Below are 57,671 nucleotides of genomic sequence, written 5' to 3'. Positions count from 1 at the left end.
CACGGCGGCCTCGGCCGGAGCCGTGGCCTTCTTGCGGGTCCGCTTCGGCTTCGTCTCGACGGCCTCGACCGTGTCGACCACGACCTCCGCCTTCTTGCGCGTGCGCTTCGGCTTGGCCTCGGCGGCGGGCGCCTCCTCCGGAGCGGCGGCGACGGCCTTCTTACGAGTCCGCTTCGGCTTCGTCTCGACAGCCTCGACCGTGTCGACGACGGCTTCCGCCTGCGCGTCGACGACGGGCTCCGCCTTCTTGCGCGTGCGCTTCGGCTTGGCCTCGGCGGCGGGCGCCTCCTCCGGAGCGGCGGCGACGGCCTTCTTGCGCGTACGGGCCGGCTTGGCCTCGACGGCCTCCGCCGTGTCGACGGCGACCTCCGCCTTCTTGCGCGTACGGCGACGCGGCGCGGCCGGGGCCTCGACGGTCTCCGCGACGGGCGCCACGGCCTCGACCGTCTCGACGACGGCCTCCGCCTTCTTGCGCGTACGGCGACGGGGCGCGGCCGGGGCCTCGGCGACCGGCTCGGCCACCGGAGCGACCGGGGCGACGACGGTCTCGACCGTCTCGACGACAGCCTCGGCGGCGGGCGCGGCCTGCGCGCCACCACGGGTACGGCGCCGACGGCGCGGCGTGCGCGGCTCGGAGGCGTCCTGCGCGACCGGCGTCACCGGAGCGGCGGCGGGAGCGGCGGCCGCCTCCGCGGCGACCGGCTCGCCGCTGCGCGTGCGACGACGGCGGCGCGGCGTGCGGGCGGAACGCTCCCGCTCCTGGCCGCGATCACGGTCCCGGTCCCGGTCCTGCGAAGGACGGCCACCGCGGCCGCCGCGCGACGAGGCACCCCGGCCACCGGTCTCGCCCAGGTCCTCGATCTCCTCGGCCGCGAGTCCGGCGCGGGTGCGCTCGGCGCGCGGCAGGACACCCTTGGTGCCCGCCGGGATGCTCAGCTCCTCGTACAGGTGCGGCGAGGAGGAGTACGTCTCGACCGGGTCGTTGAAGTCCAGCTCCAGCGCCTTGTTGATCAGCTGCCAGCGCGGGATGTCGTCCCAGTCGACCAGCGTGATCGCGATGCCCTTCTTGCCCGCGCGGCCGGTGCGGCCGATGCGGTGGAGGTACGTCTTCTCGTCCTCGGGCGACTGGTAGTTGATGACGTGCGTGACGCCCTCGACGTCGATGCCGCGCGCGGCGACGTCGGTGCACACCAGCACGTCGACCTTGCCGTTGCGGAACGCGCGCAGCGCCTGCTCACGCGCGCCCTGCCCGAGGTCGCCGTGCACGGCGCCGGAGGCGAACCCGCGCTTCTGCAACTGCTCGGCGATGTCGGCGGCGGTCCGCTTCGTCCGGCAGAAGATCATCGCGAGCCCGCGGCCGTCGGCCTGCAGGACGCGCGCGACCATCTCCGGCTTGTCCATGTTGTGCGCGCGGTACACGTGCTGCGCGATGTTCCGCACGGTCGCGCCCTCGTCGTCCGGCGACGTGGCGCGGATGTGCGTGGGCTGCGACATGTAACGGCGGGCGAGGCCGATGACGGCGCCCGGCATGGTCGCCGAGAACAGCATCGTCTGACGCTTGACCGGAAGCATGTTGATGATCTTCTCGACGTCGGGCAGGAAGCCCAGGTCGAGCATCTCGTCGGCCTCGTCGAGGACGAGCGCCTTCACGTGCGAGAGGTTCAGCTTCTTCTGCCCGGCGAGGTCGAGCAGCCGGCCCGGGGTGCCGACGATCACGTCGACGCCCTTCTTGAGGGCCTCGACCTGGGGCTCGTAGGCGCGACCGCCATATATGGCGAGGACGCGCACATTGCGCACCTTGCCGGCGGTCAGGAGGTCATTGGTCACCTGCTGGCACAGCTCGCGCGTCGGGACGACGACGAGGGCCTGCGGGGCGTCGGTCAGCTGCTCGGGCTTGGCCCGGCCGGCCTCGACGTCCGCGGGAACGGTGACGCGCTCCAGGAGCGGCAGACCGAAACCGAGGGTCTTGCCCGTGCCGGTCTTGGCCTGGCCGATGACGTCCGTGCCGGAGAGGGCGACGGGGAGGGTCATCTCCTGGATGGGGAAGGGGTTGATGATGCCGACGGCCTCAAGGGCCTCTGCCGTCTCGGGGAGAATGCCGAGCTGACGGAATGTCGAAGTCTGCGTAGTCAGGGTGTTGCCTCTTCTGTGAGGTGCGGTGCGAGGCGAACGCGGGGGTCTTGACCGTGCCAGTGCCGTGCCGTTGGTACGCCGGTCTCGATCCGCTGCTGCGGGTGGACCGGATGGCGCGGGACCACTGCCGACGCTCGAGCGCTCGTGCCGCTGAGGGGCCCCTCCTCGTGCCGTACGTCGCGTGACGTACGAGCCGGAGGGCTGTCGGGTCGGAGCCGATCGGGCCTCCGACCGGGCATCCTCATTCGTGAGGCCCGTCGCAAGTACGCGCAAGCGCCAGGAATCGGGCTTGCACTCGGCGGGCTCATTACCACCATACCCCGGAAACGCGCATGTGCGATGGCCGAATTGGTCACGTAGCCGTCGTCACACTCCTTGACCAGGGACTTCCGTGGGGCGGCGAGCGGGCTATTGTGCGCTTCATGGAGACGCCTGACAACGCCACGCCGTCCGCCGAAGCGACCCCCGCAGCGACCGGGATCGCTGCCCAGGACTGGGCCACCGCGTCCGCGGACGCGAACTACCGCGCCGCCGTCGTCGACCTGCTCGGTGCCCTCGCGTACGGGGAGCTGGCGGCGTTCGAGCGGCTCGCGGAGGACGCCAAGCTGGCGCCGACGCTGGCCGACAAGGCGGAGCTCGCGAAGATGGCGTCCGCCGAGTTCCACCACTTCGAGCAGCTGCGGAACCGGCTCGCGGAGATCGGCGCGGAACCGACCGAGGCGATGGACCCGTTCGTCGAGGCGCTCGACGGCTTCCACAAGCAGACCGCTCCGTCGGACTGGCTGGAGGGCCTGGTCAAGGCGTACGTCGGCGACTCGATCGCCAGTGACTTCTACCGGGAGGTCGCGGCCCGGCTCGACTCGGACACCCGCTCCCTGGTGCTCGCGGTGCTCGACGACACGGGGCACGCCTCGTTCGCCGTGGAGAAGGTGCGCGCGGCGATCGACGCGGACCCGCGCGTGGGCGGCCGGCTCGCGCTGTGGGCGCGGCGCCTGATGGGCGAGGCCCTGTCGCAGTCGCAGCGGGTGGTCGCGGACCGCGACGCGCTCTCCACGATGCTGGTCGGCGGCGTCGCCGACGGCTTCGACCTGGCCGAGGTCGGCCGGATGTTCTCCCGGATCACCGAGGCGCACACCAAGCGGATGGCGGCGCTCGGACTCGCTGCCTAGAACCTTCTTCGCGAGGGGCGGGGCCGCACAGGACACCTGTCCTGTGCGGCCCCGCCCCTCGCTCCGTGGTCAGGCGTTCGGACTCAGCCGACGGGCTCTGCCCCGGTGGGGACCGAGCAGCAGCGACAGCAGCGCCGCCGACAGCACGAGTGCGCCGACGAGCGTGGCGATCGCGTGGCCCGGTCCCAGGGCGCTGTGGGTGACGAACGCCCCGAACAGGGCGCCCGCGACTCCGGTCGGCAGCACGAGCGTGCGCGACGGGAGGCGGTCCGGCAGGCGCAGGCCTGCGGCCCAGGCGAGGGCCAGGCCGAGCAGTGCGGAGCCAAGAGCTTCGAGAAGCATGGTGGGGGTCCCTCCCGCGCGGCCAGTGGGTGCAAATCGGTCGTAGCCGGTCTACCCCTGGCACCCGGAATGCAACCCTCCCCGTATGCATTCGCTGTGCCCGCTCTGTGTACGCCGAAAGGGCCCGACGGCGATGTGCCGTCGGGCCCTTTCTCGTACTTCTCTTGTCGCTCCTCGGAGCGTGCGCAGCCCTACAGCGGGCCGAAGCCCACCTTGCGCACCGCCGGCTCGCCGATCTCCACATAGGCGAGGCGCTCGGCCGGGACCAGCACCTTGCGGCCCTTCTCGTCCGTCAGGGAGAGCAGCTGCGACTTGCCGGACAGCGCCTCGGACACCGCGCTCTCGACCTCCTCGGCGGACTGGCCGCTCTCCAGAACGATCTCGCGGGGCGTGTGCAGCACGCCGATCTTGACCTCCACGGCCTTGTCCCTCCGACGATCCGTGATGTGCGCGGACGACCGCGCGCCGTACGCAGCAAAGATTAGCCCGGTGAAGCGGGGCACCTGGTGCCCCGGCTGCACGCCAAGAGCGAACAGCCGGACGGGAACAAAAGTGCGGTGGCGTTCCGCGTGGTGCTCAGTGCTGTTCCATGCCGTGCAGCGGGAACCCCGCGATGCCCCGCCAGGCCAGCGACGTCAGCAGCTGGACGGCCTTGTCCCGCTCCACCGGGCTCTCGCTGGAGAGCCAGTAGCGCGCGACGACCTGCGAGACGCCGCCCAGGCCCACGGCCAGCAGCATCGACTCGTCCTTCGACAGCCCCGTGTCCTCGGCGATCACGTCCGAGATGGCCTCGGCGCACTGCAGGCTGACCCGGTCGACGCGCTCGCGCACCGCCGGCTCGTTCGTCAGGTCCGACTCGAAGACGAGCCGGAAGGCGCCGCCCTCGTCCTGGACGTACGCGAAGTAGGCGTCCATCGTCGCCGCCACACGCTGCTTGTTGTCCGACGTGGAGGCGAGCGCCGTGCGGACGGACTGCAGGAGCGACTCGCAGTGCTGGTCGAGCAGGGCCAGGTAGAGATCGAGCTTGCCCGGGAAGTGCTGGTAGAGCACGGGCTTGCTGACCCCGGCCCGCTCGGCGATGTCGTCCATCGCGGCCGCGTGGTACCCCTGCGCGACAAAAACTTCCTGGGCGGCGCCCAGGAGCTGGTTGCGTCGGGCACGGCGCGGCAGGCGTGTGCCCTTGGGGCGCGCTGCCTCCGTCTGCTCGATGGCTGTCACGCCGCCTCCCAAATCGTCCGTGTGCGGTGTGCGCCGCGCCGTCATCGTACTTTTGGGTAACCAAGATGTGCGCGGTGCGAGCGCAGAATTTCACGGACCGGACGACTGTGAAAGCCGCCGTAGCACGCCTTCAACCGCAAAGTGGCGCAAACTGTCGCACCCTTTGCCCAACTCGTCACCGGTAATCGTCTTCGTCGAGTGCCACGACCCGCGCCTGCTCGGCCCGGTCGGCCTCGTTCGCACCGTCCGGATCGGCCGCCTCCGCCGGTACGTCGTCCAGGTCGGGAGCGAGTCCCGTCAGTTGCTCGGCGGCGTCCGCTTCCGGGGCCTCCACGCCGATCTCCGGGGGACGGCTCTCCTCGAAGGTCTCGGGATCGCTGGGGTCGACAGTCATGAACGGCTCCCTTCCTCACCTGTGTCTCGCGTGGGCGGGTGCCCTGATATCGAGCGTAGGAGACACCCGATCGGGGCGCTATGCGATCTCCTCATGGACGGACCGATGAGCTCTGGGCAGAGTTATGAGCTGTCTGTGACGGCGAACACACGATCCCCTGCGTGATCGTCTCGTAACATATGCCGCATGTCTTCGACCGAGCCGCCGCGTGTGCCTCCCGCCATCGCCGCCGCGGTGCCCAAGCCGGGCACCGTCAGGGTCGCGGAGGGAGAGAGACTCCGCGCGGTCACTCTGCCCGGGCTCACGCTGTCGGTCCGGTCCCGGCCCGCCACGCGTGACGGGCTGCCGCCCGCGCTCTACGTCCACGGACTCGGCGGTTCCTCGCAGAACTGGTCGGCGCTGATGCCCCTGCTCGAGGACACCGTCGACGGCGAGGCCGTCGACCTCCCCGGCTTCGGCGACTCGCCGCCGCCGGACGACGGCGACTACTCCGTGACCGGACACGCGCGCGCCGTCATCCGCTATCTCGACGCGCAGGGCCGCGGCCCCGTCCACCTCTTCGGGAACTCGCTGGGCGGCGCCGTCACCACGCGCGTCGCCGCCGCGCGCCCCGACCTCGTACGGACGCTGACCCTCGTCTCGCCGGCCCTGCCCGAGATCAGGGTGCAGCGCACCGCACTGCCGACCGGACTGCTCGCCGTGCCCGGCGTCGCCGCGCTCTTCACCCGGCTGACGAAGGAGTGGACGCCGGAGCAGCGGGTGCGCGGCGTCATGGCCCTTTGCTACGGCGATCCGAACCGCGTCACGCCCGAGGGATTCCGGGCCGCCGTGGAGGAGATGGAGCGCCGGCTTCAGCTCCCGTACTTCTGGGACGCCATGGCCCGCTCCGCGCGCGGGGTGGTGAACGCGTACACGCTCGGCGGCCAGCACGGTCTGTGGCGCCAGGCCGAGCGGGTGCTCGCGCCGACCCTGCTCGTCTACGGAGGCCGTGACCTGCTGGTCTCCTATCGGATGGCGGCGCGCGCGGCGCGCACCTTCCGGGACTCGCGCCTGCTGACCCTGCCGGACGCGGGGCACGTCGCGATGATGGAATATCCGGAGACGGTCGCGACGGCGTTCAGGGAACTGATCGCCGACACCGCGGCGTTGAACGAACAGCAAGATCTTCAAGCGACGGGCGCGACCGTCGCGAGCACTACGGAGCCGGGGAGCTGAGGCGGCGAGTGGGACGGCACAGCCGCCGAGGACCGGCAGACAACGGCGATACCGCCGACATACCTGTAGTACCCACGATCCCCGGACCGGCCGGTCCGGGCGGATCGTCGGGCCCGGGCACCGGGCGCCGGCGCAGGACGCCCGCCGAGGCGCCCGCCACCGCGCACGGGACCGCCCGGACCGGGGCGTCGTCGCGGGTCCGCGGCGAACACCCCGAGCGGCGGGGGCCGGGCGCGGGCCGGGGCGCGCCCGGTGACCACGAGAGCGCCGGGCGGGGATTCACCGCGCCTGCCGGGCCGCCGCTGGTGCCGCGGCCCCGGCAGGAGTACGTCGACGCCTTCGACGACGCCCCGGGCGATCCGTACGGCTCCGTGACCGACTGGGGCGACGAGGCGCCCGCGCCGTCGGGCGACCCGGCCGCGGACCCGGGATCGGCATCGGCATCGGCGGAGCCGGACGGCGCGGGCGCGAAGCGCGGGAAGGGGCTGACGTTCGCGGGGATCGCCGCCGCGGCCGTCACCACCGTGCTCGCCGTCGTCGTCGCGGGGCAGGTCACCGACGGGGGCGGTGGCGCGGCCGGCGACACACAGGCACAGGCAGCCGAAGGCACCCGCGGCCATGACGGCTCGGCCTCGCGCTCGGACGACCGGGCCACCCCGTCGAAGACCGCCCAGGCCGCTCCGGCGACGTACGCGCAGAAGATGGCCAAGAAGTACCCGCTGGCCGCGGACCTGAAGGGCTCGGGGGACTTCGAGGCCGTCCCCGGGCTGGCCAAGGCGCCGGGCCACGGACAGAAGTTCCGCTACCGCATCGACGTCGAGAAGGGGCTCGGGCTCGACGGCGACCTGTTCGCGCAGGCCGTGCAGAAGACCCTGAACGACAAGCGGAGCTGGGCCCACGACGGCGCCCGCACCTTCGAGCGGATCTCCTCCGGGAAACCGGACTTCGTGATCACGCTCGCCAGCCCCGGGACCACGGCCACCTGGTGCGCCAAGTCGGGCCTCGACACGACCGAGGACAACGTGTCGTGCGACTCCGCCGCCACCGACCGCGTGATGATCAACGCCTATCGGTGGGCGCAGGGCGCGAAGACGTACGGCGACGCGATCTACCCCTACCGCCAGATGCTCATCAACCACGAGGTCGGCCACCGGCTCGGCTACAACCACGTGACCTGCTCGCAGAACGGCGCCCTCGCGCCCGTGATGCAGCAGCAGACCAAGTTCCTGAGCTTCAACGGGATCACGTGCAAACCCAACCCCTGGGCATTTCCCAAGGGTTGACGCTCCGTAGCGTTCTGTAGCGGAACGATCTCCTAGCGCGACAGAACGTCACGCGCGCGGGAAAGTTACGACCGTTCACCCCTTTTGGTGGCGCGATGGACAACCGTCCATCGCGCCACCGGCATGTCCGCATACGTTCGTCCCGCTGCGAGCCGCCGGGCCAACGGCGGCTCCCCAGACGGGAGATCGGGGGTGTACTCGTGCGCATCGGACTGCTGACCGAGGGTGGTTACCCGTATGTGAGCGGTGAGGCCAGACTCTGGTGCGACCGGCTCGTGCGCGGGCTCGAGCAGCACGAATTCGACATCTACGCGCTCAGCCTCAGCCAGGACCAGGAGGACGCGGGCTGGCTCGCACTGCCCCCGCAGGTCAGCCGGGTGCGGACCGCGCCGATGTGGACCGGGGGCACGGGCGGCGAGGACGGCGCGCGAGGGGGCGCACTCGGGCGGCGGGCCCGGCGCCGGTTCGCCTCGCTGTACGAGGAGTTGGCCAGCGCCGTTGTCCGTGGCCCGGGCGCTGGGGCGTCCGGCACGGAAGCGGAGGCGGACCGTTTCGCCACGGCGCTGTACGGCCTCGCCGAACTCGCCCGCGACGAGGGCGCCCTGGGCTCCGCGCTCCGCTCCGAGACGGCCGTGCGCATTCTGGAGCGCGCCTGTCGTGCGCCCGGCGCACTGCGCGCCGCCCGCGCGGCCCGGGTCCCCGACCTGCTCGCCTTCGCCCGGTACGTGGAGCGCGCGCTGCGCCCCCTCTCGCTCGACTGGTACGAGGACGCCTCCGTCGGCGCCGGACTCTCCGGCGGCGGGCTCGACTCCGTCGACCTGTGCCACGCGACGTCGGGCGGGGCGGCCGCGCTGCCCGGCCTGATCGCCAAGCGGTTCTTCGGCGTACCGCTGCTCGTCACCGAGTACGGGGTGCAGCTGCGCGCCCGCTACATCGCCGCGGGCGACGCCGAGCTGAGTGCGCCGGTGCGCGCGCTGCTCGCGGCCTTCCACGGCCTCCTCGCCGCCGAGGTCTACCGCCAGGCCGCAGTGATCACTCCGGGCAACACGCACGCCCGGCGCTGGCAGGAGCGGTGCGGCGCCGACCGCGCCAAGCTGCGCACCGTCCATCCCGGGATGGAGGCCTCGCGCTTCGCGGAGGTCGGCGAGCGGGAGGAGCCCGGGGACCCGGACACCCTCGTCTGGGTCGGGCGCGTCGACCCCTCCAAGGACCTCATCTCGCTGCTGCACGCCTTCGCCGAGATCCGCAAGGAGGAACCGAAGGCGCGGCTGCGGATCGTGGGGGCGATGCCGCCCGCGCCGGCGGGCGCGACCGACCAGGACTGTCCGACGGACCGCGAGGCCGAGGCGTACCTCGGGCACTGCAAGGCCCTGGCCGCGCAGCTCTTCCCCGACGAGGCCACGGGGATCCACGCCGTCGGCGAGAACCCGGTCTCCTTCGAGGAGCTCGGCGGACCCGAGGCGCCCGACCTCGCCGACGTCTACGGAGCGGGCGGCGTCGTCGTCCTGTCCAGCGTCGTCGAGGGCTTCCCGATCAGCCTGGTCGAGGCCATGTTCTGCGGGCGCGCGACCGTGTCCACCGATGTGGGCGCCGTCGTCGAGGTCATCGGCGGCACGGGTCTCGTCGTCCCGCCGCGCAACCCGCGCGCCCTCGCCGAGGCCTGCGTGGCGCTGCTGCGCGACTCCGAGCGCCGGGAGCGGCTCGGCGCGGCGGCCCGGGCGCGCGCCCTCGAGCTCTTCACCGTCGAACAGAACGTCGAGGCATTTCACAGCATTTACCTCGAGATCGTCTCGCACTGCCCGGTACGCCGGGAGGCCGTGGACGGCGCCGGCGGCCCACTGCCGTTCGCCCATCCGCCCGAGGCCCACGTGCCGGGGCGGTGGACGGCCACGGCCGTGGGCGGCTCCGGCGGAGCGTGGCTCGCCGGCCGGTCCACCGGGGCGGGAGCCCCCAGCTGGGCGACGGACGCCGGCGCCGCCGATGACACGGCCGGCGGTGACGGCGGCGGTGAGCGGGAGCAGTTGGCCGGAGTGACACAAGGATGCGGGGAGGGTGAGGCATGAGCGGGCGTGAGAGCGCGGGGCGCGGGCCCGGCGGCGGCGTCGGGGCGGATGTGCCCCGGGTGCCGGTGAGCGCCGGAGCCTGGGGAGCCGACTCGGCGCAGGCGCTGGAGGTCCTCGCGACCGACGAACTCGCCGACCTCGACGAGGAGTTGCTCCGCAAACCCGAGGCGTGGCGGGCCGCAGGCGGCGCCGAGGGCATCGAGACCGGTCCCGTCGAGAGCATTGCGGATCAGGCCGAGGGGGACCGCGGCGCCGACGGCGCGGCGGGGGCCGGGGGCCTGCGCGGCGAGCAGGGGTCTGCCGTGCCCGCCCCGGAGCCGCCCCGCGAGCCTCGTGCGGGCGGCGGCATCCCCGCCTCCCCCACGCCCCCACGCCGCTCGGGCGCCGACCCCGTCAAGGTCCTGATGCACCGGCACCGCGACCTGTGCGAGCGCGCCGTCGACCCGCTGGAGATCGCCGCCGGGCTCGAGGCCCACGGCATGACCGACCGGACCGCCGCCCGCTTCCGCCACAAGGACGTGTTCTCCCTCGCCGAGGAGATGTACGCGCGCGTGCCGCGCGACGGCGACCGGGACGAGCCGACGACCGCCGCGCCTGCCCCCGCCCCCACCACCGGCCGTCGTGGCGCGTGGGCCGGGCTCGCACTGCTGCCGGGAGCCGCCTGCGCACTGACGCTGCCCGCCCTGGACGCCACGACGGGCGCCACCCGGGCGGCCGTCGGCATCGGCGGCGCGCTCGCCGTCGCCGTCGCCCTGCGCACGGCCCTGCGACACGGGCCGCTGCGCGCCGGGGACGGACCGCTCGCCCCCGCGACCCGGCTGTGGGTCTGGTGGCTGCTCGCCTACGCCCTGCTCGGCGACGGCCTGCTGACCGCCGCGCTGGCCGGCGGGCCCGACGCGGCCTGGGACCCCTCGACCGCGTCGCTCCTCGCGCTCGCCGTCGCCGTGGCACCCGCGACCTGGTGCGCCCGGCTCTACGCGGCCGGGGCCCGACGCCGACTCGCCATCAGCCGCCGACTCGCCGAATTCGCCTCCTCGGTACGGCCGTTGCTCCTCGCCTCCGTCGCCCTGTTCGCTCTGTCCCTGGTGACACTGCTCGGCTTGTCCGGAGCCGCGCTCGACCAGCGCGTGGACTACGCCGGAGCGGGAGCCCTGGGCGTCCTCCTGCTGCTCGCCCGCCTCCTCGGTGTGCACGGGCGCACGCACGCCCCCGCGGTCGTGCTCGGCGCGGCCGCCGCCGTCGAGGCCCTGGCCGTCGCCTCCGTCTTCGCCGCGCGACTGCCCGGCTGCGACGCCCTCGGCGCTCCTGTCGAGGCCGCCGTCGACGCCCTGGGCGCGGGCGTCGTACCCGGTGCCGCCTGCGGTGTCGCGGCCCTGGCGCTGCTCGTCCACGCGACCCGCACGCTGACCCGGGCCTCCGCCCATGCGAGCGCCGACGGCGCGACAGGGGGTGCGCCATGACCTGCGCGACACCCGCTGCCGAGCGCGCCGTACCGCCCGCCGCATGACCAGCAACACCCCTCTCCCGCGGGGCCGACACCGCGGGCCCACCCGACGACTCACGGCAACACCCATAAGGAGAAAGCCAGATGACCACCCCTCCTCCCGGAGGCGCCGGATATGCCGGATACTCCGGACCTCACGGGCAGCGCGACACCCACGGTCCGCGCGCACGGCGCGCAGCGCGCGGAGCGCGAACCCTGGGAGGCGTCCGATGAGGGTCCTGCTGATCGGAGCCAACGGGTACCTCGGCCGCTTCGTCGCCGACCGACTCCTGGCAGATCCCGCCGTACAGCTCACCGCGCTCGGCCGGGGCGACGACGCGGACGTCCGCTTCGACCTGGCCACCGGCAGCCCGGGCGCGCTCACCCGCTTCCTGGACGCCGTCCACCCCGGGGTCGTCATCAACTGCGCCGGCGCCACCCGCGGCGGCGCCCGCGACCTCACCCGGCACAACACCGTCGCCGTCGCCACCATCTGCGAGGCCCTGCGCCGCAGCGGCTGCGGCGCCCGCCTCGTACAGATCGGCTGCGGCGCCGAGTACGGCCCGTCGCAGCCCGGCTCGTCCACCGCCGAGGACGCGGTGCCCAGGCCGGGCGGCCCGTACGGCGTCAGCAAGCTCGCCGCGACCGAACTCGTCCTGGGCTCCGGCCTCGACGCGGTCGTCCTGCGCGTCTTCTCGCCCGCCGGCCCCGGCACCCCCGCCGGATCGCCGCTCGGCAGGCTCGCCGAGGCCATGCGCCGCGCGATGCAGGCCGGTGACGGCGAACTGAAGCTCGGCGGCCTGGGCGCACAGCGTGACTTCATCGACGTACGCGACGTGGCGCGCGCCGTGCACGCCGCCTCGCTCTCCGCCGCCCAGGGCGTCATCAACATCGGCTCGGGCCGCGCCGTGCGGCTGCGCGACGCCGCCTCCGTGCTCGCCCGGGTCGCCGGCTTCGGCGGCGCCCTCCACGAACTCGACGCGCCGCCCGCCGGGCTCCGGCAATCCGTCGGCCACCCGCGCTCCGAATCCGACCACGGGATGCCGGTCCCGCCGGCCGCCGCGTACCCGTACCCCGACGGCTGCGGGAGCTGGCAGCAGGCCGACGTGCGCACGGCCCGCGACCGGCTCGGCTGGCGTCCCCGCATCAACCTCGAAGAGTCCCTCGCCGACATCTGGATGGAGGCGGCATGCCGTATCTGACTCCCACCACGACCGGCCTGTCGAGCACCGACGTACGGCTCGGCTTCGGCATCCCCGGTTTCGCCCACCCCCTCGTCGCCCCCGCGGAGTGGGCCGAACTCACCCGACCCGCAACCCCTTTGCACTGGGTCGTCCTGAATGTCGCCAACGGTCCGGGGGCCCGTCCCGACCCGCACTGCCTCGAAGCGGCAGGACGTCTGCGCAACGCCGGGGTGCGTGTCCTTGGTCACGTCGACATGACCTACGGCGCCCGGTCCTTCGGGGAGATCGTCTCGGACGCCCACCGCTTCCTCGACTGGTACCAGGTCGACGGGTTCAGCCTCGACCGCTGTCCCACCGAGCGGGCCGCGCTCCCCGAGGTCCGGCGCACCGTCACGACGCTGCGCGCGCTCGTCGACGACGCGTACATCGTGCTCGGCCACGGCACCCACCCGTACCCCGGATTCGCCGAGACCGCCGACCAGTTGGTGACCTTCTCCGGTCCCTGGAGCGACTACCGCTGGTCCCAGGTCGCCGAGTGGACCGCGGAGTATCCGCCCGAGCGCTTCTGCCACTTCGTCCACGGCATGCCGCGCGGTCACCTCGAGGAGGCGCTGCGCATCGCGCGCTGGCAGGGTGCGGGCACGATCTACTTCACGGACCGCACGGATCGCGGCGGCCCGACGGACCCCTGGGAGTCGATGCCCGGTTACTGGGACGAAATCGTCTCGCGTATCGGACCAGGTGTCTCGGAATGAAGAAGGGCGTGGCAGTGTTACAGACGGAACAACCGTACGTAGATACCGACCAACGGAGTCCCCGTGTCGCTGCCACCCCTGGTCGAGCCAGCTGCTGAGCTCACCGTAGACGAGGTCCGCAGGTACTCCCGCCACCTGATCATCCCGGATGTCGGGATGGACGGGCAGAAGCGGCTGAAGAACGCCAAGGTGCTCTGTGTGGGCGCCGGCGGCCTCGGGTCCCCGGCCCTGATGTACCTGGCCGCGGCCGGCGTGGGCACGCTCGGCATCGTGGAGTTCGACGAGGTCGACGAGTCGAACCTGCAGCGCCAGATCATCCACAGCCAGGCCGACATCGGCCGGTCCAAGGCGGAGTCCGCGAAGGACTCGGTCCTCGGCATCAACCCGTACGTGAACGTGATCCTTCACGAAGAGCGGCTCGAGGCCGAGAACGTGATGGACATCTTCAGCCAGTACGACCTGATCGTCGACGGCACGGACAACTTCGCGACGCGTTACCTCGTCAACGACGCCTGCGTGCTGCTGAACAAGCCGTACGTCTGGGGTTCCATCTACCGCTTCGACGGCCAGGCCTCGGTCTTCTGGTCCGAGCACGGGCCGTGCTACCGCTGCCTGTACCCGGAGCCCCCGCCGCCGGGCATGGTCCCCTCCTGCGCCGAGGGCGGCGTCCTGGGCGTGCTGTGCGCGTCCATCGGCTCCATCCAGGTCACCGAGGCGATCAAGGTCCTCGCCGGTGTCGGCGACCCGCTGGTCGGCCGCCTGATGATCTACGACGCCCTGGAGATGCAGTACCGCCAGGTCAAGGTCCGCAAGGACCCCAACTGCGCGGTCTGCGGCGAGAACCCGACCGTCACCGAGCTCATCGACTACGAGGCCTTCTGTGGCGTCGTGTCCGACGAGGCCCAGGAGGCGGCCGCCGGTTCGACGATCACTCCCAAGCAGCTCAAGGAGTGGATCGACGACGGCGAGAGCATCGAGATCATCGACGTCCGCGAGCCGAACGAGTACGAGATCGTCTCCATCCCGGGCGCCAAGCTGATCCCGAAGAACGAGTTCCTCATGGGCACCGCTCTGCAGGGCCTGCCGCAGGACAAGAAGATCGTCTTGCACTGCAAGACGGGTGTCCGCAGTGCGGAAGTCCTCGCCGTGCTGAAGTCCGCGGGCTTCGCGGACGCCGTGCACGTCGGCGGCGGCGTCATCGGCTGGGTGAACCAGATCGAGCCCGACAAGCCGGTCTACTGAGCGACCGCCGCGTCGTGACCTTCCCGGACGGGCCCCGCGCACTGCGCGCGGGGCCCGTCCGGCATGTCGGGGGCCCGCCACGCGCCGGAACCGGCCACGGTCAGGAGCACACCTTGCCGTCGCGCGGTATTCGCCCCTCCAGCAGATACGTGTTCACCGTCGAGTCGACACAGGAACTGCCGGAGCCGTACGCACCGTGCCCCTCGCCTTTCCACGTCAGGTCGACGCCGACGCCCTTGCCCAGCTCATCGGCCATGCGCCGCGCGCCTTCGTAGGGCGTCGCCGGATCACCGGTGTTCCCGACGACGAGCACCGGCGGCGCACCCGGCGCACTCACGTCCGGGTCGTCCCACTGCCCCGGCACCGGCCAGTCGTGGCACCAGCCCGCGGTGTCCCAGCCCATGAACTCGCCGAACACGGGGGAGATCTGGCGGAATGCCGCCAGCCGTGCCTTCGTCTGCGCCGTCGTCGGCCGTGCCTTGTCGTCCAGGCAGGAGATCGCGCGCTGTGAATGGCTCGCGGTGCCGTAATGCCCGGTCGCGTCACGGTCGTTGTAGGAGTCGGCGAGTTCGAGCAGCGCCGTCCCGTCGCCCTTCTCCGCGTCCTCCAGGGCCCTCGTCAGAGCCTGCCAACTGTTCTTGCTGTACAGGGTGACGGCCATGCCGGTGGTCGCGAGCGACTCGTTCAGCTCGCGACCGCCCGCCGTGGGCAGCGGCCGCGCGTCGAGTCGCTTCAGGAGCGCCGCGATCTCGCGCGAGCCCTCCTTCGGGTCCTTGCCGCGGGACGTGAAGTAGTTGTCGAGGGCGCGCTGGAACCCGCGGGCCTGGTTCTCGGCCTGTCCGACCCGTCCGGCCGTCGGATCGACGGCCGCGTCCAGGACGAGCCGACCGACCTTATGGGGGAACAAGTGGGCATAGATTCCGCCCAGTTCGGTTCCGTACGAGACACCCATGTAGTGCAACTCGTCGTCGCCGAGAGCCTCACGCATCAGGTCCATGTCGCGGGCCGCCTCGACGGTCGACACATGGCCGAGCAGCTCACCGGCCTTCTTGCAGCCCCGGCCGAAGTCGGCGGCGTCCTTGAGGTACGCCCTCTCCTCCGCCGCCGTGTCGGGCGTCAGGTCGACGGACTCGGCGGCCTGCGTGGCCTTGTCGCCGCGGCACCGCACCCCTTCGCTCGCCGAGACCCCGCGGGGGTCGAAACTCACCAGGTCGTAGCGCTCGCGCAGCTTCGCGTACTGCGGGGCGAAGGCCGGCAGCAGATCGACGCCGGAACCGCCCGGGCCACCGAAGTTGAACAACAGGGAGCCGAGCCGCTCGCTCCCCGGGCCCCGGGCCTCGGCGCGGATGAGAGCGAGGCCGATGGTCGGCCCGTCCGGCTTCGCGTAGTCGAGCGGGGCCTTGAGCACCGCGCACTTCCAGGCGGATCCGGGCGCGGGCGTGCTCGCGGTCCCTCTGCAACGGCCCCAGTCGAGCCGCTGGGCCGTGAGCGACCGGGGAAGAGGGGGCAGTGCGGAAGCGGAGGGGGACGTCGGAGCGGTGGAGCGCGAGGCGCTGTCGCCCGTCGACGGCTTCGGGTCGTCCCCGCTGCCGCCGCCCGGGCCGCTGCAGCCCGCGATCAGACCGGTCGTGAGCACGGCGGCCGCCGCCAGCGTGAGCGCACGGACTCCCGTTCCCGCACGTGTGCGTACGCAGGCGCGCGCACGCGAATCCCTTGGTGCCATGGCACCTCCCCCCTCAACTGCCCCCGTTCGAGAGACAGTCAGGCCATCGTAGGAGGCGGTGCGGACATTCGCTCCGGCCTGTGGACAACTCCGCGATCACGAGCAGACCGTTCCCTCTTTCGGGACCTTCCCGTCGAGGAGATAGCCGTTCACGGCGCTGTGCACGCACTTGTTCCCGCTGTCGTAGGCGCCGTGGCCCTGGCCCTTGTACGTCAGCTCGACCCCCACGCCGTCACCGAGCGCGTCCACCATCTTGCGTGCGCCCTCGTACGGGGTGGCCGGGTCACCGGTGTTGCCGACGACGAGGACCGGGGCGGACCCGGGAGCGCTGACGTCCGGGTGGTCGGCGGCGCCGTCGACGGCCCAGCCGGTGCAGCCGAGCATGCCCCAGGCCAGGTAGTCGCCGAACAGCGGGGACGCGGCACGGAACTCGGGCAGCTTCGCCTCGACGTCCTTCGTCGTGTAACGGGGCTTGTCGTCGGCGCAGTTGATGGAGACGTTGGCGGCCTGGATGTTGCTGTACTTGCCGTCCTCGTTCCGCCCGTTCATCGAGTCGGACAGCAGCATGAGGACCTTGCCGTCGCCGTCGTACGCCTGCTGGAGCCCTTCGGTGAGGTACTCCCAGAAGTCCTGTGAGTAGAGGGACTGCGCGATTCCGTTGGTCGCGGCGGTCTGCGTCAGGTCGCGCGGGAAGATCCCGGGGATGGGCTTGTCGTCGAGGTCCTCGAGCAGCTTGGCGATCTTGTCCTTGACGTCCTGGGGCGTGTCGCCGACCGGGCAGTCCTCGACCTTGGACGTGCAGTCCTTCGCGTAGTTGTCGAGGGCGAGCTGGAACCCCTTGGCCTGGCCCAGCGAGCCCTGCTCCGCGTCCTGGGTCGGGTCGACGACCCCGTCGAAGACGGCGCGGCCCACGTTCTTGGGGAACAAGTGGGCGTAGACGCCGCCCAGTTCGGTGCCGTACGAGATGCCGAAGTAGTGCAGCTTGTCGTCGCCGAGGACCTGACGCATCAGGTCCATGTCGCGGGCCGCGTCCGTGGTGCGGACGTGGGGGAGGATCTTGCCGGAGTTCTTCTCGCAGGCTCCGTTGAACGCCTTGATGTTGTCGACGAGCTTCGTCTGCTCGGAGGTGTCGTCCGGCGTCGAGTCCTGCTGGAAGTACTCGTCGAGCTGCTCGTCGTCCTCGCACTCGACGCCGGCGCTGCGGCCCACACCGCGCGGGTCGAAGCTGACCAGGTCGTAGCGGGTGCGCAGCTGGGCGTAGTCGGCGCCGAAGGCCGGCAGCGTGGTGACACCGGAGCCGCCCGGCCCGCCGAAGTTGAAGACGAGCGAGCCGATGCGCCGGTCCTGGTCGCCGCTGGCCTTCGCGCGGATCAGCGCGAGCCCGATCGTCCTGCCCTTGGGGTCGTCCCAGTCGAGGGGCGCCTTCATGGTGGCGCACTGCCACTCGGCGCCGCCCGGCAACGGGGACGGGGCGTCACCGCCGCCCTCGGACTCCGACGGCGCGGGACAGTCCTTCCAGCTCAGCGTCTGGGACGGCAGGTCCACCGCGTCCTCGGAGTCGCTGCAGGCCGCGAGCGAGGCGGACAGCAGGGCGGCGGCGGTGACGGCCAGGGCAGCGGCGCGGGGCCGGGACGGATTGGGCATGCGTCCATCCTGCGGTGACCCCGTGCGGTGCGCTCGGGCTGCGGGCTGTGCGGGTGAGGTCGCTTCAGGCGGCCGCGCCCAGGAGCCGGAGAGCCGCCGCCCTGCCGGTGGCCACACAGGCCGCGACATCCACGCCCGCGAAGGCGGCACCGCAGATGTCGACGCCGGGCAGTTCCCGTACGGCGCTGTGGATCCTGGCGACGCGCTCCATATGGCCGACGTCGTACTGGGGCAGCGCGTTCTCCCACCGCATCACATGCGCGGCCACGGGCTCGCCCACCGCGCCCAGGGCCTGACGCAGCTCTCTCACAGCGGTGCGGATCAAGTGACGGTCGGGGAGCGCCAGTTGACGCTCCTCTTCTATGTGACCCATGGAAATGCGTAACAAGAAGAGGCCCGGTTCGGCCGCGGCGAGGTGCTGCCACTTGTTGGACAGGAAGGTGACCTCCCGTGTGGCCCATCCTTCTATCGGCGGTACGACGTAGCCGTTGCCCTGAGGGATGCGCTTCGGCATCACAGCACGCGAGAAGGCCAGGGTGACCACGGCCGTCCCTGCGTGCCGGATGCTGTCCAGCTCGGCGTCGGCGCCCGGGGCGTGGGGGTACAGAAGGGCCGCGGCGGCCGGTGCGGGCAGCGCGCAGACCACGGCGTCGGCCTCCACGACGAGCGGGCCGTCCGCGGTGGCGGCGAGGACCCGCCAGCGCCCCGAGGGAGTGCGCCGCAGCTCCTGCGCGCGCGTACCGGTCAGGATGCGCGCCCCGGAGGCCTGCGCGACCACTCGCGGCAGTCGGCTCAGCCCGCCCTGGAGCCCCTGCGCCGCACCGCCCAGGGGCGGCGGCGCGGTCCGGACCGTGCGCAGCGCCCCGATCACGGATCCGCCGTGGTCGGCCACCGCGGCGAGCCGGGGCAGCGCCGCCCGCAGCGACAGCCGGTCGGCCGAGGCGCCGTCGCGGGCGCCGACGAGCGGGGCGACGAGCCGGTCGACGGCCTCCCGGCCGATCCGTCCGGCGAGGTACTCGGCGACCGCGACGTCACGTTCGAGGCCGCGCGCGGGGAGGGCCTCCTCCCGGCGCAGCCGGTCGATCCCGCCGTCGGACAGCAGGCCGGTGCCGGTCAGCCCGACGGGATCGACGGGGATGCCCATCACGTGTTCGCCGGGGAACGTGCGCAGGGCGCCGTTCGACCAGACGACGGTGGCCGCCCGGGCGGGATCGCGCAGCGCCTCTCCCAGCCCCACCTCGTGGACGAGGCCGACCGCCTCCGGGCGCAACGCCGTCACCGCCTCGGCCCCCACGTCGACCGGAACGCCGGCGAGGTACGCGGAACGCATCTGCCCGCCCACGCGCGGGGCGCTCTCCAGGACGGTGACGTCGGTGGTCCCTCGCAGCTCCCATGCCGCGGCGAGCCCGCTGATTCCGCCCCCGATGATGATCGCTGAACGCATGACGCGTACTCCCTGCCGGGCACTCCTGGGCCCACCAGATCACGTTACGTCCGTGCCGGGAGCGGCCCGCGGGCCGAAGGTCCCTCTCCTAGGGACCCTTGTCACGCAACCAAGTCGCCTGTAGAGGCGACCCGTTGGTGAGCGCTCGAAGAGCGCTGGTCAGAGACCTGCGCCACGGCTCGGCTAGAGGGCGCCCTTGCGCGTCAGATGGTTGAAGAACAACCACCCGGGGAGCACGGGCAGCCACAAGGTGAGCAGTCGGTACAGCAGCACCGCTGGAGCGGCCACTTCCTTGGGCAGGCCGACCGCGATGAGACCGACCGTCAGGGTCGCCTCGACGGCGCCGACGCCGCCGGGGGTGGGCGCGGCGGAACCGAGCGCGTTACCGGCCAGGAAGACGACCGCGACACTGGCCAGGCTCAGGCTGGTCGTCTCGTCGCCGAAGGCGCGGATCGAGGCGTCCAGGCACATCACGAAGCAGGCGGTCAGCAGCAGCATGCCGCCGATACCGGTGAGCAGCTTCCGCGGCCGCTGCAGCACGTCGAGCATGCGCGGCACGACACCGGCGAACAGCGACCGCACGCGCGTGACGACGAATTTCCGCAGGAAAGGAATCGACGTCACTACAAGGACGAGCACGGCGACCGTCAGGAGACCCGCGATGACCGTGCGGGACGGCGACAAGGACGGCGTCTTCTCCGTCCCTGTCAGGTAGCCGAAGGTCAGCAGCAGCAGGATGTGGCTGCCCATGCCGAACAACTGCGAGGCACCGACACTGGCGACCGCGAGTCCGGGGCGTACGCCCGAACGCTGCAGGAAGCGCGTATTGAGCGCCACACCGCCGACCGCCGCGGGAGCCACGATCTTCACGAAGGAGCCGGCGACCTGGGCCGCGACGGTCCGCATGAAGGGCACCCGCTCGGGCACGAAGCCGAGCAGGCTCATCGCCGCCGCCACGTAGCTGAGCGCGGAGAACACCACCGCGAGGCCGACCCAGCCCCACTCCGCCTCGCCGACGATCGCGCCGAAGTCGATGTGCGTCAGCTGCGACAGCAGGAAGTACGCGCCGATCGCGCCGGCGATGAAACTGATCAGCGTGCGGGGGCGGATGCGCTCCAGACGGGCCGGTTCGACGGGCGCCTGCGGCCGGATGCGCAGTACCTGGTGGCGGATCTGGGTGAGCAGATCCTCCTCGCGCGCCTCGTCGAGGGCTACGTCTATGGCCCGCTTCTCGGACTTCTTCTCCGCCTTCTCGGACTTCTTCTCGGCCCGCACGGACTTCTTGCCGTCGCTGTCGGCCTCGGCGCTCTGCTCCAGACGCTCCTGTTTGGCCTTGCTGGACGCCTCCAGGACGGCCTCGCGCTCCCGCTGGGCCCGCTCCCGCCCGAGCCTGCGCAGCGTCGCTCTGGTGGAGCGGGTGAGCGCGATCGGCTGCAGCAACGGCAGACAGTCGGCGACGGTGTCGGGGCCGAGCACGCCGACGGCGGAGGAAACGGCCCGCTCGGCGCCCACCCGCAGGCCCACCGTGGTGAGCATCTGCGCGATGTCCATGCGCAGGACCAGGTCGCCCGCGGCGATCTCACCGCCGCGCAGATCCGTGAGGAACACGGTGCCGGAACGATCCACCAGAATCGCGTCACCCGCGAGCCGCCGGTGGGCGATCCGCCGGGACTGCAGCGCCTGCACCTGGTGCCAGGTGTCGCGCAACAGGTCGTCGGTGATCTCCTCGTCCGGGATCGAGTCCAGGGAGCGGCCGCCGATGTGCTCGTAGACGAGGATCACGGCGTCGGGCCCCAGCTCGGACGTGGCGATCAGCTTCGGCGCGTTCGCCCCGGCCGAGATCGCCGCATAGGCGAGCAGCGCCTCCTGCTCCAGGGCCTGGCGCAGGGACTGCAGGCTGCGCCGCTGGGTGATGCCGCGCAGGGTCAGACGCCGCCACACGCGGTAGAAGAAACCCTGCGCCTGCTGTTCGCGGTCGACGACGGTGACGTCGAGCGGTGGGCCGTCCTCCAGGGTGACGAAGTAGCGCCGCCCCCGGTCGCCGTTCTCCGTGGCGCCTTCGTGGGCCTCCTCGCGGGAGGCGCTGACGGGGTGGAAGCCGACGTGCCGCAGGCCGGCCAGGAGCGTCTGCCCTGTGGGCCGCACATTGGGCGAGCCGACGGCGTAGAGCGTTCCGTAGGCGACGGTCCAGCCGATGAGGATCGTCAGGATGATCGAGAACGGCGTGGTGTAGCCGGTGACCAGCATCGCGAACGCGTCGAGCAGCAGCACCACCCACAGCACCACACGCCATCGTGGTCGCCGGGACATGCCGACGGCCGTCATGTAGGCGATGACCGGCGCCAAGTAGCCGTGCACCGGGTCGGTGAGCGCATGGATGTCGCCCGGCGACACCTTGGTGAGCGCGTCCTGGATGGACTGCGGTGCGGCCTTGGCTACCCAGAGGTCGGTCGCGAGTGTCACGCCGTGCGCGAGGACGGCCGCGAGCACACCGTCGGCGATGCGCAGCCCGTCGCGCTTGATGAGTCGCTCGATGGCGAACGCGACCGGGACGAGCAGGATCGCGATGCTCGACGCGAGCCCCGCGAACTTCGTCAACAGGTCGGGAGCCTGCCCCGTGCCCTTGTTGATGTCCTGGGCGAAGCCCGAGGTCGTGGCGTGCGCGAACGCGGCGATGGCCAGCAGGACGGCGATCGCCAGCACGCCCACCAGCAGACGCATCAGGTCGGAGGGGCGGTGCACGCGCGCGGGGAGCAACGGCTCGTCGCCGTCGACCCGCTCCGCGTGGGTGTCCGCGTCGACACAGTCGGGGTCGTGCAGTGGCTGTTCCTGCTTCACCTCGGCGGCCTCCTCGGCCGCATCCTCAGGGCGCGCCGGTGTCACAGAGGTGCCCTCCGCCTTGTCGGGGTGCACGCTCTGCTCCGTCGTCTCTTCTTGATCTCGTATCACCAGTCACCGCCCGCACGATGGTGGCATGTCCCATCGCCATAGGGGGGTATCAGGGTGCATTCGGGGAGCGCGGAGTCGTCGGCAAGCGCCTTCTTGTACGTCTCTCCAGGGCGCGGCTTGTAGGTCCCTCCATGTTGTCGGTGCCGTGGGGCAGGATGGGCCGGATGAGCGAGGAGAGCGGGACGGCGGGCGAACTGCCCGAGTACGCCGAGCGGGTCCTTGAGGTCGCCGAGCTGATCCCGCCCGGGCGGGTCATGACGTACGGGGACGTCGCCGAGTGGCTCGAGGAGGGAGGCCCGCGGCAGGTGGGGCGTGTCATGGCCCTCTACGGAGGGGCCGTGCCGTGGTGGCGCGTGGTGCGCGCGGACGGCGCGCTGCTCCCGGGCCACGAACTGCGGGCGCTCGCTCACTACAGGGAGGAGAGCACGCCGCTGCGTGAGGCCTCTCGCGCCGCGCAGGGCCACCTGCCGCGCCTCGACATGAAGCGGGCGCGCTGGGACGGCCGGACCCCGACGGAAGCTCACAATTGACAGCTTCGGCCATCTCGCGCGCGGGTGGGGCGCTGGTGGCCCGTACGGGGGAAAAGGGGCGCTCGGGGCACTTCGCCACGACTGTGTCCGTTCGTGAGACAGCGCACACCTGCGCCGGAAGCGGCGCGAGGGAGGCGTCGGAAGCTCAGCTTCCGCCACACTCGACGGCGTAGCGTCGACGGCACCGTCGATGGCAGACACCTCCTTCACCCCGTAGCCACCGCCCCGCGCGGACGGCGCTTCGACCACCAGCACACCCACCAGGACCAGCGATCCACGTGAGCTCCTCTTCGTCCACCCGGTACCTGTCGCACCAGCAAGGTCGACAGGGGATCCCGGGTGCGTATCGGCTGGTGCGTACCCCACCGGCTCCCGTGGATCCCCCTCGTCTGGACGCACCTCAGCGCGCTGTGGTTGACCACGCCCACGGGCCGCTGCTCGTCCTGGCCGGGCCGGGGACCGGCAAAACCACCACCCTTGTGGAAGCGGTGTCGGCACGCATCGCCAAGGGCACCGAACCCGAGCGCATCCTTGTCCTCACCTTCAGCCGCAAGGCCGCCGTCGAACTGCGCGACAGGATGGCGCTGCGCATAGGAGCCGCCCGCGCCCCCCAGGCGACGACGTTCCACTCCTTCTGTTACGCGCTGGTGCGGGCCCACCAGGACACGGACCTCTTCGTGGAGCCCCTGCGCCTGCTGTCCGGTCCCGAGCAGGACGTCGCCGTACGTGATCTCCTCGCGGGCCAGATCGACCTGCAGCAGGCCGGCCTCGCGCATGTGCGCTGGCCCGACGAACTGCGTGCCTGCCTCACCACCCGGGGCTTCGCCGACGAGGTACGCGCGGTGCTCGCCCGCAGCCGTGAGCTGGGACTGGGGCCCGCCGCCCTGGACGCCTTCGCACACCGCATCGGCCGCCCCGACTGGCGCGCGGCCGCCACGTTCCTGGCCGAGTACCTGGACGTCCTCGACATGCAGGGCGTGCTCGACTACGCGGAACTCGTGCACCGCGCCGTGCTCCTGGCCCGCCGCCACGAGGTCGCCGACCAGCTCGCCGCGCAGTACGACGCCGTGTTCGTCGACGAGTACCAGGACACCGACCCCGCCCAGGTCCGGCTGCTGCACGCGCTCGCCGGAAGGGGACGCACCCTGGTCGCGTTCGGCGACCCGGACCAGTCGATCTACACGTTCCGCGGCGCCGACGTGAACGGCATTCTCGACTTCCCGGACGACTTCCCGCGCGCGGACGGCACGCCCGCGCCGGTCGAGGTCCTCACCACGTCCCGGCGCTCAGGAGACCGGCTCCTGGAAGCCACCCGCCGCATCACCCGGCGGATGCCACTGACCCGGCTGCCCGCGGAGAAGGTGCGCGCCCACCGCGAGCTCACGCCCGTGCGCGACGGCGGCCGGACGGAGGTCTACACGTACCCGACGTCCGGCACCGAGCTCGACAACATCGCGGACATCCTGCGCCGTGCCCACCTGGAGGACGGCGTCCCGTGGAGCGACATGGCCGTACTGGTGCGCGCGGGCACCCGCAGCATCCCCTCGGTCCGTCGCGCGCTCACGGCGGCCGGCGTCCCCCTGGACATCGACGGCGACGATCTGCCACTGCGCCATGAACCGGCTGTCGCACCCCTGCTCACCGCTCTGAAGACGGTGGCGCAGAGCCCGTCCGAGGACGACACCGAAGGCGCTCCCCGGATCGACACGGAGACCGCTCTCACGCTGCTCGCCTCGCCCCTGGCCGGCATGGACGCCGCCGATCTGCGCCGCCTGGGGCGTGCCCTGCGCGAGGAGGAGCGGGCCGCGGGCAACCACCTGCCCCCGCCCTCCGACGAGCTGCTCGCCCGCGCCCTTGCCGAACCCGAGCGGCTCGCCCTGCACGACCCGGCGTACGCGCGCGGTGCACAGCGCCTCGGCGCGCTCCTCGCGACGGCCCGCGCGAAGCTCGATGACGGCGGCACCGCGGAAGAAGCCCTCTGGGAGCTGTGGAACGGCACGCCCTGGCCCCAGCGACTGGAGCGCGCCGCGCGCCGAGGAGGCGCGGCGGGGCGCAACGCGGACCGCGACCTGGACGCCGTGTGCGCCCTGTTCGCCCTCGCCTCCCGCGCGGAGGAGCGCACCGGCGGCCGCGGAGCCCGTAACTTCCTGGAAGAGCTGGAAGCCCAGGACATCGCCGCCGACACGCTCGCCGGACGGGCGGTACGCCCCGATGCCGTGCGCCTGATGACCGCCCACCGCTCCAAGGGCCTGGAATGGCGGCTGGTCGTCGTCGCGGGCGTACAGGAGGGCCTGTGGCCCGATCTGCGCCGCCGGGGCTCCCTCCTGGAGGCCGACCGCATCGGACGCGACGGGCTGGCCGAACCCCTCACTCCTGGCGCGCTGTTGGCCGAAGAGCGGCGCTTGTTCTACGTCGCGGCCACGCGCGCGAGGGAGCGGCTTGTCGTCACCGCGGTGAAGGCGCCCGCGGACGACGGTGACCAGCCGTCCCGGTTCCTGACCGAACTCGGCGTCGAGCCCAAGGACGTCACCGGCCGTCCGCGCCGCCCGCTGTCCGTGGCGGCCCTCGTCGCGGAACTGCGGGCCACCACGGTCGACCCCAGGGCCTCCGACGCCCTCAGGGAAGCCGCCGCCCGCCGCCTCGCCCGCCTCGCCGCGCTCAGCGACGACGACGGCAGGCCACTCGTGCCGTCCGCCCACCCGTACCGCTGGTGGGGCATGTACGAGCCCACCGAGAGCAAGGTCCCCCTGCGGGACCGCGACAAGCCCGTCGTGCTCTCGGGCAGCGCCCTCGACCAGCTCGCCAACACCTGTGCGCTGCAGTGGTTCCTGGGCCGTGAGGTGAAGGCCGACGCCCCGGCCACCGCCGCCCAGGGCTTCGGCAACGTCGTGCACGTCCTGGCCGACGAGGTCGCCTCCGGGCGCACCCCTGCCGATCTCGCCGTCCTCATGGAACGCCTCGACTCCGTGTGGGACGCCCTCGCCTTCGACGCGCCCTGGAAGTCGGCGCAGGAGAAGGAGCACGCGCGCGTGGCGCTGGAGCGCTTCCTCCAGTGGCACGTCATGGACCGCGCCGGCCGTACCCCGGTCGCCAGTGAGCACGACTTCGACGTGACCCTCGAAGCGGGCTCCTACGAAGTACGCATCCGCGGCTCCATGGACCGCGTCGAGCGTGACGCCGAAGGCCGCGTCTACGTGGTCGACTTCAAGACCGGCAAACAGGCCCCCAGCGCGGCCGACGTGGCCCACCACCCGCAGCTCGCCGTGTATCAGCTCGCCGTGCGCGAGGGCGCCGTCGACGAGCCCTTCGACGGCGCCCGTCCCCACCCCGGCGGGGCCGAACTGGTGCAGCTGCGCCAGGGCGCCCCCAAGAAGGAGGGGGGCGAGACGCTCCCGAAGGTGCAGGCGCAGGAACCCCTCGAAGGGGAGTGGGTCGGCGACCTCCTCGCCACCGCCGCGGGCAAGGTCCTCGACGAACGCTTCGCGCCGACCACCGGACAGCACTGCACGCACTGCGCCTTCCGCGCCTCGTGCAGCGCGCGGCCCGAGGGCAACCACGTCGTGGAGTGACATGCGCCTCCGCTGCGCCGGAACGGACCGGCGCTGTCGGTGGTGCCGGTTAGCCTCGATGAGGTGACCACACGCCTCACCGACCCCGAGCAGCTCAAGGAGCTGCTGGGCATCCCGTTCACCCCGGAGCAGACGGCCTGCATCATCGCGCCGCCCGCCCCGCAGGTGATCGTGGCCGGCGCAGGGTCCGGCAAGACGACGGTGATGGCCGCTCGCGTGGTCTGGCTGGTGGGCACCGGGCAGGTCGCGCCCGAGCAGGTCCTCGGCCTCACGTTCACCAACAAGGCCGCGGGCGAGCTGGCCGAGCGCGTCCGCAAGGCCCTCGTCAAGGCGGGCGTCACCGACCCCGACGCCATCGACCCGGACAATCCGCCCGGCGAGCCGGTGATCTCCACGTACCACGCCTTCGCCGGCCGCCTGCTGACCGACCACGGGCTGCGCATCGGCCTCGAACCCACGACGCGGCTGCTCGCCGACGCCACCCGCTTCCAGCTCGCCGCGCGCGTCCTGCGCGAGGCACCGGGGCCGTATCCGGCTCTCACCCGCTCCTTCGCCGACCTCGTCAGCGACCTGCTCGCCCTCGACGCCGAGCTGGCCGAGCACCTCGTACGGCCCGAGAAGCTCCGCGCGTACGACCGTGACCTGCTGCGCACCCTCGAAGGCGTCAAGCTCAGCAACGCGGATCTGCGCAAGGTCCCCGAAGCCGTCGCCGCCCGACTGGAGCTGGCCGAGCTGGTGGGTCACTACAGAGAGGCCAAGCGATCCCGGGACGTCCTCGACTTCGGCGACCAGATCGCGCTGTCGGCCACCCTCGCCGACACCCGGCCCGAGGTCGGCGAGATCCTGCGCGACGAGTTCCGTGTCGTGCTGCTCGACGAGTACCAGGACACATCCGTGGCCCAACGGATCCTGTTGGCTGGCCTGTTCGGCGGCGGCACCGGCCACGCCGTGACGGCCGTCGGCGACCCCTGCCAGGCGATCTACGGATGGCGCGGCGCATCGGTCGCGAACCTCGACGACTTCCCGCGCCACTTCGCGTACGCCGACGGTCGCGCGGCCACCCGCTTCGCGCTCAGCGAGAACCGGCGCAGCGGCGGCCGCCTCCTCGACCTGGCCAACGGACTGGCCGAGCCGCTGCGGGCGATGCACGCGGGCGTGGAGGCTCTGCGGCCCGCGCCCGGAGCCGAGCGCGACGGCATCGTGCGCTGCGCCCTCCTGGGCACCCACAGCGAGGAGATCGACTGGCTCGCCGACTCCCTCGCCCACCTCGTCGCCACCGGGAAGGAGCCCGGCGAGATCGCGGTGCTGTGCCGCACCGCGACCGACTTCGCCGAGATCCAGGGCGCTCTCGTCGCCCGTGACATCCCCGTCGAAGTGGTGGGGCTCTCGGGTCTGTTGCACCTCCCCGAGGTCGCCGACCTGGTGGCCGTGTGCGAGGTTCTCCAGGATCCCGGGGCCAACGCCTCCCTGGTGCGCCTGCTGACCGGCCCCCGGTGGCGCATCGGGCCGCGCGACCTCGCCCTTCTGGGGCGCAGGGCCCGCTTGCTGGTGTCCCACACGCGCGGGGGAGACGAGGACGACCCGGACCGCCGCCTGGCCGAGGCCGTCGAGGGCGTCGACCCGTCCGAGGTGATATCGCTCGCGGACGCGCTCGACACCTTCCTGGAGACCTCCGTCGACGGCGACGGGGAGGGCGACGCGCTGCCCTTCTCGCCGGACGCGCGCGTGCGCTTCGCCCGGCTCGCCACCGAACTGCGCGATCTGCGCCGGTCGTTGTCCGATCCGCTCATGGACGTCCTGCACCGGGTGCTGGCCGTCACCGGCCTGGAGGTCGAACTCTCCGCGTCCCCGCACGCGTTGGCGGCGCGGCGCCGCGAGACGCTGTCCAACTTCCTCGACATCGCCGCGTCCTTCGCGGCCAACGACAGCTCCGCGACCCTGCTCGCCTTCCTCGGTTTCCTGCGGACCGCGGCCCAGTACGAGAAGGGCCTCGACAACGCGCTCCCGGGCGGCGAGAACACCGTGAAGGTGCTCACCGCCCACAAGTCCAAGGGCCTCGAGTGGGACGTCGTCGCCGTCCCCGGGCTCGTCAACGGCACGTTCCCGAGCACCCAGGGCCGGGAGAAGTGGACGGCGCAGGGCAAGGTCCTGCCGCACGAGCTGCGCGGGGACGCCGCCACCCTGCCCGACATCGAAGCGTGGGACTCCCGGAGCATGAAGGCCTTCCACGCCGACATGAAGGACCACCAGCACACCGAGGAACTGCGTCTGGGATACGTCACGTTCACGCGCCCGCGCACGCTGCTGCTCGGCTCCGGCCACTGGTGGGGCCCGTCCCAGAAGAGGAAGCGCGGCCCGTCCGACTTCCTTCAGTCGCTGTACGACCACTGTGCCGCCGGGTACGGCGAGATCGAGGTCTGGGCGGACGAGCCGGCGGAGGACGAGGAGAACCCGGCACTCCAGGAGGCATCGGCCGAACACGCCTGGCCGCTGCCGCTCGACGAGGAGTCCCTGGCCCGCCGCCGGGCTGCGGCCGACACCGTTCTCGCCTACGTAGAGCGCGCCGCCGACCCGGGGCAAGCTCGCGCGCACACGCAGGCCCACCCCGCCGCCCACGACGAACCGCCCTTCGAGGACCCCGACTGGCCGCCCCCGCCGGACGACGACGAACTCCTCTACGAAGGAGAGGAGTTCGGGGACGGCGCCCCGGACGACTGGGACGACCTGTCCACCGAGCGCCCCACGGTCCCGCACCCCGCGCCGGAGCCGCCGTCCCACGCGCGCGTGCCGGAACCCCAGGACACGGTCCCCGCCGTCCCGCATCCCGCGCCCGCCCCGGAGGCGGCGCTCACCGCAGAGGAGGCCCGCGCCATCGCCTCCTGGGACCGCGACCTCGACGCGCTCACCGGGGAGCTGCTGCGCGCCCGCTCCGGCGTGCGCGACGTGCCCGTGCCGCACTCGCTCACCGCGTCCCAGGTGCTGCGGATGGCCGCCGATCCCGACGGCTTCGCCCAGGAACTGGCCCGTCCCATGCCACGCCCGCCCCAGCCGGCGGCACGCCGGGGCACGCGCTTCCACGCCTGGGTCGAATCCCGCTTCGAAGAACTGCGGCTGCCCATGATCGACCCGGAGGAGCTGCCCGGAAGCGACGCGGAGATCGCCGACGAGCAGGACCTGGAAGCGCTCAAGGAAGCCTTCGAGCGCACGCCGTACGCGCACCGCACGCCCTACCGGGTCGAGCTCGCCTTCCAGCTCGCCGTCGCGGGCCGCGTCGTACGCGGCCGCATCGACGCCGTCTACAAGCAGGGCGACGGCGACGGGGCGACGTACGAGATCGTCGACTGGAAGACCGGCCACCAGCAGACCGGCGACCCCCTCCAGCTCGCCGTCTACCGGCTCGCCTGGGCCGAGCAGCAGGGCGTGCCCGTGGAGTCGGTGGACGCCGCCTTCGTGTACGTACGCAGCGGAGAGACGGTCCGGCCGCGGCGGCTGCCCGGCCGTGCGGAGCTGGAGCGCCTCCTCACGGAGGATCCGCAGGTCCTGGCGGACTCCGTCGAGGAGCCGCCGGACGAGTACGCCCCGGTGGGGGACTAGGCTCGTGACCATGAGCAAGCCCGTTGACAGCGCCGTCAGCACCGTCCGTGCGTACGTCGAGAACCACCGAGAGGCGTTCCTCGACGACCTCGCCGCATGGCTGCGGATCCCCTCCGTGTCCGCCCAGCCCGCCCACGCACCGGACGTGCGACGCAGCGCGGACTGGCTCGCCGCGCAACTGGCCGCGACCGGCTTCCCGACCACCGAGGTGTGGGAGACGCCCGGCGCCCCCGCCGTCTTCGCCGAGTGGCCCTCGGGCGACCCGAAGGCCCCCACGGTCCTGGTCTACGGGCACCACGACGTGCAGCCCGCCGCCCGCGAGGACGGCTGGGACACCGAGCCCTTCGAGCCCGTCGTCGTCGGGAACCGGCTCCACGCGCGCGGGGCGGCCGACGACAAGGGCCAGGTGTTCTTCCACACACTGGGAGTGCGCGCCCATCTCGCCGTCACCGGGCGCACCGCCCCCGCCGTCAACCTCAAGCTGCTGATCGAGGGCGAGGAGGAGTCGGGCTCCCCGAACTTCCGCGCCCTTGTAGAGGCACAGAAGCAGCGCCTCGCCGCCGACGCCGTGATCGTCTCCGACACCGGCATGTGGTCCGAGGACACCCCCACGGTGTGCACCGGCATGCGCGGCCTCGCCGACTGCGAGATCGAGCTGCGCGGTCCCGACCAGGACATCCACTCCGGCTCGTTCGGCGGCGCCGTCCCGAACCCGGCGACCGCCGCCGCCCGCCTCGTCGCCGCGCTGCACGACGAGGACGCGCGCGTGGCCGTGCCCGGCTTCTACGACGGCATCGTCGAGCTCACCGACCGTGAGCGCGAACTCTTCGCGGAGCTGCCCTTCGACGAGGCGCAGTGGCTGCGTACGGCCAAGTCCCACGCCACCCACGGCGAGGCCGGACACAGCACGCTGGAGCGCATCTGGGCCCGCCCCACCGCCGAGGTCAACGGCATCGGCGGCGGCTACCAGGGCCCCGGCGGCAAGACCATCGTGCCGTCCTCCGCCCTGCTGAAACTGTCCTTCCGGCTGGTCGCCGGCCAGGACCCGGACCACATCGAGAAGGCCGTCACCGACTGGGTCGCCGAGCAGATGCCCGCGGGAATCAGCCACACGATCACCTTCGGCGCCGCCACCCGGCCGTGCCTCACCCCGCTCGACCACCCCGCTCTGCAGTCCGTCGTACGTGCCATGGGCCGCGCCTTCGAGCAGAAGATCCGCTTCACGCGCGAAGGCGGCTCCGGCCCGGCGGCCGACCTCCAGGACGTCCTCGCGGCACCCGTGCTCTTCCTGGGCATCTCCGTCCCCTCCGACGGCTGGCACGCCCCGAACGAGAAGGTCGAACTCGATCTCCTCATGAAGGGCGTCGAGACCACCGCTTACCTGTGGGGCGACCTCGCGGAGAGCTGGACGGATGCACACTGAACGAGACACCCCGCAGCCGTCCTGCCGCACGTCCTGCTGAACCGCCCGCCGAACCACCCTTTCCACCGGGGGAGTTGGAAGCACCTGTGACCACCTGGACCGACCGCACCGCCGATCTCGCCGGCGACCGACCGCTCTCGCTCGCCGCGCCGAGCGGGATCGACCGTGCCGCGCACCACCGCCTCGACGAGGCCTGGCTCGCCGCCGCGTGGAGCCACCCCACGACCCGCGTCTTCGTGGTCTCCGGCGGTCAGGTGCTCATCGACGAGACACCGGACGGCGCGACGGAACTGGTCATGACGCCGTCCTTCGAGGCGCCCCTCACCGAGGCCCACCGCTACTTCCTGGGCACCGACGAGGACGGTGTGAGCTACTTCGCACTCCAGAAGGACACGCTCCCCGGACGGATGGACCAGTCCGCGCGCCCCGCCGGGCTGCGCGAGGCAGGCATGCTGCTCTCGCAGCGCGACGCGGGCCTCATGGTGCACGCCGTCGCCCTGGAGAACTGGCAGCGACTGCACCGCTTCTGCTCCCGCTGCGGCGAACGCACCGTCATCGCCGCCGCGGGCCACATCCGCCGCTGCCCGGCCTGCGGGGCCGAGCACTACCCGCGCACCGACCCGGCCGTCATCATGGCCGTCACGGACGCGGAGGACCGCATCCTGCTGGGCCGCCAGGTGCACTGGCCCGAGGGGCGCTTCTCGACGCTGGCGGGCTTCGTGGAGCCCGGCGAGTCCATCGAGCAGTCGGTGCGCCGCGAGGTCTTCGAGGAGGCGGGCGTCCTCGTCGGCGAGGTCGAGTACGTCGCCAGCCAGCCCTGGCCGTTCCCGTCCAGCCTCATGCTCGGCTTCATGGCGCACGCCACCTCCACCGAGATCAACGTGGACGGTGACGAGATCCACGAAGCGCGCTGGTTCTCCCGCGAAGACCTGCGGGCCGCCTTCGAGTCCGAGGAGGTCATGCCTCCCTACGGGATCTCGATTGCGGCCCGCCTGATCGAGCTCTGGTACGGCAAGCCCCTGCCGAAGCCCAGCGACGCGCTGTGAGCGCCCCCGGGTAAGGGCCTCAGACGCCGATCTTCTGCTTGACCTGCGCCAGCGAGGGGTTGGTCAGCGTCGTGCCGTCGTCGAAGAGGACGGTGGGGACCGTCTGGTTCCCGCCGTTCGCCTTCTCGACGAACGCCGCCGAGTCCGGGTCGTGCTCGATGTTGATCTCGGAGTACGCGATGCCCTCGCGGTCCATCTGCTTCTTCAGCCGCTGGCAGTAGCCGCACCACGTGGTGCTGTACATCGTCACAGTGCCCGGCATGTTCCTCGCGCTCCTTTGTGGCTGGGGGTGCGTGTTCGCAATGAGTCGAACGTACGCGACGCGGCGACCATTCCCGCACGTCGGCCGCATTAGTACGACTAGCACTGGCTGCCTGTGGACAACGTGACGCACCCTTCCTCACCGACCTGGCAGCATGGCGGGGTGACAGCAGCAACGCACTCCACCCTGTTCCCGCAGGTCCCGGAATCGGCCGACGCGGTGCTCGACGGGCTCGACCCCGAGCAGCGCGCCGTGGCGACGGCCCTGCACGGTCCGGTGTGCGTGCTCGCGGGAGCGGGCACGGGCAAGACGCGCGCGATCACCCATCGCATCGCGTACGGCGTCCGCGCCGGGATCCTCCAGCCCGCCAGTGTGCTCGCCGTCACGTTCACCAACCGCGCCGCGGGCGAGATGCGCGGCCGGCTCCGCCAGCTCGGCGCCGGGGGAGTGCAGGCCCGTACCTTCCACTCGGCGGCCCTGCGCCAGCTCCAGTTCTTCTGGCCCAAGGCGGTCGGCGGGGATCTGCCCCGGCTCGTCGACCGCAAGATCCAGCTCGTCGCCGACGCCGCGGCGGCCTGCCGGCTGCGCCTGGACCGCGGTGAGCTGCGCGACGTGACCGCCGAGATCGAGTGGTCCAAGGTCACCCAGACCGTGCCCGCGGACTACGTCGCCGCGGCGCACAAGGCCGGCCGTGAAGCCGCCCGGCAGCCCGCCGAGATCGCCCAGATCTACGCCAACTACGAGACGCTGAAGCGGGACCGCTCCGTCATCGACTTCGAGGACGTCCTGCTCCTGACCGTCGGGATCCTCCAGGACCGGCACGACATCGCCGACCAGATCCGGGCTCAATACCAGCACTTCGTCGTCGACGAGTACCAGGACGTCAGCCCCCTGCAGCAGCGCCTGCTCGACCTCTGGCTCGGCGACCGCGACAACCTGTGCGTCGTCGGCGACGCCAGCCAGACGATCTACTCCTTCACCGGCGCCACCCCCGACCACCTGCTCAACTTCCGCACCCGCCATCCCGGTGCCACCGTCGTCAAGCTCGTCCGCGACTACCGCTCCTCGCCCCAGGTCGTGCACCTCGCCAACGGAGTCCTCGCCAGAGCCAGCGGCCGGGCCGCCGAGCACCGCCTGGAGCTGATCTCGCAGCGCGAGGCGGGGGCCGAGCCGGTCTACGTCGAGTACGCCGACGAGCCCGCCGAGGCCGAAGGCGCGGCGCGGCGCATCAGCGAGCTCATCGCCTCAGGAGTCTCCGCGGGCGAGATCGCGATCCTGTTCCGGACGAACAGCCAGTCGGAGATCTACGAGCAGGCCCTCGCGGACGCCGGAGTGCCGTACCAGCTGCGCGGCGCGGAGCGCTTCTTCGAGCGTGCGGAGGTGCGCAAGGCCGGCCATGCGCTGCGCGCGGCCGCTCGCTTCGGCAGCAACGACGCGGGGCTCGACGAGGCGGTCGACCTGCCCTCCCTGGTCAGAGCGGTGCTGTCCGGCGAGGGCTGGACGACCGAGCCGCCCGCGGGCTCGGGCGCCGTCCGGGACCGCTGGGAGTCCCTCGCCGCCCTCGCCCGGCTCGCGGAGGACTGCGCACAGGCCAGGCCCACCGCCACGCTGGCCGACTTCGTGGCCGAGCTCGACGAGCGGGCGAACGCGCAGCACGCCCCGACCGTGGAGGGCGTCACCCTCGCGTCGCTGCACGCGGCGAAGGGCCTCGAGTGGGACGCCGTGTTCCTGGTCGGCCTCGCCGAGGGCATGATGCCGATCACGTACGCCAAGACCGACGAGCAGATCGAGGAGGAGCGCCGACTGCTCTATGTCGGGGTGACCCGGGCCCGCAGCCACCTGGGCCTGTCCTGGTCGTTGTCCCGCACCCCCGGCGGCCGTCCGAACCGCAGGCCGAGCCGGTTCCTCGACGGGCTGCGGCCTGGCTCGACGGGCTCGGCCGGGCGGTCCGGCGGCAGGGGCCGTGGCGGTGTCGAGCACGGGACGCGGCCTGACGTCCGGGAGCCGCTGGGTGCCGCCCGCCGCAGGGGCGCCAGAAAGGTGGCGCGCTGCCGGATGTGCGGGCGCACGCTGGAGGCGGCCGAGATGAAGCTGATGCGCTGCGAGGACTGTCCCTCGGACATGGACGAGGGGCTGTACGAGCGGCTCATCGAGTGGCGGGCGCGCACGGCGGCCGACCTGGGCCAGCCCGCGTTCTGCGTCTTCACCGACAAGACCTTGATCGCCATCGCCGAGACCGCGCCGGAGGACGAGGGCGAGCTGTCCCGCATCCCGGGCGTCGGGCTGCGGAAGTTTCGGGCCCACGGATCCGATGTGCTGGCTATTTGCGCAGGTCAGGTAGTGGGCGATGAGCTTGGAGGAGTCGACGAGGAGGCCTGATGCGAACTCGTCGAAAAAATAGTTTGCGCATGCCCCAGCAATCCCCATAGGTTCTTAATCACGAAAGCGGCGGCCTTCTCGAAGGCCCTGGTTCCGTGATGTACTTGAAAGCCGTCGGACCGGTTCGCACCGGTCCCCTAGACGCCGAGAGGAGGCGATTCCAGTGATCAGCATCAACACCAGCTCCATCAGCACCGTGAAAATGACCGATCGCTCGGTCGTCGCTTCCTGCCTGCTCGGCTTCTCGAACGTGGGCACCGGTCTGTCTGGCGTCAGCGCCATGCGTCCGGAGTCCGGTCTGTCTCTCGCGGGTCTTCCCATCCGCGAGGGCAATGAGCGACCGACGAAGGCACCGGAAGCAGTAGCGACGGCACAGGCTCAGGCCTATGCCTTTGCCGCGGCCGGTGCCGGATTCCGGAAGCAGACGACGCAGCACCACACGATGTGGGCCTTCCGTGGGCTCGAACCCTGGAGTGATCCAGCCTGATCGACGATCAGGCCGGCGCCTTCAGGGCCGCGGAACCCCATCCGGGATCCGCGGCCCTTCTGTTTTCCCGGAAGACCCAGCGATCTTCCGAGGGACCAGAACGAAGGGGCCTCGGGACAAGAAAAGAACTGGTACCACCGCCACCCGGCCCACCGGCCGGAACGATCCAGACGAGGAAGAAAACACCGTGCAACTCGAAGCGCACGCCCCGTCCGTACCGCCTTCGGACCCTCTTCCCCCGCCCGTGCCCACGGAGGACTCCACCTTGAACCCGCTGACTGCGCTCACCGCGCTCGACGACGCCATCGAGAACCTCGGCGTACCCGTCCCCTGCCGTGCCTACGACCCGGAGGTCTTCTTCGCGGAGTCGCCGGCGGACGTCGAGTACGCCAAGTCCCTCTGCCGTACCTGCCCGCTGATGGAGGCCTGCCTCGCAGGCGCCAAGGAGCGGCGTGAGCCCTGGGGCGTCTGGGGTGGCGAGCTGTTCGTCCAGGGCGTCGTCGTCGCCCGGAAGCGGCCGCGTGGCCGCCCGCGCAAGAACCCGGTCGCGGCATGAACACCCGAGGAACGATCGACCGCCCCCTGACGCACGACCCCAAGAAGCAGGCCCCGATGAAGCCGACCACGAGCGAGCCCGCAGGCTCCGCGATTCCAGACTTCACCACGTCCGGCGCGAACGACCCGCGCCAGAACAGGACCCACCAGATGCAACTCATCCCAGAAGCCCTGGCTCGTGCGCATATGCACGAGCAGCTGCGGGACGCCCACGCCGAGCGCCAGGCCATGCGCCTGGTGGTCGCCCGCCGGATGCAGCGGCGCGCCGAGCGCGCGTCGCTGCGGGCCCGGCGCGCGCTCGCGATGGCCGTCATGCAGTAACAGTCCGTCGGCACACATCGTCGACGTGAACCGCAGCCGTCAGCGGCTGCTCCCGCGGGGGCCGGTCCGGAAGGGACCGGCCCCCGCGGTGCGTGGTGCCCGAAGATCATCGGCCCATGGAGTTATCGTCACGGGGTGACGTCTCTTCCTGGCGGGGACTCCGCGCAGCAGTCCGAGCCTCAGTCCGTCGTGTGCGCCCGGTGCGGCACGACGGCCCAGGAGATGCCGCTGACCTGGACGTGCTCCGTCGAGCGCGGGGTTCGCCGTCACTTCTGCGACGCCTGCGCCCGGGAGAACCTCAGGGCCATCGAGGGCCGGCTGGACTCCGACTGGTGGTGATCATGCCTCCGCGGCCGACTCCTGCTCGCGTTCCTCTTCCTCCTCGGTGACGAACCCCGGTAGCCACGCCTCCAGTTCGTCCCGCAGCCGTACCGTGGCGCCGAGCTGGCACAGCACTCCGATCGTGCTGAGCGTCACCCGGTGGATCAGCAGGTACGACGGCGGCAGGTTGAGCTGCTTGCCCAACTGGTGCGCGGGGGAACGAGGATCGGCGATCCGGGCCGCCTGGTTGCGCATCCAGGAACGGGTGAAGGTGAACTCGTCGACCTGGGCGGGCTCGATGATCGGCAGCAAGTAGTCGAGGACCGCGTCCGGTTCGAGCTCGATCGACTCCTTGACGAAGCCCTCTTCGCGCAGCAGCTCGTAGACCGCGAGCGCTTCGCCGTCGAGTGTCATCCGCAGCGAGCTCCCGATCGGCTCGGGCAGTCCGCCCGGCAGCCGGTCCACGGTGCCGAAGTCCAGTACGCCCAGGCGCCAGCCGTCCTTGCCGTCCGGCAGCAGCCGGAAGTTGCCCGGGTGCGGATCCGCGTGCAGCAGGCCCGTGCGGGCCGGACCCGAGAACAGGAAGCGCGCCAGCAACTGGCCCGCGCGGTCCCGCTGTTCCTGACTTCCGTCGTTGATGATCTCGGCGAGCGGTGTCCCGTCGATCCATTCCGTCACCAGGATCTGCTCGCACTGGTGCACCACGTGCGGCACCACGACATCCGGGTCGTCGTCGAACTCCTCGGCATGTGCCCGCTGAGCCTGTGCCTCCAGCGCGTAGTCCAGCTCCTCGGACACCCGGTCGCGCAGCTCGGCGATCAGCGGCTTGATGTCCATCCCCGGGATCAGCGGCCCCAACAGACGGGCAAAGCGACCCAGTTGGTTGAGATCCGAGAGCAGCGCCTCGCCCGCGCCCGGGTACTGCACCTTCACGGCGACCTCGCGCCCGTCGTGCCACACGGCGCGGTGCACCTGGCCGATCGACGCGGCGGCCGACGGCTTGTCCTCGAACTGCTGGAACAGCTCCCGCCACTCGGCGCCGAGCCGCTCCTCGAGGACCGCGTGCACGGTGCGCGTCGGCATCGGCGGCGCGGCTTCCTGCAGCTTCGTCAGAGCGGCGCGGTACGGGCCCGCGACCTCCTCGGGCAGAGCGGACTCGAAGACGGACATCGCCTGCCCGAACTTCATCGCCCCGCCCTTCAGCTCGCCGAGGACCTTGAACAGCTGCTCCGCCGTCCGCTGCTGCAGCTCACGGCCGACGATCTCGGCGGACTTGCCGCCGATGCGCTTGCCTATGCCCCAGGTCGCGCGGCCGGCGAAGCCGATCGGTAGTGCGGCCAGCTTGGCGGTCCGGGTAACCGCCTTCCGGGGAAGATCAGACATACACCCCTCCAAGTGCCGGACAGCCGCGCCGCGCATGCCCAGGCGTCGTGACGCCATCAGCCATTGCTTACCCCGCCATTGTGTCGTGCGGCCCTTCTTCCACGGAGGTCTCCTGCCCGTTACCTCCCTCACCCGCACCGCACGGGCACATCGGATGCGGCCAGACCGGTCTGGCATGCCAGTCGAGGCCCGGTGCGGACGCCTCCCAGCGGGCTCCCGTGGACGACGGCAGCTCTCCGTCCAGGAAGGCCAGCGCATGGGCCGCCGCGAGTCCCGCGACCGCGGTGGCCAGGCCCAGGTCGCAGGCCTGGATCTGGCGGGAGGCGTGCCCCGAGCGCCACTGGGCCAGCAGCCGTGGCCACGTCGGATCACGATCCGTGCGGTCGAGGAGCAGGCAGTGCGCGCAACCGGTGCCTCCGGGCAGGACCAGCGGCCCCACGATCCCGGTGGCCTCGGCCACGCCCGCGTACAGATGGGGAATGCCCGCCGCGACCAGATCCTCGACGGCGGCCGGGTCGGGGGAGTGGATCGCCAGCCCGTCGCGCGGGGCGATGATCACGAGGGAGAGCGCCGGGTCCTCCTGCTCCCCGTCCGCCAGGGACGGGGCCCTGCGCCGGTCCGGGCGCGGGGGCCTGGCCGGCGCGACGGCGCCCACCAGCTGTCGCGCCGACACGTCCCTGCGCTCGCCCACCGAATCCACCGGCTGCCCGCCCGGCGCCACGTCCCACGGCTCGACGCAGCCACCGTCCCGTACGTCGACATGGCCCACGCCCGCCGCGGCCAGGACCGAGGCCACGACCGCGCCCACCCGCCCGGCCCCTCTCACCTGGACCCGCATGCGGTGCCGGGCCGCCAGCTTCCGCATCCCCTCGGCCGGGTCCGACGTGGTCACCGTCAACGCGGCGTGGTCGGGACGGAGCCGGTCCATCACCCGCGTCTGCCGGCGCAGTGCTTCCACCGGCGGGCCGCCGCCCGTCGCGTCGTCCAGGAGCCCCGCCCCGGTCAACCGCTCCAGGAGCGCGTCCACATGCCCGTCGGGCAGCCCCATCCGCCGGGCCTCGTCGCGCAGCCGAGGCACCCCACGCGTCCCGTCGAGCAGGGTCAGGAAACTGCCCGTGGCCGTGTCGACCGGGCCGAGGACCACGGCGTGCGCCGGTGTCAGCCCGAACTGCACCGTGTTCAGGTCGTGCCAGCCGCGCCGCAGCGCAGGCTTCAGGATCGGATGCATGGCTGTCCCCCGTGCTGTGCCGTCCGTGCCGTTCGCGTCGATCGATGGCCAGCATGCCCGTCCGGCCACAGCCGTGCCGAAGGTTGTCCACAGGCAGTGGGTGATAGTCGTACTGGTCACCCGGCGAGGGAGAGCGGGGCCGCACCGAACAGTTCCGGAGGCGGGACTTCCGCCCTGTCCAGCGGGTAACGTCGGGGCGTGCCCGCCGACCCACCGCACCGTGCCACGAACACGCAGCGCAGCACGACCAGCCCGCCGCCAGGCGGTCCGCGGGCGAGCGCGGTCGAGGTCCGCCGCAGTGCCCGGCGCCGCCGCACGGTCTCCGCGTACCGCGAGGGCGACCGCACCGTGGTCCTCATCCCGGCCCGGATGTCGGAAGCCGAGGAACAGCGCTGGGTGACCGTCATGCTCGACAAACTCGCGGCGCAGGAGAGCAAGCGGGTCCTCGGCGACGCGGAGCTGGTCCAACGCGCCGAGCTGCTCTCGGAGCAGTACCTCGACGGCAAGGCCCGGCCCGCGTCGGTGCGCTGGGTCACGAACCAGAACACCCGCTGGGGCTCGTGCACCCCCGCGGAAGGCAGCATCCGCCTCTCGCACCGCCTGCAGGGCATGCCCGAGTACGTCGTCGACTACGTGCTCGTCCATGAACTCGCACACTTGCTGGTCCCCGGACACGGACCGCGCTTCTGGCGGCTGCTGGAGGCCTACCCCCGCACCGAGAGGGCCCGCGGCTACCTCGAAGGGGTGGTCGCGGCGGACCGGCTGCCGCATCTGCCGACCGCCCGCGGCGAGTGACGGGCGTTCCGGGACGGTTCTGTACCAGGGCTGTACCGACATCTTCCGCCCCTGGCGTTTGCAGTTAGCCTGACGCGACGCAATCACCATCGGGATGGGGGACGGTCGTTACGCATGGCCAGGGAATTCCAACGCGGCCACAAGGCCAAGATCAGTGACCTCACCGCGGGCACGGACCTGTACGTCGGCGTGCAGATCACCGGTCCCGGGCTGACCTTCGACATCAGCTGCTTCGGTCTCGACGCCGAGGAACGGCTCTCCGACGACCGTTACTTCGTCTTCTTCAACCAGCCCAAGACGCCCGAGGAGTCCGTCCAGCTGCTCGGCGCGCAGGCCGGCGACACCGAGTCCTTCCGCGTCACGCTCGACAAGATTCCCGCGACGATCCAGAAGCTGTCGTTCACCGCGACACTCGACGGCGCGGGCCAGATGTCCCAGGTGGCGCCCGGGTACATCCGGATCGTCGCCGGCGGCGAGGAGGTCGCCCGGTACTCCTTCCACGGCGGCGAGTTCTCCACCGAGCGTGCGGTGATGCTGGGGGACTTCTACCTGAAGGACGTGTGGCGCTTCGCGGCCGTCGGTCAGGGGTTCGACGGCGGCCTGGACGCGCTGCTGAGGAACTTCGGCGGAGAGGTCGCGGAGGAAGAGCCCGCCGCGCCGCCGCAGTCGGCCGGAGCCCCCGGTTTCGCGCCGCCCGCACAGGGCTCCGCGCCGCCCGCCTTCGCGGCCCCGGCGGCGCCCGCCCCCGATCCGGCCCCCGCTCCCGCGCCGCAGCACTTCGCGCCGCCCCAGAGCCCGACGCCCCCGCCTGCTTCCACCCCGTCGGCGCCTCCCGTGCACGCCGCGCCGACCATCGTCGCGCCGCTGTCCACCCCGCCGGGCACGGTGCCGCCGCCTCCGGCCCCGGCTCCGTACGGGCAGCAGCCACCGCAGCCTCCCCAGTTCGGGCAGGTCCCGGGCCAGGGCAGTGCGCCCCTGCCGCCCGGGTACGGCCAGCAGCCCCAGACCCCGTCCGCGCCGCCCGGCTACGGTCAGCCGCCCGCCGCTCCGTCTCCGTACGGCGCTCCGCAGGGCGTCCCGCAGCAGGCCGCGGCGCCGGGCGTGGCCGCCGCGCTGGAGAAGTACCGCGAGGCCCCCACCGGGCAGCGCTGGACGCTCCAGAACAAGAAGCTGATCCGCGTCGATCTCGGCGCCGCCGGTGACCAGCCCGTGCTCGCCCGGCAGGGCAGCATGGTGCTCTACCAGGGCAAGGTCGAGTTCAGCTACAAGGGCGCCGGGTTCGCCGGACGCATCGTGGGCAACGCCACCGGCCAGGAGATGCAGCTGATGCGCTGCACGGGCCGCGGTCAGGTCTTCCTCGCGGAGGACGCCAGCCACCTGCACCCCATCGAGCTCCAGGGCGACGCGATCTGCGTCTCCGCCGAGAACGTCCTGGCCTTCGACGAGAGCCTTCAGTACGAAGTGCGCAGGATCGAGGGACACGGCATCCCTGGAGGCGCCCTCTTCGTGATGCAGTTCCAGGGCACCGGGACCGTCGTCGTGAAGACGCACGGCACGCCCGTCGTGCTGCCGGTGACGCCCACGACGTTCGCCGACTGCCAGGCCGTCGTGGCCTGGTCCGCGGCCGCGCAGGCGATCGTCTCCAGCCAGGTCCGGATGCGCCGCAACGCCTATCCCGGGCACAGCGGGGAGAGCGTGAACCTCCAGTTCCGGGGCGCACCCGGCAACTTCATCGTCGTCCAGCCGTACGAGGTCTGAGGGAGCCCGTCATGAACCAGCCGCTCGCGGGCTTCGCCCCGACCCCGGTAGCCGCCCGCATGGAGAACCACGGCAGCAACATGCTGAAGGTCGCCATGCAGACCGGAAACGACCTCTTCGCGCGCGTGGGCTCGATGGTCGCCTACGAAGGCTTCGTCCAGTACGAGCCCAACCCGCCCGCCGTACGCCAGATCGCCCGTGACTGGATCACCGGCGAAGGCGCGCCTCTTATGAAGTGCTCCGGTGACGGCCTGCTCTACCTCGCCGACTACGGGGCGGACGTCGTCGTCATCAACCTCGGTGGCGAATCGATCTCCGTCAACGGCACCAACCTGCTCGCCTTCGACGCGCACCTGCAGTGGGGCGTCGAGCGCGTGAAGGGCCTCGCCAAGTTCGCCGGGCAGGGCCTGTGGAACATCAAGGTCAGCGGTCAGGGACACGTCGCCCTGACCTCGCGCGGCACCCCCATCGTCGTCGACTGCGGCCGCGGCGAGGACGAGACGTACGTCGACCCGGACGCCCTCATCGCCTGGTCACCGAACCTGAAGGTGAAGGGCAAGCGCAGCTTCAAGGCCGGCTCCCTCATCGGGCGCGGCAGCGGCGAGGCCTACCAGATGGGCTTCTCCGGGGAGGGCATCGTCGTCGTCCAGCCCAGTGAAGACAGCACCGACCGCCTCCGAGCCCGGGGCTGAGGGGGAGCGAACACACCATGCAGAGTCCACTTTTCGCGTACACCGAGCAGCAGACCCAGGACCGCTACACGGTGCAGAACCCGCAGATGCTGCGGGTCGCCCTGGAAGGCCACGACGACATCCTCGCCCGTAAGGGCTCGATGGTCGCCTACCAGGGGCTGATGGAGTTCGACGGCGAGATCCAGACGCACGGGCAGCGCCGTTCCCGCGCGCACACCGGCGAGGGCCTCGACCTGATGCGCTGCCACGGACAGGGCACCGTCTACCTCGCGAACCTCGCCCAGTACATCCACGTGGTGGATGTCGACCAGGAGGGGCTGACCGTCGACAGCAGCTACGTGCTGGCGATGGACTCGTCGCTGCACCACGAAGTGATCGCCGTGGACAGCCAGTTCGGCATCTCCGGCTCCGGCAAGTACCAGCTCAACATCACCGGGCGCGGCAAGGTCGCGCTGATGACGTCGGGCCAGCCGCTGATGCTCCAGGTCACGCCCGACCGCTACGTCAACGCCGACGCGGACGCCATCGTCGCGTGGTCGACCGGCCTGCGGGTGCAGATGCAGGCGCAGACGCACTCCTCGGGCGTCTGGCGGCGCCGCGGCAACACCGGCGAGGGCTGGGAGCTCAGCTTCATGGGACAGGGCTACGCGCTCGTCCAGCCCAGCGAGCTGCTGCCGCCGCAGAACACGATGACCGGACAGGGGATCGCGGCCCAGTACGGCATGGGACAGCAGGGAGCCCGGGGGCAGAACCAGGGGAACGTCTGGAGCTGACGCCTACGTAGAGGCACGTGTAAGGGGCGGGCGCATCTAGCGTCCGCCCCTTACACGTACTTACGTACAGAGATCAGTTCAGAGCCGCGCTCGCGTCGCCTCCACCAGGCGCACGACCGACGCGTCGGCCACGCCCGCGACCTCGTCGTACCGGAACCAGCGCAGGTCCAGCGACTCGTCGCTGATCGCCTCCGTGGCGTCCGCCGGGGCGAGCGCCGCGTACTGCGTGTCCAGGTGCTGCGTGCAGGGACCCGGGATCGGATGCCGGTCCAGCCTCACCGGGCCGCCCGGAAGGAGCGCGAGCCCCGTGATGCCGGACTCCTCGGTCGCCTCGCGCAGGGCCGCTGCCGCCAGGGTCGAATCGCCCGGCTCGCAGTGACCGCCCATCTGGAGCCACATCTGCAGCTTCTTGTGAAGCGTCAGCAGCACACGCCCACGCTCGGGGTCGATCACCAGCGCACTCGCCGTCAGGTGACCCGCGGTGCACGGCTTCCACATCGCGGCCTCACCGTGGGCGGCGAGGTGGTCCAGGTAGGCCTGGCGCAGGTCCGGCTGGTCCTCGTAGCCCTTGAGCACGAGGACCGCATCGTCGAACAGGCTCACTTGTCGGTGTCGTCCTCGTCGTCCTCGTCGTCCTGGGAATCCTTGGAGAGGTTCGGCTTCTCACCGGCGCCACCGGCCGCCTCGCCGAGCATCTTGTCCAGCTCCGAGAAGTCCAGCTGCTCGCGGTGCACGAAGCCGTCCGGGTCGTCCAGGTCGGACGCCGTCGGCAGCATGTCCGGGTGCGCCCACAGGCCGTCACGGCCGTCCACACCGCGCGCGTCCGTGAGCGAGGCCCACAGGCGCGAGGCGTCGCGCAGGCGGCGCGGGCGCAGCTCGAGGCCGATCAGCGTCGCGAACGTCTGCTCCGCCGGACCACCGGTCGCCCGGCGGCGGCGCAGCGTCTCCCGCAGCGCGTCGGCGGAGGACAGACGCGGCTTCGCGGCCGCGTGGACCACCGCGTCGACCCAGCCCTCCACGAGCGCGAGAGCGGTCTCCAGACGGGCCAGAGCGGCCTTCTGCTCGGGGGTGTCCTCCGGCTGGAACATGCCCTGCTGCAGCGCCTCCTGGAGCTGCTCCGGGTTCTGCGGGTCGAACTGGCCGACCACGTCCTCCAGCTTCGTGGTGTCGACCTTGATCCCGCGCGCGTAGCCGTCCACCGCCCCGAACAGGTGCGAGCGCAGCCACGGCACGTGCGAGAACAGCCGCTGGTGGGCGGCTTCGCGCAGCGCCAGGTAGAGGCGGACCTCCTCCTTGGGGATGCCGAGGTCCTTGCCGAACGACTCGATGTTCAGCGGCAGCAGCGCGGCCTTGCCGGCCGGGGTCAGCGGCAGGCCGATGTCGGTGGAGCCGACGACCTCGCCCGCGAGGACGCCGATGGCCTGGCCGATCTGCTGCCCGAACATGGCGCCGCCCATGGAGCGCATCATGCCGATCAGCGGGCCCGCCATGGCCTGCATCTCCTCCGGGAGCACATCGCCCATGGCCATGCCGACCCGCTCGGCCACCGGGTCGACGAGCTCCTTCCACACCGGGAGGGTCGCCTCGACCCACTCGGCGCGGCTCCACGCCACCGCGGAACCGGCACCCGAGGGCAGCGACGTCGCGTCGTCCAGCCACAGGTCGGCCAGGCGTACGGCCTCCTCGACCGCGGTGCGGTCGGCCGGGCCGACGCTCGCGTCCTTCACGCCGTCCTGCGTGCCCTGGGAGACGGTCTGCCGGGCGATGTCCTTGGCCATGTCCCAGTTCACCGGGCCGCCCTCGTACGAGAGCATCTGGCCGAGCTGCTGGAAGGCGGCCCCCAGATCGTTCGGATCCATCGAGCCGAACATCGCCGCGAACGGGTTGTCCCCGCCCGCGCCGCCCGGGCCGCCGGCGCCCGGTAGGCCCGGGAACCCGAATCCGAAGGGGTTGGCCGGTCCCTGACCGCCACCGCCCTGCTGGTCCTTCTTCTTGCCCTCGTCGCCGTCCTCCGGCTCCTCCGGCGGAAGGCCGAAACCAAATGGGGTGTCACTCACGGGATTCCTCGGCTGGTAAGGCCGCCGGTTTCTTTCCCGGCGGCGACTGCCCGACTACACACCCAGCGTAGACACCGATACGGGATCGGGCCTCGGTGCTTCGCCGACTCATGGCCTGCGGCAGGATGGATGCCTCCTGGTACGTACGCGTCATACACGTACGTACTGAAGACAACCGCTGGAGACGCCCGGTGAGTTCCCCAGATCCGCAGGTTCGCGCAGCGCGAAACCCCTCAACCAGTCCGGCCGTGCGCGGCCCCGTCGTCGCGGTCACCGGTGCCGCGGCCGGCATCGGCGCCCTGCTCACCGAGCGGCTCGCCGCGTCGGACGAGATCAAGCAGGTGCTCGCCATCGACGAGCGGCGCGGCGAGTGCACGTCCGCGACGTGGCACATCCTGGACGTACGGGATCCGGCCATCGCCGAGAAGCTGCGCGGCGCGGACGTCGTCGTGCATCTGGCGCTCGACCTCGACCTGGAGTCGGACGCCGCGGCCCGCACCGCGTACAACGTACGGGGCACCCAGACCGTGCTGACCGCCGCGGCGGCTGCCGGGGTGCACCGTGTGGTGCTGTGCACCTCGGCGATGGTCTACGGCGCGCTCGCCGAGAACGAGCTGCCGCTCTCCGAGGACGCCGAACTGCGCGCCACGGCGGAGGCCACCGGCGTCGGCGACCTCCTGGAGATCGAGCGGCTCGCCCGGCGGGCCCCGCGCGCGCATCCCGGCCTGAACGTCACCGTGGTGCGGCCCGCCGTGCTCGTCGGCGGCACGGACACCGCCCTGACGCGCTACTTCGAGTCGCCGCGCCTCCTTGTGGTGGCCGGGTCGCGACCGGCCTGGCAGTTCTGTCACGTAGAGGATCTGTGCAGTGCCTTGGAGTACGCGGTCCTGGAGAAGGTCGACGGAGAGCTCGCGGTCGGCTGCGACGGGTGGTTGGAGCAGGAGGAGGTCGAGGAGCTCAGCGGGATCCGGCGCATGGAGCTGCCGTCCGCCGTCGCGCTCGGCGCGGCCGCACGACTGCACCGGATCGGCCTGACGCCGTCTCCGGCCGGAGACCTGGCCTACACGATGTACCCGTGGGTCGTGAGCGGGAGCAGGCTGCACGACGCCGGGTGGCGCCCCCAGTGGACGAACGAGGAGGTCCTCGCCGAGCTCCTCGAAGAGGTCGCGGGGCGGCGCACCGTGGCCGGCCGGCGGCTGGGGCGCAAGGACGCGACGGCGGCCGGAGCCGCGGGCGCGACGGTGGCACTGCTGGGTACGGCAGCCGTCGTACGGCGCGTGCGCAAGGCCCGACGGCGCATCTGAGACGCACCCGAGCGCACGCACACCTGTAGGAGGCTCCAAGACGCCACGCGCGCGTACCGGTCGAAAACGCTATTCACGGTTGTCGCCGGTGTACGGCACGATGAGTCCATGGCACCCACCCAGCACGACCACCCCGGTGAGCAGGCGGCGCAGGACCCGATCAAGCTGCTCGCCGTCCGTGACACGCCCCTGTCCGTCGACGAGATCTTCCAGGCCGTCGGGGACGACGCGGCGGGCGGCACCGCGCTCTTCGTGGGGACCGTGCGCAACCACGACGGGGGAGCCGATGTGGATCAGTTGGGCTACTCGTGCCATCCGACGGCCGAGGCGGAGATGCGGCGCGTCGCGGAGAAGGTCGTCGCCGAGTACCCCGTGCGCGCCCTCGCGGCCGTGCACCGCATCGGCGATCTGACGGTGGGCGACCTGGCCGTCGTGGTCGCCGTGTCGTGCCCGCACCGCGGCGAGGCGTTCGAGGCGTGCCGCAAGCTCATCGACGATCTGAAGCACGAAGTGCCCATCTGGAAGCACCAGAAGTTCTCCGACGGCACCGAGGAGTGGGTCGGCGCCTGCTGAGGTTCCGGTTGCGTAACCGCACCCCTGCGGCGAGCGTTGACAGTGCGGATGATTAATCTGCTGATCAGTCAGTTGCAGTCGCTCATGGGGTCGGGAGGTCGGCATGGCAGCGCTCATGTGGCTGCTGATTCCGGTTGTCGCCGCGGTCGGTGCCGGGTTGTGGGGCACCTGGGCGGGCCGGAACCGGCACAAGACGGGTGACGTGACCGAGCTGAGCGGCTACGCGCGCTTCCGCGAGGCCATGGACAAGTCGCACTCCGGTACGTGAGGCGAGCGTCCGGGTCCTGACACCGCGTCGGCCCCGGACCCCGGACGGCCCGGCCCCACAGGTGCAGGGACAGACACGTCCCGTACTGTCGTTCCATGCCACGCCGCACCGCGACGATGCTCGCCTCGACCCTGATGCTGATCGCGCTGCTCTGCGCGGGGGTGCTCATCAAAGTCCCCTACGCGGAGATGTCGCCGGGCCCGACGGTGAACACGCTCGCGGACCACGACGGCGAGCCCGTGATCCAGATCTCCGGACACAAGACGTACGAGACGTCCGGGCACCTCAACATGACGACGGTCCGCGTCACGAGCGCCGACTACAACATGAACCTGGTGTCTGCCGTCTACGGCTGGCTCGCCCACGACAGCATCGTGGTGCCGCACGACACGCTCTACCCGGACGGGCAGACCGAGGAGCAGTCCTCGCAGGAGAACGCCGAGGAGTTCAGCCAGTCCCAGGAGAGCGCCAAGGTCGCCGCCCTGAACGAGCTGGGCATCCCCGTGAAGTCCTGGGTGATCGTCTCCACCGTCGTCAAGGACAGCCCCGCCGAGGGCAAGCTGCACGCCGGTGACGTCATCAAGGCCGTCGACGGCACCAAGATCACCAAGCCCGACGACGTCGCGAAGCTCGTCACCAAGCACAAGCCCGGCGAGAACGTCGCCTTCACGGTCGTGCCCGTCAAGGAGGCGGCCGCCGCCGAGAAGGAGGGCAAGGAGGCGACCCGCACGGAGAACGTCACGATCAGGACGGACAAGGCCGACGACGGCCGCGCCATCGTCGGCATCCAGGCCGGGACCGACCACACCTTCCCGTTCCAGATCGACATCAAGCTCGCCGACGTCGGCGGTCCCAGCGCCGGCCTGATGTTCTCCCTCGGCATCGTGGACAAGCTCACACCGACCGATCTGACCGGCGGCAAGTTCGTGGCTGGTACCGGCACCATCGACGACGACGGCAAGGTCGGCCCCATCGGCGGCATCGGGATGAAGACCGTGGGCGCCCACGACAAGGGCGCACGGTACTTCCTGACGCCGAAGGACAACTGCGCCGCCGCGGCCAAGGACACCCCGGACGGCCTCACGCTCGTCAAGGTGAACACCATCGACGACGCGATGGACGCCCTGAAGGACATCCGCAGCGGCGACACCGCCGACCTGCCGAAGTGCACGGCAAAGAGCTGACCCCCGCACACGGCTCTACGTAGAGGGGCGCGCCCGGTGATCCGGGCGCGCCCCTCTACGTAGGTGAGGAAAAGCAGCTGCGGGACGTCACTCGGCGAACGTGGCCGCCAGCGCCTCCGCGAGACCGGGGACGAGCTGCCCGCCCGTGAGGACCTCGGTCGGCGAGTCCTTCTCGCGCAGCCGCACCGCCGACTCGCGGGAGCCGTCGCGCAGCACCGCGACCGTCATCCGGACCTCCTGGCGGTCCGGGTGCTCGGCGACCCACTTCGCGAGCTTCTTTTCACTGAGGCCTTCCGGGACATTCGCCTCGGCGGACGGCGGAAGCATGAGGCGCTCCACCGTCAGGGCGCAGCCCGCGACGGCGTCGGGCCAGGCGATCGTGCCGAGGAACTCGTCCAGCGCCTTGCCGGCGGGAATCTCGTCCTGCTCGATCGGGGTCAGCCCGGCGACCTCCTGCTCGCCCTCCAGACCGAGCTGGGAGGCGAGAGCGGGTTCCTGGGCGCGCAGGGCGGCGGTGTCGACGAGGGCGAAGAGGCGAGCGGGCTGGTCCCAGCCGAGGCCGGAGGCGTACTCGTCGATCTCGAGTACGGCCCGGGTCAGGGGGCTCGCTGCCATAGGAGTGTTGGACATGGTCACAATCCTGCCTCGTTCCTCCCCCGAACCGGGAACTGAGTAAAGCGTGAGTAAGTTGCATAGGTGATGGGTCCGCGATCTCGGGGGCCCGGCCGATCGATTACTCAACTTCGAGGTGCGCACCTTGGCTTTCCAGATGCCGGACCGCGGCGGAGGCCCGACGGGGCCGCGGATCAGAGTGGGCCGCCCGTCCGGGCGTGCCAGGACCCTGCTGCTGACGCTGGGCGTCCTGGCCGTGCTCGGCATGGCCTTCGTCATGTTCGCCGGATTCTGGACGGACTGGCTCTGGTACCGGTCGGTCAAGTACTCGTCCGTCTTCACGACGACTCTGTGGACGAAGATCGGGCTCTTCTTCGTCTTCGGTCTGCTCATGGCGCTCGCCGTCGGGGTGAACGTCTGGCTGGCGCACCGGCTGCGCCCGCCACTGAGCGCCATGTCGATGGAGCAGCAGAGCCTCGACCGCTACCGGATGGGCATCGCGCCCTTCAAGAAGTGGCTGTTGCTCGGCATCACCGCCCTGGTGGGGCTCATCGCCGGCGCTTCGGCGGCCAGCCAGTGGCGTACGTGGCTGATGTTCGTGAACGGCGTGCCCTTCAACCAGAAGGACCCGCAGTTCCACATGGACGTGTCCTTCTACGCGTTCGATCTGCCCTGGTACCGGTTCCTGCTCGGCTTCGGGTTCGCGGCCGCCGTGATCGGCCTGGTCGCCGCCGGGCTGACGCACTACCTGTACGGCGGCCTCCGGGTCACCAGCCCGGGCGCGCGTGCCACCGCGGCCGCCACGGGGCATCTGTCCGTCCTGCTGGGTGTGTTCGTGGCCCTGAAGGCCGTCGCGTACTGGCTCGACCGGTACGGGCTCGCCGTGAAGTCGAGCGACTTCAAGGCGACGGACAACTGGACCGGCCTCAGGTATGTCGATGCGAACGCGTATTTGCCGGCGAAGACGATCCTGTTCTGCATCGCCGTCATCTGCGCGGTCCTGTTCTTCGCGACCCTGTGGCGCCGCACCTGGCAGCTGCCGGTCATCGGCTTCGGCCTGATGGTGCTCTCGGCGATCCTGATCGGCGGCCTGTACCCGGCCATCGTCCAGAAGTTCCAGGTCCAGCCGAACGAGCAGTCCAAGGAAGCCCCGTACATCGAGAAGAACATCGAGGCGACCCGCAAGGCCTACGGCATCGACAAGGCGAGCCCGGTCGACTACAGCGGCAAGAGCTCGGACGACACCAAGAAGCAGCGCACGGACTCGGATTCGGCGGCCAGCTACCGCCTCAACGACCCGAACATCGTGTCGCCCACGTTCCAGCAGCTCGAGCAGCAGCGGAAGTACTACCAGTTCCCGACGACCCTGGACGTGGACCGCTACAACGGCGTGGACACCGTCGTCGGCCTGCGCGAGCTGAACCTCGGCAAGCTGGACAAGCGCAACTGGATCAACGACCACTTCGTGTACACGCACGGCTTCGGCGCCGTGACGGCGAAGGGCACCTCGACGTCGCAGGGCGCCCCGCAGTTCACCGAGTCGGGCCTGCCGACCACCGGTGACCTGGGCGACTACAACCAGCGCGTCTACTACGGCGAGAAGACGACGCAGTACTCGATCGTCGGCGGGCCGCAGAAGGAGCTGGACTACGAGCAGGACGACGGCACGCAGAAGACCACGAGCTACACGGGCAACAGCGGCGTCAACCTCTCGAACCCGATCAACCGCGCCGCGTACGCGGTGGCCTTCAGCGAGCCGCAGATCCTCTACTCGGGCGCCATCGGCGACGGTTCGAGGATTCTGTACAACCGCACGCCGAAGGAGCGCGTCGAGGCCGTCGCCCCGTGGCTGACCATCGACGGCGACGCCTACCCGACCGTGGTCGGCGGCAAGATCAAGTGGGTCGTCGACGCGTACACGACGTCGAACGGCTACCCGTACGCGTCGCGCACGACGCTGGGCGACACCACCGCCGACTCCCTCAACGAGGGCGACAACCAGCGCGCCGTGGTGGCCCAGCAGAACCAGGTCAACTACATCCGCAACTCGGTGAAGGCGACCGTCGACGCGTACACGGGCGAGGTCAAGCTCTACACGTGGGACGACAACGACCCGGTCCTCAAGACCTGGAAGAAGGCGTTCCCCGACACGGTCGAGCCGAAGAGCGCCATCCCGGCCGAGCTGAAGGAGCACCTGCGTTACCCGCAGGACATGTTCAAGGTCCAGCGCGAGCTGCTGACCCTGTACCACGTCACGAACTCGGACCAGTTCTACAACGCGTCCGACGCCTGGCAGGTCCCCAACGACCCGACCAAGAAGGACAACAGCGCGGTCCCGCCGTACTACCTGTCCATGAAGATGCCGGGTCAGACCAGTCAGCAGTTCTCACTGACGACGACGTTCACCCCGAGCGGCCGGCCCAACCTGAGAGCCTTCATGGCGGTCGACGCCGACGCCACCAGTAAGGACTACGGGACCATAAGGCTCCTGAGAGTCACCGAGGACAAGGTCTACGGGCCTGAGCAGGTGCAGAACAAGCTCAACTCCTCGGGTTCCGTGGCGAACTGGGTGCGCGACATGAAGGGCGCGGACTCGACGGTCCTGTACGGCAATCTGCTGACGGTGCCCCTCGACAAGGGCTTCCTGTACGTGGAGCCGATCTACGCCCAGGGGCGCAACGCCGAGTACCCGCTGATGCGCAAGGTCGCGGTCTCGTACGGCGACCGGATGGGCTTCGCGGACTCCCTGTCGGAGGCGCTCAACCAGGCCTTCGAAGTGGACGGGGCATCGCCGGCGGAGCCGGAGAAGCCCGGTGGGGACACGACGAAGCCACCGGCGAACTCCACCGTCAAGGAAGCGCTCGCCGACGCCGAGAAGGCCTTCGAGGACGGCCAGAAGGCCCTCAAGAACAACGACTGGGCCGCGTACGGCGAGGCCCAGGACAAGCTCGAGGATGCTCTGCAGCGCGCCGAGGAGGCCCAGACCGAGGCCGACAAGGACGCCAAGCAGAACACCGACAGCAGCAAGAACGGCGACAAGAACGCCGCCGACGGCTGATTCCGTGACCCACTCCGCGCCGTGGTACGGTTTCCACACAACGGCGCGGGGTGGAGCAGCTCGGTAGCTCGCTGGGCTCATAACCCAGAGGTCGCAGGTTCAAATCCTGTCCCCGCTACTAGTGATCGAAGGCTCGGAAGCATCAGCTTCCGGGCCTTCGGTGCGTCAGTACCCCGACCGTCACGCGCCACTGGCATGTGCGAAGCGTGTACCAACTCCGTACGAACACTGCTCCGCCCGGAGGGAGTTGGGAAAATTGTGTTTCACTTGCCTCCTTGTGGGCATGTCGACAAAACGCTGAAGTGACCTCAATGGCTGCGGTATACCAGGTGTACCCGGGTTGCGGGTGGTGCGACGATGGACGTTATGGGGGACAAGGCAACTCTGTTGGAGACAGGGCGGTTTGTGCAGCCTTCCGGCCGGGACGAATCCGGCGAGGCGGCTGAAGAAGTACGCCAGCGGCTGGCCGCGGAGGCCGGCGACGTCGAGGCGATGAGCGTCCTCGGCGCCATGCTGCTGCGCCGCGGTGATCTCGACGGAGCCGAGCCCCTGCTGCGTGCCGCCACGGGCGCCGGTGACCGTGCCGCCGCCAACAACCTGGGTGTCCTGCTCCACCAGCGCGGCTACCCGGACGAGGCCGCCGGATGGTGGCGGGTCGCCGCCGTCGCCGGTTCGGCCCCCGCCGCGCACGCGCTGGGCCGTCACTTCCGTGAGCGCGGCGACGAGCCCGCCGCCGAGTACTGGCTGCGCCAGGCCGCCGAGCAGGGCCACACGCTCGGCGCGTACGCCCTGGCCGACCTCCTGGAGCACCGCAGCGACGTCGGCGCCGAGCGCTGGATGCGGGTCGCCGCCGAGCGCGGGCACCGCGAGGCCGCGTACCGGCTCGCCCGCGCCCTCGACCGCCAGGCCGCACAGCTCGGGCCCGAGGACGTTCTGGTCACCGACGAGCACAAGAAGCCCGCAGCAGAGGCCGAGCAGTGGTACCGGCAGGCCGCCGCCCGCGGGCACCGCCGCGGCGCGCTGCACCTCGGCGCGATCCTGGAGAAGCGCGGCGAGCTGAAGGAGGCCGGGCGCTGGTACCTGACGTCCGCCAAGGACGGCGAGCCGCGCGCCGCGTGCGCCCTCGCGTTCCTGCTGCGCGATGCCGGGGACGAGGAGAGCGCCGCCGTGTGGTGGCTGCGCGCCGCGCAGGACGGCGACGGCAACGCGGCGAACGCGCTGGGCGCGCTGCACGCCCGGCGCGGCGAGACCCAGACGGCCGAGCGCTGGTACCGCGCCGCCATGGACGCGGGCGACAACAACGGCGCGTACAACCTCGGCCTGCTGTGCGCCGAGCAGAAGCGCACCGCGCAGGCCGAGAGCTGGTACCGCCGCGCCGCCTACGCGGGCCACCGCGAAGCGGCCAACGCGCTGGCCGTGCTGCTCCTGCAGAACGGTGACGCGGTCGGCGCCGAGCCCTGGTTCTCCAAGGCCGCCGAGGCCGGCAGCGTCGACGCCGCCTTCAACCTCGGCATCCTGTACGCGGGCCGGGACGACGAGGCGGCCGCGCTCCAGTGGTACGAGCGGGCCGCCGCGGGCGGACACACGGAAGCCGCGCTGCAGGCCGGCATCGCGCGCCTGCGCGAGGGCGATGAGCCGAGCGCCGAGCGGCATCTGCGCTGCGCCGCGGGCGGCGGCAGCCCCGAGGCGGCGTACCGGCTCGCCTCGCTGCTCGACGTGCGCCGTCCGCCCGCTGTCCGGCACGAGCTGGGCGAGCCGGTCACGGAGAAGAGCGAGTGCGAGGAGTGGTACGAGCGGGCCGCCGAGCACGGGCACCGGCGCGCGCAGGTGCGCGTCGGCATGCTCGCCGCCGTGCGCGGTGACGTCGTCGAGGCGGCGCGCTGGTACCGGGAGGCCGCGGAGGCCGGCTCGCGCAACGGCGCGTTCAACCTCGGGCTGCTGCTGGCCCGCGAGGGGAGCGAGCCGGAGGCGGCCCTGTGGTGGACGCGGGCGGCGGACGCCGGGCACGGTCGGGCCGCGCTCAGACTCGCCCTGCTGTGCGCGCGGCGCGGCGATCTGGTCGACGGTCAGAAGTGGGCTTCCCGGGCCGTCGAGCTCGGACCGGCCGAGGTGGCCGAGCGGGCGGGACGGCTGCGCGACGCCCTGCGGCAAGAGCTGTCGGCCTGAGCTGTCGGCCTGAGCTGTCGGCGTGGGCCGTCGGCCTGAGCCGTCGGGTGCGCAGGGCCCGGGGACCTGGGGTCCTGCGGCTCCGGGGTACGGATTTGCGCTGGTCGGAGCGGTCCCGTAAGGTTGTGTTCACCGACGCGGGGTGGAGCAGCTCGGTAGCTCGCTGGGCTCATAACCCAGAGGTCGCAGGTTCAAATCCTGTCCCCGCTACTGAAGACCTGAGGCCCGGAACCATTGGTTCCGGGCCTCAGGCGTGTCTCCGGCTCCCTACGATGTGTGGCCCACCGCCTCCTCGTACAGCCGCCGGTCCACCGTCCTCGACTCCGGCAGCGGATCGCCCTTCGAGACGCCCGCCGCTTTGTACGCGGCTTGGAGGCGGTCCGTCGTGCCGGACCGGATCTCCCAGTCCATGCGCAGCGACGGCGTCGACTCGAGGACCGTCTTGTCCGTCTTCAGCAGGCCGGCCAGCTCGGTCACGAACGCGGGGTCCTTCTTGTAGTCACCCGCGAAGTACGTGTTCACGGTACGTATGTAGGCGCGCAGGAACGCGACGCCCGCGTCCGGGTCTTCCTTGAGCAGTTTCGGGCCGAACAGGAGGCCGCCGAGCGGTTCGCCCTCCGGCTGGCCGCCGAGGAACGCGAAGCGCTTGTCGCCGTCGACCTTGCGCCAGACCGGGTCGAGCAGCCAGGCCGAGTCGACGCCGCCGTTCTGCAGCGCGGTCAGCACGTCGGCCGAGCCCAGCTGCTGGAACTGGATCTTGTCGAGGCCGCCGCCGTGCTTCTTCAGCGCGGTGTTCATGGGGTACGAGATGACGGAACCCTTGCCGATCATCGTGCCCATCTTGCGTCCGGCCATGTCGACGCGGGACGCGGTCTGCCCCTCTTTGAGGCGTACCCACAGGCCGCTTCTGGACTTCGGGTCGGGGGAGAAGTTCCCGGCGACCCACTTGATGTCGAAGCCGCCGAGGATGCCGTTCATGACGGCCGCCTCGGGCGCGGCCCACTGGGCGTCGATGTCGCCCTTGGCGAGCAGGGGGAGGGCGTCGGGTGTGGGCAGGACCTTCAACGTCACATCGAGGCCCTCTTTCTTGAACTCGCCCTTCTTGACGGCCATTTCGAGCGGGGCCACGTACTCGGCGGCGAGCGTGCCCGTCGCGATCGTCAGCTTGCGGGTCCTGGCGAGCTTGACCGGGGCGGGGGCGCCCTCGGCGCAGCGGGCCGGTTTCCGGTCCGGGGCGAGGTCCGACGGGTCGGTCCAGCTTCCCTTGCCGCAGCCGTCGACCGCTTTGATCGTGCGGGGTTTCGCGGCGGCGTCCGAGGGGCCGTCGTTCGTGGCGCAGGCCGTCGCGGTGGCGAGCAGGGCGCCGGTCAGCAGCAGGGACGTACCGATGGAGCGCGTGCGCATGGAGCCTCCGTACACGTCATACGTAACACGTAACCGGAAAGGGATTCAGGACTGGCCGCGGCCGCGGTCGCGCGGTGCCCAGGGGGTGAGCAGCCGCCCCGCGAGGCGCACCAGCTCGGAGAAGACGACGCCGAGCACGGCCACGCAGACGATGCCGACGAACATGACGTCGTTCTGGAAGAGGGCGCGGGCGTCGAAGATGAGGTGGCCGAGGCCGTTCGCCGCGGCGATCTGCTCCGAGGCGACGATCACGAGGACCGCGACGCCCGCCGCGATGCGGGCCCCCACGAGGACGGCGGGCAGAGAGGCCGGGAGCAGGACGTGGCGGAACATCTGCCACGGGGAGGCGCCGAAGACCCGGCCCGCGTCGCGGTGTCCGGAAGGGACGGCGAGGACCGCCGCCATCGTCGAGATCCATACGAAGAAGAAGACCGTCGCCGCGACGAGCGCGACCTGGGGGCCCTCGCCGAGGCCGAACATGTTCAGGAACACGGGAAGCAGGGCCAGCTTCGGGACGACGTACAGCGCGTCGAGAAGGGGTTCGAGTGCGGCCCGTACCAAGGAGATCGAGCCCATGAGCAGGCCCAGGAGATAGCCCGTCACCGTGCCGATCGCGTAGCCCGCCAGGACGCGCTTGAGCGTGGCCCGCACGTCCGGCCACAGATCGCCGTCGGCGGCCCGGTCCCAGCCGTCGGCGAGGATCGTGGAAGGGGCCGGGTAGACGCGGTCGTCGATCCAGGACCGCGTGGCCGCGAGCTGCCAGAGCAGGACCAGGGCGAGGGGGACGGCGATCGCGAGGGAGAGTTCGAGGGCGCGGCGCCTGCGGCGGGTGCGTGCGGGGCGGAGCTCCTGGGGGCCGGGGGAGCGGACCAGGACGTCGTCGCCCTTGGCGGGGGTGGTGGCCGTCGTCATGCCGGGACCGCCTCCTGGTGCACCTCGCCACGCAGCAGATCCCACAACTCGCCCTTGAGCGCGGTGAATTCGGGGGTGTCGCGGATGTCCCCGGTGCGCGGGCGGGCGAACGGCGGGCGGCGTTCGGCGATCACCCGGCCGGGGCGGGCCGACATGACCAGGACGCGGTCGCCGAGGACGATCGCCTCCTCCAGGCTGTGCGTGATGAACAGGGTGGTGGTGCGGGTGGTCTGGGTGAGGGCGAGGAGTTCGTCCTGCAGGATCGTGCGCAGCTGCGCGTCGAGCGCGGCGAAGGGCTCGTCCATGAGCAGGATCTCCGGCTCGACCGCCAGGGCCCGCGCGATCGCCACGCGTTGGCGCATGCCGCCGGAGAGCGCGGACGGATAGGCGTCCGCGAAGTCGGCCAGGCCCATGCGGGTCAGCCAGTCGCGCGCCCGGGCGTTCGCCTCGCGGCGCGGGACCTTCTGGATGTCGAGGCCGAAGCGGACGTTCGCGAGGACCGTCTTCCAGTCGTAGATGCCGTAGTCCTGGAAGATCATCGCGGCCGGGCGGGGATCGGCGGTGCGGATCTCCAGGGTGCCGGTGGAGGGGCGGGTGAGTCCGGCGGCGATGCGCAGGAGCGTCGACTTGCCGCAGCCGGAGGGGCCGACGACGCAGACGAACTCGCCGGGGGCGACCGTGAGGTCCAGAGGGCCGAGGGCGTGCGTGGGGCCGAAGGTTCGGGTGAGGTCGGTGGCGCGGAGTTTGTGCACGGGGCCCTCCGGGGGTGCGGATGG

At 71.5% G+C, this 57,671-nt stretch carries 46 protein-coding genes and 2 tRNA genes (1 of these 48 cut by a window edge); 30 read left to right on the top strand and 18 right to left on the bottom strand.

Going from position 1 to position 57,671, the window contains the following annotated elements:
• Positions 1–2,031: the 5' portion of a DEAD/DEAH box helicase gene (locus ACQUQD_RS14450; protein ID WP_428952467.1), read on the bottom strand. It extends 132 nt beyond the left edge of the window; 2,031 of the gene's 2,163 nt are visible here — the first part of the coding sequence; it begins with the start codon at positions 2,029–2,031; its stop codon lies off the left edge, out of view.
• A gap of 524 nt (positions 2,032–2,555) precedes the next feature.
• Here ACQUQD_RS14450 and ACQUQD_RS14445 point away from each other — a divergent pair.
• Entirely contained in the window at positions 2,556–3,302 is a 747-nt protein-coding gene (locus ACQUQD_RS14445) for a ferritin-like fold-containing protein (RefSeq protein ID WP_428952466.1), read from the top strand.
• A 69-nt stretch (positions 3,303–3,371) separates the two neighbouring features.
• Here the strand turns inward: ACQUQD_RS14445 and ACQUQD_RS14440 are convergent, their stop codons facing one another.
• From ACQUQD_RS14440 to ACQUQD_RS14425, 4 genes are all read right to left on the bottom strand, one after another.
• Positions 3,372–3,644 carry a hypothetical protein gene (locus ACQUQD_RS14440; protein WP_428952465.1) on the bottom strand — a complete coding sequence of 91 codons (273 nt, stop codon included), beginning with the start codon at positions 3,642–3,644 and terminating at the stop codon, positions 3,372–3,374.
• A 191-nt stretch (positions 3,645–3,835) separates the two neighbouring features.
• The gene (locus ACQUQD_RS14435) at positions 3,836–4,063 is read right to left on the bottom strand and encodes a DUF3107 domain-containing protein (protein ID WP_365568750.1); all 228 of its coding nucleotides are present in this window, start codon (positions 4,061–4,063) and stop codon (positions 3,836–3,838) included.
• 157 nt (positions 4,064–4,220) lie between these two features.
• Entirely contained in the window at positions 4,221–4,862 is a 642-nt protein-coding gene (locus tag ACQUQD_RS14430; protein ID WP_428952464.1) for a TetR/AcrR family transcriptional regulator, read from the bottom strand.
• A gap of 175 nt (positions 4,863–5,037) precedes the next feature.
• Positions 5,038–5,256: a hypothetical protein gene (locus ACQUQD_RS14425; protein ID WP_428952463.1), complete on the bottom strand. Its 219-nt coding sequence runs from the start codon at positions 5,254–5,256 to the stop codon at positions 5,038–5,040.
• A 186-nt stretch (positions 5,257–5,442) separates the two neighbouring features.
• On the opposite strand from ACQUQD_RS14425, the gene ACQUQD_RS14420 reads away from it, so the two are divergent.
• From ACQUQD_RS14420 to moeZ, 7 genes are all read left to right on the top strand, one after another.
• Positions 5,443–6,471: an alpha/beta fold hydrolase gene (locus ACQUQD_RS14420; protein ID WP_428952462.1), complete on the top strand. Its 1,029-nt coding sequence runs from the start codon at positions 5,443–5,445 to the stop codon at positions 6,469–6,471.
• An 8-nt stretch (positions 6,472–6,479) separates the two neighbouring features.
• Positions 6,480–7,754: a DUF3152 domain-containing protein gene (locus ACQUQD_RS14415; protein ID WP_428952461.1), complete on the top strand. Its 1,275-nt coding sequence runs from the start codon at positions 6,480–6,482 to the stop codon at positions 7,752–7,754.
• Between the two features lie 200 nt (positions 7,755–7,954).
• Positions 7,955–9,817, top strand: coding sequence for a DUF3492 domain-containing protein (locus ACQUQD_RS14410; RefSeq protein ID WP_428952460.1), 1,863 nt, complete (start codon positions 7,955–7,957; stop codon positions 9,815–9,817).
• Positions 9,814–11,277 carry a hypothetical protein gene (locus ACQUQD_RS14405; RefSeq protein WP_428952459.1) on the top strand — a complete coding sequence of 488 codons (1,464 nt, stop codon included), beginning with the start codon at positions 9,814–9,816 and terminating at the stop codon, positions 11,275–11,277. Before ACQUQD_RS14410 ends, ACQUQD_RS14405 begins: the two co-directional genes overlap by 4 nt.
• A gap of 253 nt (positions 11,278–11,530) precedes the next feature.
• Entirely contained in the window at positions 11,531–12,502 is a 972-nt protein-coding gene (locus tag ACQUQD_RS14400) for an NAD-dependent epimerase/dehydratase family protein (RefSeq protein WP_428952458.1), read from the top strand.
• The gene (locus ACQUQD_RS14395) at positions 12,490–13,239 is read left to right on the top strand and encodes a spherulation-specific family 4 protein (protein WP_428952457.1); all 750 of its coding nucleotides are present in this window, start codon (positions 12,490–12,492) and stop codon (positions 13,237–13,239) included. The genes ACQUQD_RS14400 and ACQUQD_RS14395 overlap by 13 nt, the downstream gene beginning before the upstream one ends.
• Before the next feature lie 63 nt (positions 13,240–13,302).
• Positions 13,303–14,481, top strand: a complete 1,179-nt coding sequence (gene moeZ, locus ACQUQD_RS14390; protein ID WP_428952456.1) for an adenylyltransferase/sulfurtransferase MoeZ — start codon at positions 13,303–13,305, stop codon at positions 14,479–14,481.
• 100 nt (positions 14,482–14,581) lie between these two features.
• Here the strand turns inward: moeZ and ACQUQD_RS14385 are convergent, their stop codons facing one another.
• From ACQUQD_RS14385 to ACQUQD_RS14370, 4 genes are all read right to left on the bottom strand, one after another.
• Positions 14,582–16,204: an alpha/beta hydrolase gene (locus tag ACQUQD_RS14385; protein ID WP_428952455.1), complete on the bottom strand. Its 1,623-nt coding sequence runs from the start codon at positions 16,202–16,204 to the stop codon at positions 14,582–14,584.
• Positions 16,205–16,300: 96 nt separating this feature from the next.
• Positions 16,301–17,848 carry an alpha/beta hydrolase gene (locus ACQUQD_RS14380; RefSeq protein ID WP_428952454.1) on the bottom strand — a complete coding sequence of 516 codons (1,548 nt, stop codon included), beginning with the start codon at positions 17,846–17,848 and terminating at the stop codon, positions 16,301–16,303.
• Between the two features lie 64 nt (positions 17,849–17,912).
• Positions 17,913–19,292 carry a protoporphyrinogen oxidase gene (gene hemG / locus ACQUQD_RS14375; RefSeq protein WP_428952453.1) on the bottom strand — a complete coding sequence of 460 codons (1,380 nt, stop codon included), beginning with the start codon at positions 19,290–19,292 and terminating at the stop codon, positions 17,913–17,915.
• Positions 19,293–19,475: 183 nt separating this feature from the next.
• Entirely contained in the window at positions 19,476–22,241 is a 2,766-nt protein-coding gene (locus tag ACQUQD_RS14370) for a lysylphosphatidylglycerol synthase domain-containing protein (protein ID WP_428952452.1), read from the bottom strand.
• A gap of 155 nt (positions 22,242–22,396) precedes the next feature.
• Between ACQUQD_RS14370 and ACQUQD_RS14365 the strand changes: the two genes are divergently transcribed.
• The 5 genes from ACQUQD_RS14365 to nudC all read left to right on the top strand — a co-directional run bounded on the left by ACQUQD_RS14365 (position 22,397) and on the right by nudC (position 32,403).
• On the top strand, positions 22,397–22,771 hold the full coding sequence (locus tag ACQUQD_RS14365) for an MGMT family protein (protein ID WP_428957558.1): 375 nt from the start codon (positions 22,397–22,399) through the stop codon (positions 22,769–22,771).
• Between the two features lie 278 nt (positions 22,772–23,049).
• The gene (locus tag ACQUQD_RS14360) at positions 23,050–26,340 is read left to right on the top strand and encodes an ATP-dependent helicase (protein WP_428952451.1); all 3,291 of its coding nucleotides are present in this window, start codon (positions 23,050–23,052) and stop codon (positions 26,338–26,340) included.
• 63 nt (positions 26,341–26,403) lie between these two features.
• A complete protein-coding gene (locus tag ACQUQD_RS14355; RefSeq protein WP_428952450.1) occupies positions 26,404–29,934 on the top strand; it encodes a UvrD-helicase domain-containing protein in 3,531 nt (1,176 codons plus the stop codon).
• 10 nt (positions 29,935–29,944) lie between these two features.
• Positions 29,945–31,357: a dipeptidase gene (locus tag ACQUQD_RS14350; RefSeq protein ID WP_428952449.1), complete on the top strand. Its 1,413-nt coding sequence runs from the start codon at positions 29,945–29,947 to the stop codon at positions 31,355–31,357.
• An 86-nt stretch (positions 31,358–31,443) separates the two neighbouring features.
• A complete protein-coding gene (gene nudC / locus ACQUQD_RS14345) occupies positions 31,444–32,403 on the top strand; it encodes an NAD(+) diphosphatase (RefSeq protein WP_428952448.1) in 960 nt (319 codons plus the stop codon).
• A gap of 19 nt (positions 32,404–32,422) precedes the next feature.
• Here the strand turns inward: nudC and ACQUQD_RS14340 are convergent, their stop codons facing one another.
• Positions 32,423–32,665, bottom strand: coding sequence for a mycoredoxin (locus ACQUQD_RS14340; protein ID WP_428952447.1), 243 nt, complete (start codon positions 32,663–32,665; stop codon positions 32,423–32,425).
• Between the two features lie 162 nt (positions 32,666–32,827).
• Here ACQUQD_RS14340 and ACQUQD_RS14335 point away from each other — a divergent pair, with 162 nt between their 5' ends.
• From ACQUQD_RS14335 to ACQUQD_RS14315, 5 genes are all read left to right on the top strand, one after another.
• Complete coding sequence (locus ACQUQD_RS14335; RefSeq protein ID WP_428952446.1) at positions 32,828–35,044, top strand: ATP-dependent DNA helicase UvrD2; 2,217 nt, start codon at positions 32,828–32,830, stop codon at positions 35,042–35,044.
• 163 nt (positions 35,045–35,207) lie between these two features.
• Positions 35,208–35,531 carry a hypothetical protein gene (locus tag ACQUQD_RS14330; RefSeq protein ID WP_428952445.1) on the top strand — a complete coding sequence of 108 codons (324 nt, stop codon included), beginning with the start codon at positions 35,208–35,210 and terminating at the stop codon, positions 35,529–35,531.
• Between the two features lie 187 nt (positions 35,532–35,718).
• Entirely contained in the window at positions 35,719–36,087 is a 369-nt protein-coding gene (locus ACQUQD_RS14325) for a WhiB family transcriptional regulator (RefSeq protein ID WP_361064445.1), read from the top strand.
• Positions 36,084–36,407, top strand: a complete 324-nt coding sequence (locus ACQUQD_RS14320; protein ID WP_428952444.1) for a hypothetical protein — start codon at positions 36,084–36,086, stop codon at positions 36,405–36,407. Before ACQUQD_RS14325 ends, ACQUQD_RS14320 begins: the two co-directional genes overlap by 4 nt.
• Before the next feature lie 135 nt (positions 36,408–36,542).
• On the top strand, positions 36,543–36,746 hold the full coding sequence (locus tag ACQUQD_RS14315) for a hypothetical protein (protein ID WP_428952443.1): 204 nt from the start codon (positions 36,543–36,545) through the stop codon (positions 36,744–36,746).
• On the opposite strand, the gene ACQUQD_RS14310 is transcribed toward ACQUQD_RS14315, so the two are convergent.
• Together ACQUQD_RS14310 and ACQUQD_RS14305 are read right to left on the bottom strand one after the other, a co-directional pair.
• Entirely contained in the window at positions 36,747–38,111 is a 1,365-nt protein-coding gene (locus tag ACQUQD_RS14310) for an ABC1 kinase family protein (protein WP_428952442.1), read from the bottom strand.
• 67 nt (positions 38,112–38,178) lie between these two features.
• On the bottom strand, positions 38,179–39,339 hold the full coding sequence (locus ACQUQD_RS14305; RefSeq protein ID WP_428952441.1) for a TOMM precursor leader peptide-binding protein: 1,161 nt from the start codon (positions 39,337–39,339) through the stop codon (positions 38,179–38,181).
• 198 nt (positions 39,340–39,537) lie between these two features.
• On the opposite strand from ACQUQD_RS14305, the gene ACQUQD_RS14300 reads away from it, so the two are divergent.
• The 4 genes from ACQUQD_RS14300 (at position 39,538) to ACQUQD_RS14285 (ending at position 43,357) form a co-directional block, all read left to right on the top strand.
• A complete protein-coding gene (locus ACQUQD_RS14300; RefSeq protein ID WP_428952440.1) occupies positions 39,538–40,134 on the top strand; it encodes a M48 metallopeptidase family protein in 597 nt (198 codons plus the stop codon).
• Between the two features lie 114 nt (positions 40,135–40,248).
• Positions 40,249–41,892, top strand: a complete 1,644-nt coding sequence (locus tag ACQUQD_RS14295; RefSeq protein ID WP_428952439.1) for a TerD family protein — start codon at positions 40,249–40,251, stop codon at positions 41,890–41,892.
• Between the two features lie 11 nt (positions 41,893–41,903).
• Complete coding sequence (locus tag ACQUQD_RS14290; RefSeq protein WP_428952438.1) at positions 41,904–42,584, top strand: AIM24 family protein; 681 nt, start codon at positions 41,904–41,906, stop codon at positions 42,582–42,584.
• Positions 42,585–42,601: 17 nt separating this feature from the next.
• A complete protein-coding gene (locus tag ACQUQD_RS14285) occupies positions 42,602–43,357 on the top strand; it encodes an AIM24 family protein (protein ID WP_428952437.1) in 756 nt (251 codons plus the stop codon).
• Positions 43,358–43,435: 78 nt separating this feature from the next.
• On the opposite strand, the gene ACQUQD_RS14280 is transcribed toward ACQUQD_RS14285, so the two are convergent.
• Positions 43,436–43,960, bottom strand: coding sequence for an NUDIX hydrolase (locus ACQUQD_RS14280; protein WP_428952436.1), 525 nt, complete (start codon positions 43,958–43,960; stop codon positions 43,436–43,438).
• Positions 43,957–45,414: a zinc-dependent metalloprotease gene (locus ACQUQD_RS14275; protein ID WP_428952435.1), complete on the bottom strand. Its 1,458-nt coding sequence runs from the start codon at positions 45,412–45,414 to the stop codon at positions 43,957–43,959. The genes ACQUQD_RS14280 and ACQUQD_RS14275 overlap by 4 nt, the downstream gene beginning before the upstream one ends.
• A 191-nt stretch (positions 45,415–45,605) precedes the next feature.
• On the opposite strand from ACQUQD_RS14275, the gene ACQUQD_RS14270 reads away from it, so the two are divergent.
• The 4 genes from ACQUQD_RS14270 to ACQUQD_RS14255 all read left to right on the top strand — a co-directional run bounded on the left by ACQUQD_RS14270 (position 45,606) and on the right by ACQUQD_RS14255 (position 48,743).
• Entirely contained in the window at positions 45,606–46,718 is a 1,113-nt protein-coding gene (locus ACQUQD_RS14270) for an SDR family oxidoreductase (protein ID WP_428952434.1), read from the top strand.
• 108 nt (positions 46,719–46,826) lie between these two features.
• Entirely contained in the window at positions 46,827–47,291 is a 465-nt protein-coding gene (locus ACQUQD_RS14265) for a molybdenum cofactor biosynthesis protein MoaE (RefSeq protein WP_428952433.1), read from the top strand.
• A 103-nt stretch (positions 47,292–47,394) separates the two neighbouring features.
• Positions 47,395–47,559: a hypothetical protein gene (locus ACQUQD_RS14260; RefSeq protein ID WP_428952432.1), complete on the top strand. Its 165-nt coding sequence runs from the start codon at positions 47,395–47,397 to the stop codon at positions 47,557–47,559.
• A 95-nt stretch (positions 47,560–47,654) separates the two neighbouring features.
• Positions 47,655–48,743 carry a YlbL family protein gene (locus tag ACQUQD_RS14255; RefSeq protein WP_428952431.1) on the top strand — a complete coding sequence of 363 codons (1,089 nt, stop codon included), beginning with the start codon at positions 47,655–47,657 and terminating at the stop codon, positions 48,741–48,743.
• Between the two features lie 87 nt (positions 48,744–48,830).
• Here ACQUQD_RS14255 and ACQUQD_RS14250 read toward each other — a convergent pair whose 3' ends face one another.
• Complete coding sequence (locus tag ACQUQD_RS14250; RefSeq protein ID WP_428952430.1) at positions 48,831–49,373, bottom strand: PPA1309 family protein; 543 nt, start codon at positions 49,371–49,373, stop codon at positions 48,831–48,833.
• Between the two features lie 139 nt (positions 49,374–49,512).
• Between ACQUQD_RS14250 and ACQUQD_RS14245 the strand changes: the two genes are divergently transcribed.
• The 4 genes from ACQUQD_RS14245 to ACQUQD_RS14230 all read left to right on the top strand — a co-directional run bounded on the left by ACQUQD_RS14245 (position 49,513) and on the right by ACQUQD_RS14230 (position 54,789).
• Positions 49,513–52,413 (top strand): UPF0182 family protein, encoded by a 2,901-nt coding sequence (locus ACQUQD_RS14245; protein ID WP_428957557.1) that lies wholly within the window; start codon positions 49,513–49,515, stop codon positions 52,411–52,413.
• Between the two features lie 44 nt (positions 52,414–52,457).
• Positions 52,458–52,531: transfer RNA gene (locus ACQUQD_RS14240), tRNA-Met, on the top strand.
• A 239-nt stretch (positions 52,532–52,770) separates the two neighbouring features.
• Positions 52,771–54,579 (top strand): tetratricopeptide repeat protein, encoded by a 1,809-nt coding sequence (locus tag ACQUQD_RS14235; RefSeq protein ID WP_428952429.1) that lies wholly within the window; start codon positions 52,771–52,773, stop codon positions 54,577–54,579.
• A 136-nt stretch (positions 54,580–54,715) separates the two neighbouring features.
• Positions 54,716–54,789, top strand: a tRNA-Met gene (locus ACQUQD_RS14230).
• Positions 54,790–54,846: 57 nt separating this feature from the next.
• Here ACQUQD_RS14230 and ACQUQD_RS14225 read toward each other — a convergent pair.
• Genes ACQUQD_RS14225 through ACQUQD_RS14215 form a run of 3 tightly spaced genes read right to left on the bottom strand, consistent with a single transcriptional unit; the run spans position 54,847 to position 57,647 of the window.
• Positions 54,847–55,983 carry an ABC transporter substrate-binding protein gene (locus ACQUQD_RS14225; RefSeq protein ID WP_428952428.1) on the bottom strand — a complete coding sequence of 379 codons (1,137 nt, stop codon included), beginning with the start codon at positions 55,981–55,983 and terminating at the stop codon, positions 54,847–54,849.
• 45 nt (positions 55,984–56,028) lie between these two features.
• Complete coding sequence (locus ACQUQD_RS14220) at positions 56,029–56,895, bottom strand: ABC transporter permease (protein WP_428952427.1); 867 nt, start codon at positions 56,893–56,895, stop codon at positions 56,029–56,031.
• Positions 56,892–57,647, bottom strand: a complete 756-nt coding sequence (locus tag ACQUQD_RS14215; RefSeq protein WP_428952426.1) for an ABC transporter ATP-binding protein — start codon at positions 57,645–57,647, stop codon at positions 56,892–56,894. The genes ACQUQD_RS14220 and ACQUQD_RS14215 overlap by 4 nt, the downstream gene beginning before the upstream one ends.
• Positions 57,648–57,671 lie beyond the last annotated feature (24 nt).

It is taken from the genome of Streptomyces sp. cg35 (genome assembly GCF_050410835.1).
Taxonomy (GTDB): Bacteria; Actinomycetota; Actinomycetes; order Streptomycetales; family Streptomycetaceae; genus Streptomyces.
The sequence above is the reverse complement of the archived record's forward strand: the minus strand, read 5'-3'. Positions and strand labels throughout refer to the sequence as shown.

Coding starts and splice junctions, on each gene's coding strand:
- hemG (WP_428952453.1), bottom strand. CDS start 19,292: ATGCGTTCAGCGATCATCATCGGGGGCGGAATCAGCGGGCTCGCCGCG.
- ACQUQD_RS14225 (WP_428952428.1), bottom strand. CDS start 55,983: ATGCGCACGCGCTCCATCGGTACGTCCCTGCTGCTGACCGGCGCCCTG.
- ACQUQD_RS14400 (WP_428952458.1), top strand. CDS start 11,531: ATGAGGGTCCTGCTGATCGGAGCCAACGGGTACCTCGGCCGCTTCGTC.
- ACQUQD_RS14365 (WP_428957558.1), top strand. CDS start 22,397: ATGGGCCGGATGAGCGAGGAGAGCGGGACGGCGGGCGAACTGCCCGAG.
- ACQUQD_RS14425 (WP_428952463.1), bottom strand. CDS start 5,256: ATGACTGTCGACCCCAGCGATCCCGAGACCTTCGAGGAGAGCCGTCCC.
- ACQUQD_RS14265 (WP_428952433.1), top strand. CDS start 46,827: ATGGCACCCACCCAGCACGACCACCCCGGTGAGCAGGCGGCGCAGGAC.
- ACQUQD_RS14255 (WP_428952431.1), top strand. CDS start 47,655: ATGCCACGCCGCACCGCGACGATGCTCGCCTCGACCCTGATGCTGATC.
- ACQUQD_RS14310 (WP_428952442.1), bottom strand. CDS start 38,111: ATGTCTGATCTTCCCCGGAAGGCGGTTACCCGGACCGCCAAGCTGGCC.
- ACQUQD_RS14350 (WP_428952449.1), top strand. CDS start 29,945: ATGAGCAAGCCCGTTGACAGCGCCGTCAGCACCGTCCGTGCGTACGTC.
- ACQUQD_RS14245 (WP_428957557.1), top strand. CDS start 49,513: ATGCCGGACCGCGGCGGAGGCCCGACGGGGCCGCGGATCAGAGTGGGC.
- ACQUQD_RS14220 (WP_428952427.1), bottom strand. CDS start 56,895: ATGACGACGGCCACCACCCCCGCCAAGGGCGACGACGTCCTGGTCCGC.
- ACQUQD_RS14405 (WP_428952459.1), top strand. CDS start 9,814: ATGAGCGGGCGTGAGAGCGCGGGGCGCGGGCCCGGCGGCGGCGTCGGG.
- ACQUQD_RS14290 (WP_428952438.1), top strand. CDS start 41,904: ATGAACCAGCCGCTCGCGGGCTTCGCCCCGACCCCGGTAGCCGCCCGC.
- ACQUQD_RS14320 (WP_428952444.1), top strand. CDS start 36,084: ATGAACACCCGAGGAACGATCGACCGCCCCCTGACGCACGACCCCAAG.
- ACQUQD_RS14340 (WP_428952447.1), bottom strand. CDS start 32,665: ATGCCGGGCACTGTGACGATGTACAGCACCACGTGGTGCGGCTACTGC.
- ACQUQD_RS14420 (WP_428952462.1), top strand. CDS start 5,443: ATGTCTTCGACCGAGCCGCCGCGTGTGCCTCCCGCCATCGCCGCCGCG.
- ACQUQD_RS14395 (WP_428952457.1), top strand. CDS start 12,490: ATGCCGTATCTGACTCCCACCACGACCGGCCTGTCGAGCACCGACGTA.
- ACQUQD_RS14445 (WP_428952466.1), top strand. CDS start 2,556: ATGGAGACGCCTGACAACGCCACGCCGTCCGCCGAAGCGACCCCCGCA.
- ACQUQD_RS14250 (WP_428952430.1), bottom strand. CDS start 49,373: ATGTCCAACACTCCTATGGCAGCGAGCCCCCTGACCCGGGCCGTACTC.
- ACQUQD_RS14235 (WP_428952429.1), top strand. CDS start 52,771: ATGGACGTTATGGGGGACAAGGCAACTCTGTTGGAGACAGGGCGGTTT.
- ACQUQD_RS14385 (WP_428952455.1), bottom strand. CDS start 16,204: ATGGCACCAAGGGATTCGCGTGCGCGCGCCTGCGTACGCACACGTGCG.
- ACQUQD_RS14305 (WP_428952441.1), bottom strand. CDS start 39,339: ATGCATCCGATCCTGAAGCCTGCGCTGCGGCGCGGCTGGCACGACCTG.
- ACQUQD_RS14260 (WP_428952432.1), top strand. CDS start 47,395: ATGGCAGCGCTCATGTGGCTGCTGATTCCGGTTGTCGCCGCGGTCGGT.
- ACQUQD_RS14440 (WP_428952465.1), bottom strand. CDS start 3,644: ATGCTTCTCGAAGCTCTTGGCTCCGCACTGCTCGGCCTGGCCCTCGCC.
- ACQUQD_RS14295 (WP_428952439.1), top strand. CDS start 40,249: ATGGCCAGGGAATTCCAACGCGGCCACAAGGCCAAGATCAGTGACCTC.
- ACQUQD_RS14380 (WP_428952454.1), bottom strand. CDS start 17,848: ATGCCCAATCCGTCCCGGCCCCGCGCCGCTGCCCTGGCCGTCACCGCC.
- ACQUQD_RS14285 (WP_428952437.1), top strand. CDS start 42,602: ATGCAGAGTCCACTTTTCGCGTACACCGAGCAGCAGACCCAGGACCGC.